This is a genomic window from Telluria sp. LT1R51-2 (genome assembly GCF_059685775.1).
Genome location: NZ_JCASIM010000002.1, coordinates 741,107 through 798,777 on the forward strand (window position 1 = coordinate 741,107; position 57,671 = coordinate 798,777).

The 57,671-nt window shown below is 64.9% G+C and carries 50 protein-coding genes and 1 tRNA gene (2 of these 51 running past the window's edge); 23 read left to right on the forward strand and 28 right to left on the reverse strand.

What is annotated here, in order from left to right:
• On the forward strand, positions 1-195 hold the 3' portion of the coding sequence (rsmI, locus tag AC56LH_RS21525) for a 16S rRNA (cytidine(1402)-2'-O)-methyltransferase (RefSeq protein ID WP_499649526.1). 711 nt of this gene lie to the left of the window's left edge; only the last 195 of its 906 coding nucleotides appear in the window; its start codon lies off the left edge, out of view; the stop codon is at positions 193-195.
• A gap of 58 nt (positions 196-253) precedes the next feature.
• Positions 254-330 (forward strand) — tRNA-Pro (locus AC56LH_RS21530).
• A gap of 96 nt (positions 331-426) precedes the next feature.
• Here the strand turns inward: AC56LH_RS21530 and AC56LH_RS21535 are convergent.
• The 14 genes from AC56LH_RS21535 to AC56LH_RS21600 all read right to left on the reverse strand — a co-directional run bounded on the left by AC56LH_RS21535 (position 427) and on the right by AC56LH_RS21600 (position 15,187).
• A complete protein-coding gene (locus AC56LH_RS21535; protein WP_499649528.1) occupies positions 427-1,338 on the reverse strand; it encodes a hydroxymethylglutaryl-CoA lyase in 912 nt (303 codons plus the stop codon).
• A gap of 3 nt (positions 1,339-1,341) precedes the next feature.
• Entirely contained in the window at positions 1,342-2,271 is a 930-nt protein-coding gene (locus tag AC56LH_RS21540) for a 2-hydroxyacid dehydrogenase (RefSeq protein ID WP_499649530.1), read from the reverse strand.
• 41 nt (positions 2,272-2,312) lie between these two features.
• Positions 2,313-4,319, reverse strand: coding sequence for an acetyl/propionyl/methylcrotonyl-CoA carboxylase subunit alpha (locus AC56LH_RS21545; protein WP_499649532.1), 2,007 nt, complete (start codon positions 4,317-4,319; stop codon positions 2,313-2,315).
• A 112-nt stretch (positions 4,320-4,431) separates the two neighbouring features.
• On the reverse strand, positions 4,432-5,457 hold the full coding sequence (gene bioB, locus AC56LH_RS21550; RefSeq protein WP_258837398.1) for a biotin synthase BioB: 1,026 nt from the start codon (positions 5,455-5,457) through the stop codon (positions 4,432-4,434).
• Positions 5,458-5,483: 26 nt separating this feature from the next.
• Complete coding sequence (bioD, locus tag AC56LH_RS21555; RefSeq protein WP_499649534.1) at positions 5,484-6,311, reverse strand: dethiobiotin synthase; 828 nt, start codon at positions 6,309-6,311, stop codon at positions 5,484-5,486.
• On the reverse strand, positions 6,308-7,495 hold the full coding sequence (bioF, locus tag AC56LH_RS21560; protein ID WP_499649536.1) for an 8-amino-7-oxononanoate synthase: 1,188 nt from the start codon (positions 7,493-7,495) through the stop codon (positions 6,308-6,310). The genes bioD and bioF overlap by 4 nt, the downstream gene beginning before the upstream one ends.
• 4 nt (positions 7,496-7,499) lie before the next feature.
• On the reverse strand, positions 7,500-8,843 hold the full coding sequence (gene bioA / locus AC56LH_RS21565; protein ID WP_499649538.1) for an adenosylmethionine--8-amino-7-oxononanoate transaminase: 1,344 nt from the start codon (positions 8,841-8,843) through the stop codon (positions 7,500-7,502).
• Positions 8,844-8,858: 15 nt separating this feature from the next.
• On the reverse strand, positions 8,859-9,644 hold the full coding sequence (locus AC56LH_RS21570) for an enoyl-CoA hydratase/isomerase family protein (RefSeq protein ID WP_499649540.1): 786 nt from the start codon (positions 9,642-9,644) through the stop codon (positions 8,859-8,861).
• Between the two features lie 10 nt (positions 9,645-9,654).
• A complete protein-coding gene (locus tag AC56LH_RS21575; RefSeq protein WP_499649542.1) occupies positions 9,655-11,262 on the reverse strand; it encodes a carboxyl transferase domain-containing protein in 1,608 nt (535 codons plus the stop codon).
• Between the two features lie 45 nt (positions 11,263-11,307).
• On the reverse strand, positions 11,308-11,766 hold the full coding sequence (locus AC56LH_RS21580) for a YchJ family protein (RefSeq protein ID WP_499649544.1): 459 nt from the start codon (positions 11,764-11,766) through the stop codon (positions 11,308-11,310).
• 73 nt (positions 11,767-11,839) lie between these two features.
• The gene (locus tag AC56LH_RS21585) at positions 11,840-12,163 is read right to left on the reverse strand and encodes a type II toxin-antitoxin system RelE/ParE family toxin (RefSeq protein WP_499649546.1); all 324 of its coding nucleotides are present in this window, start codon (positions 12,161-12,163) and stop codon (positions 11,840-11,842) included.
• Positions 12,164-12,169: 6 nt separating this feature from the next.
• The gene (locus tag AC56LH_RS21590) at positions 12,170-12,442 is read right to left on the reverse strand and encodes a type II toxin-antitoxin system Phd/YefM family antitoxin (RefSeq protein ID WP_183555028.1); all 273 of its coding nucleotides are present in this window, start codon (positions 12,440-12,442) and stop codon (positions 12,170-12,172) included.
• A 65-nt stretch (positions 12,443-12,507) separates the two neighbouring features.
• Complete coding sequence (locus AC56LH_RS21595; RefSeq protein ID WP_499649548.1) at positions 12,508-13,743, reverse strand: D-amino acid dehydrogenase; 1,236 nt, start codon at positions 13,741-13,743, stop codon at positions 12,508-12,510.
• Between the two features lie 115 nt (positions 13,744-13,858).
• Positions 13,859-15,187 carry a serine hydrolase domain-containing protein gene (locus AC56LH_RS21600; protein ID WP_499649550.1) on the reverse strand — a complete coding sequence of 443 codons (1,329 nt, stop codon included), beginning with the start codon at positions 15,185-15,187 and terminating at the stop codon, positions 13,859-13,861.
• 158 nt (positions 15,188-15,345) lie between these two features.
• Here AC56LH_RS21600 and AC56LH_RS21605 point away from each other — a divergent pair, with 158 nt between their 5' ends.
• From AC56LH_RS21605 to AC56LH_RS21640, 8 genes are all read left to right on the forward strand, one after another.
• Positions 15,346-16,086, forward strand: coding sequence for a GntR family transcriptional regulator (locus AC56LH_RS21605; RefSeq protein WP_499649551.1), 741 nt, complete (start codon positions 15,346-15,348; stop codon positions 16,084-16,086).
• Between the two features lie 82 nt (positions 16,087-16,168).
• Complete coding sequence (murQ, locus tag AC56LH_RS21610) at positions 16,169-17,068, forward strand: N-acetylmuramic acid 6-phosphate etherase (RefSeq protein WP_499649819.1); 900 nt, start codon at positions 16,169-16,171, stop codon at positions 17,066-17,068.
• Positions 17,069-17,116: 48 nt separating this feature from the next.
• Positions 17,117-18,382, forward strand: coding sequence for an AmpG family muropeptide MFS transporter (locus AC56LH_RS21615; RefSeq protein ID WP_499649553.1), 1,266 nt, complete (start codon positions 17,117-17,119; stop codon positions 18,380-18,382).
• A gap of 90 nt (positions 18,383-18,472) precedes the next feature.
• Entirely contained in the window at positions 18,473-20,062 is a 1,590-nt protein-coding gene (locus tag AC56LH_RS21620) for a glycoside hydrolase family 10-like protein (protein ID WP_499649555.1), read from the forward strand.
• Between the two features lie 36 nt (positions 20,063-20,098).
• Positions 20,099-21,067, forward strand: a complete 969-nt coding sequence (locus AC56LH_RS21625) for an N-acetylglucosamine kinase (RefSeq protein WP_499649557.1) — start codon at positions 20,099-20,101, stop codon at positions 21,065-21,067.
• Positions 21,064-22,050, forward strand: a complete 987-nt coding sequence (locus tag AC56LH_RS21630; protein ID WP_499649559.1) for an N-acetylmuramoyl-L-alanine amidase — start codon at positions 21,064-21,066, stop codon at positions 22,048-22,050. The genes AC56LH_RS21625 and AC56LH_RS21630 overlap by 4 nt, the downstream gene beginning before the upstream one ends.
• Positions 22,051-22,073: 23 nt before the next feature.
• On the forward strand, positions 22,074-22,973 hold the full coding sequence (locus AC56LH_RS21635; protein WP_183555042.1) for a LysR family transcriptional regulator: 900 nt from the start codon (positions 22,074-22,076) through the stop codon (positions 22,971-22,973).
• A gap of 14 nt (positions 22,974-22,987) precedes the next feature.
• Positions 22,988-23,599, forward strand: coding sequence for a M15 family metallopeptidase (locus tag AC56LH_RS21640; protein WP_499649561.1), 612 nt, complete (start codon positions 22,988-22,990; stop codon positions 23,597-23,599).
• A gap of 3 nt (positions 23,600-23,602) precedes the next feature.
• On the opposite strand, the gene AC56LH_RS21645 is transcribed toward AC56LH_RS21640, so the two are convergent.
• From AC56LH_RS21645 to AC56LH_RS21655, 3 genes are all read right to left on the reverse strand, one after another.
• Positions 23,603-24,742 (reverse strand): GGDEF domain-containing protein, encoded by a 1,140-nt coding sequence (locus AC56LH_RS21645; RefSeq protein WP_499649563.1) that lies wholly within the window; start codon positions 24,740-24,742, stop codon positions 23,603-23,605.
• Positions 24,743-24,978: 236 nt separating this feature from the next.
• Positions 24,979-26,454 carry a D-alanyl-D-alanine carboxypeptidase/D-alanyl-D-alanine endopeptidase gene (gene dacB / locus AC56LH_RS21650; RefSeq protein WP_499649565.1) on the reverse strand — a complete coding sequence of 492 codons (1,476 nt, stop codon included), beginning with the start codon at positions 26,452-26,454 and terminating at the stop codon, positions 24,979-24,981.
• 10 nt (positions 26,455-26,464) lie between these two features.
• Complete coding sequence (locus tag AC56LH_RS21655; RefSeq protein WP_258836846.1) at positions 26,465-27,703, reverse strand: nucleoside recognition domain-containing protein; 1,239 nt, start codon at positions 27,701-27,703, stop codon at positions 26,465-26,467.
• A 215-nt stretch (positions 27,704-27,918) separates the two neighbouring features.
• Between AC56LH_RS21655 and AC56LH_RS21660 the strand changes: the two genes are divergently transcribed.
• From AC56LH_RS21660 to AC56LH_RS21670, 3 genes are all read left to right on the forward strand, one after another.
• Complete coding sequence (locus AC56LH_RS21660; RefSeq protein WP_499649567.1) at positions 27,919-29,697, forward strand: ABC transporter substrate-binding protein; 1,779 nt, start codon at positions 27,919-27,921, stop codon at positions 29,695-29,697.
• A gap of 212 nt (positions 29,698-29,909) precedes the next feature.
• Complete coding sequence (locus AC56LH_RS21665) at positions 29,910-32,765, forward strand: TonB-dependent receptor domain-containing protein (RefSeq protein ID WP_499649569.1); 2,856 nt, start codon at positions 29,910-29,912, stop codon at positions 32,763-32,765.
• Positions 32,766-32,957: 192 nt separating this feature from the next.
• On the forward strand, positions 32,958-34,007 hold the full coding sequence (locus AC56LH_RS21670; protein WP_499649570.1) for a S66 peptidase family protein: 1,050 nt from the start codon (positions 32,958-32,960) through the stop codon (positions 34,005-34,007).
• A gap of 5 nt (positions 34,008-34,012) precedes the next feature.
• Here the strand turns inward: AC56LH_RS21670 and AC56LH_RS21675 are convergent, their stop codons facing one another.
• The 6 genes from AC56LH_RS21675 to AC56LH_RS21700 form a co-directional block, all read right to left on the reverse strand.
• Positions 34,013-34,561, reverse strand: coding sequence for a GNAT family N-acetyltransferase (locus AC56LH_RS21675; RefSeq protein ID WP_499649572.1), 549 nt, complete (start codon positions 34,559-34,561; stop codon positions 34,013-34,015).
• Entirely contained in the window at positions 34,558-35,685 is a 1,128-nt protein-coding gene (locus tag AC56LH_RS21680; RefSeq protein WP_499649574.1) for an acyl-CoA dehydrogenase family protein, read from the reverse strand. Before AC56LH_RS21680 ends, AC56LH_RS21675 begins: the two co-directional genes overlap by 4 nt.
• A gap of 19 nt (positions 35,686-35,704) precedes the next feature.
• The gene (locus tag AC56LH_RS21685) at positions 35,705-36,373 is read right to left on the reverse strand and encodes an SDR family oxidoreductase (RefSeq protein WP_499649576.1); all 669 of its coding nucleotides are present in this window, start codon (positions 36,371-36,373) and stop codon (positions 35,705-35,707) included.
• A gap of 85 nt (positions 36,374-36,458) precedes the next feature.
• Entirely contained in the window at positions 36,459-37,658 is a 1,200-nt protein-coding gene (locus AC56LH_RS21690) for an acetyl-CoA C-acyltransferase (RefSeq protein ID WP_499649578.1), read from the reverse strand.
• Between the two features lie 26 nt (positions 37,659-37,684).
• Positions 37,685-38,869, reverse strand: a complete 1,185-nt coding sequence (locus AC56LH_RS21695) for an isovaleryl-CoA dehydrogenase (protein ID WP_499456039.1) — start codon at positions 38,867-38,869, stop codon at positions 37,685-37,687.
• 138 nt (positions 38,870-39,007) lie between these two features.
• A complete protein-coding gene (locus AC56LH_RS21700; protein WP_499649580.1) occupies positions 39,008-39,430 on the reverse strand; it encodes a MerR family transcriptional regulator in 423 nt (140 codons plus the stop codon).
• Positions 39,431-39,563: 133 nt separating this feature from the next.
• Between AC56LH_RS21700 and AC56LH_RS21705 the strand changes: the two genes are divergently transcribed.
• The 3 genes from AC56LH_RS21705 (at position 39,564) to AC56LH_RS21715 (ending at position 41,616) form a co-directional block, all read left to right on the forward strand.
• Positions 39,564-40,628: an MBL fold metallo-hydrolase gene (locus AC56LH_RS21705; RefSeq protein ID WP_499649582.1), complete on the forward strand. Its 1,065-nt coding sequence runs from the start codon at positions 39,564-39,566 to the stop codon at positions 40,626-40,628.
• 261 nt (positions 40,629-40,889) lie between these two features.
• The gene (locus tag AC56LH_RS21710) at positions 40,890-41,303 is read left to right on the forward strand and encodes a hypothetical protein (RefSeq protein WP_499649584.1); all 414 of its coding nucleotides are present in this window, start codon (positions 40,890-40,892) and stop codon (positions 41,301-41,303) included.
• Positions 41,304-41,442: 139 nt separating this feature from the next.
• A complete protein-coding gene (locus AC56LH_RS21715; RefSeq protein ID WP_367610019.1) occupies positions 41,443-41,616 on the forward strand; it encodes a hypothetical protein in 174 nt (57 codons plus the stop codon).
• A gap of 33 nt (positions 41,617-41,649) precedes the next feature.
• Here the strand turns inward: AC56LH_RS21715 and AC56LH_RS21720 are convergent, their stop codons facing one another.
• A complete protein-coding gene (locus AC56LH_RS21720; protein WP_499649586.1) occupies positions 41,650-42,252 on the reverse strand; it encodes a UbiX family flavin prenyltransferase in 603 nt (200 codons plus the stop codon).
• Positions 42,253-42,256: 4 nt separating this feature from the next.
• Positions 42,257-42,571 (reverse strand): Grx4 family monothiol glutaredoxin, encoded by a 315-nt coding sequence (gene grxD / locus AC56LH_RS21725; RefSeq protein ID WP_183555074.1) that lies wholly within the window; start codon positions 42,569-42,571, stop codon positions 42,257-42,259.
• Between the two features lie 32 nt (positions 42,572-42,603).
• Here grxD and AC56LH_RS21730 point away from each other — a divergent pair, with 32 nt between their 5' ends.
• Positions 42,604-43,002, forward strand: a complete 399-nt coding sequence (locus tag AC56LH_RS21730; protein WP_332531259.1) for a hypothetical protein — start codon at positions 42,604-42,606, stop codon at positions 43,000-43,002.
• A gap of 105 nt (positions 43,003-43,107) precedes the next feature.
• Positions 43,108-43,392: a hypothetical protein gene (locus tag AC56LH_RS21735; RefSeq protein ID WP_499649588.1), complete on the forward strand. Its 285-nt coding sequence runs from the start codon at positions 43,108-43,110 to the stop codon at positions 43,390-43,392.
• Between the two features lie 10 nt (positions 43,393-43,402).
• Here AC56LH_RS21735 and AC56LH_RS21740 read toward each other — a convergent pair whose 3' ends face one another.
• Together AC56LH_RS21740 and AC56LH_RS21745 are read right to left on the reverse strand one after the other, a co-directional pair.
• Positions 43,403-43,741 (reverse strand): GNAT family N-acetyltransferase, encoded by a 339-nt coding sequence (locus tag AC56LH_RS21740; protein WP_499649589.1) that lies wholly within the window; start codon positions 43,739-43,741, stop codon positions 43,403-43,405.
• Between the two features lie 10 nt (positions 43,742-43,751).
• Positions 43,752-46,103 (reverse strand): Tex family protein, encoded by a 2,352-nt coding sequence (locus tag AC56LH_RS21745; protein WP_499649591.1) that lies wholly within the window; start codon positions 46,101-46,103, stop codon positions 43,752-43,754.
• A gap of 234 nt (positions 46,104-46,337) precedes the next feature.
• Here AC56LH_RS21745 and AC56LH_RS21750 point away from each other — a divergent pair, with 234 nt between their 5' ends.
• Positions 46,338-49,451: a DEAD/DEAH box helicase gene (locus AC56LH_RS21750; RefSeq protein WP_499649593.1), complete on the forward strand. Its 3,114-nt coding sequence runs from the start codon at positions 46,338-46,340 to the stop codon at positions 49,449-49,451.
• Positions 49,452-49,547: 96 nt separating this feature from the next.
• Here the strand turns inward: AC56LH_RS21750 and AC56LH_RS21755 are convergent, their stop codons facing one another.
• On the reverse strand, positions 49,548-49,796 hold the full coding sequence (locus tag AC56LH_RS21755) for a DUF3297 family protein (protein WP_499570941.1): 249 nt from the start codon (positions 49,794-49,796) through the stop codon (positions 49,548-49,550).
• Positions 49,797-50,004: 208 nt separating this feature from the next.
• Here AC56LH_RS21755 and AC56LH_RS21760 point away from each other — a divergent pair, with 208 nt between their 5' ends.
• From AC56LH_RS21760 to AC56LH_RS21775, 4 genes are all read left to right on the forward strand, one after another.
• Positions 50,005-51,102 carry a sensor histidine kinase gene (locus tag AC56LH_RS21760; protein WP_499649595.1) on the forward strand — a complete coding sequence of 366 codons (1,098 nt, stop codon included), beginning with the start codon at positions 50,005-50,007 and terminating at the stop codon, positions 51,100-51,102.
• Between the two features lie 123 nt (positions 51,103-51,225).
• The gene (locus AC56LH_RS21765) at positions 51,226-51,906 is read left to right on the forward strand and encodes a response regulator transcription factor (protein WP_183555085.1); all 681 of its coding nucleotides are present in this window, start codon (positions 51,226-51,228) and stop codon (positions 51,904-51,906) included.
• A 276-nt stretch (positions 51,907-52,182) separates the two neighbouring features.
• Positions 52,183-52,893 (forward strand): transposase, encoded by a 711-nt coding sequence (locus tag AC56LH_RS21770; RefSeq protein ID WP_499649597.1) that lies wholly within the window; start codon positions 52,183-52,185, stop codon positions 52,891-52,893.
• Between the two features lie 252 nt (positions 52,894-53,145).
• Positions 53,146-57,671, forward strand: partial view of a glutamate synthase-related protein gene (locus AC56LH_RS21775; RefSeq protein ID WP_499649598.1) — the 5' portion only. The gene runs 190 nt beyond the window's last position; only the first 4,526 of its 4,716 coding nucleotides appear in the window; its start codon is at positions 53,146-53,148; its stop codon lies off the right edge, out of view.

The following is a 57,671-nucleotide window of genomic DNA, read 5'->3' on the forward strand; positions in this document are numbered from 1 at the left end:
GAGAAGGGCGAATTCGTCGTGCTGGTCGAGGGCGCAGTGGAAGCGAGCGACGCTGAAGACATCGAGGCCGAGCGCGTGCTGCAGATCCTGCTGACCGAATGCAGCGTGAAGCAGGCGGCCAATCTGGCGGCGCAGATCACGGGGCGCAAGAAGAATGCCTTGTATGAGCGGGCGCTGCAGATCCGAGGTGAGTGAGGATTTTGACGCGAAATCCTTGACCAAGTGACGGCAAGCCGGTATTATCTTGCTTCTTCGGAGTGTAGCGCAGCCCGGTAGCGCACCTGGTTTGGGACCAGGGGGTCCAAGGTTCGAATCCTTGTACTCCGACCAGCATTAAGAGAAAAGCCGACAACGCGAGTTGTCGGCTTTTTTCGTTGTGCGGCCGGTTTCCTTGAAACAGCCCCCGGCACACCGGGGGCCTGCAGGTCAACCGGCCCGTTTGGCCGCCAGCGCATTGCCGGCGCGGCTGATGCTCTTGCGGCCCAGCTGTGCTGATATAAACAGGCCGGCATCGACCACCTGATCGAGATCCACGCCCGTCTCGATGCCCAACCCCTGCATCAGGTACAGCACGTCTTCGGTCGCGACATTGCCGGTTGCGCCCTTGGCATACGGGCAGCCGCCCAGACCCGCCACCGATGAGTGGAAAATCGCCACGCCCACTTCCAGCGCCGCATAGATATTCGCCAGCGCCTGGCCATAGGTGTCGTGGAAGTGGCCGGCCAGCTGGCCCATCGGGAATGCCTGCGCTGCGCGCAGCATCACGGCCTGCGTCTGGCGCGCGGTCGCCACGCCGATCGTGTCGGCGATATCGATCTCGTCACAGCCCAGGTCACGCATGCGCGCCACGACGTCGCCCACGGCATCGAGCGACACGGCGCCCTGGTACGGGCAGCCGAACGCCGTGCTGATCGAGCCGCGCAGGCGCAGGCCGTGTTCCCTGGCAGCGCGCGCGACCGGCTCGAAGCGCGCGATTGACTCGGCAATCGAGCAGTTGATGTTCTTTTGCGAAAAGGCCTCGGACGCTGCGCCGAACACCACGACCTCGTCGGCCTTGCCGGCCAGTGCGGCCTCGAAGCCCTGCATGTTCGGCACCAGCGCCGAATAGATCGTGCCGGGCCGGCGCTCGATGCGCGCCAGCACCTCGGCGGAGGTTGCCATCTGCGGCACCCACTTGGGCGAGACGAACGCTGCCGCTTCGACATTGACAAAACCGGCGCGCGCCAGGCGCTCGACCAGTTCGATTTTTACGTCAGCGCCGAGCGCTTCTTTTTCGTTCTGCAGGCCGTCGCGGGGGCCGACTTCGACGATCTTGACCTTCGTTGGCAGGGGCATCATTTCTTAATATCCACGTTGGCGGTCGACGAGGTCGTCGACCGGTTGGCCGCGTTCGAGAGCGTCGATCTTGGCGACGATCTGGCGCACGGCGTCCTGGCGCATGGTGAGCGCCGAAATATGCGGGGTGAGGGCGATGCGCGGCTCGTTCCAGAACGGGTGCTGGGCCGGCAGCGGCTCGTGGCGGAACACGTCGAGCGTGGCGCCGGCAATGTGCCCGGAGCGGATCAGCGTCATCAGATCGGGTTCGGCCAGGATCGCGCCGCGCGAGACGTTGATCAGGTACGCGCCGGGCGCCAGCTTGCCCAGGTTGTGGCGGTCGAGCAGGTTGGTGGTCTCTGGCGTCAGCGGCAGCAGGCACACCAGCACGCGCGTGCCGTGCAAGAAGTCGCCGAATTGCGCCATGCCGGCATAGGTTGGCACGCCCGGGATGTCTTTCGGGCTGCGGCTCCAGCCGCGCACGGGAAAGCCGAAATGGCGCATCGCCTCGACCACCGGCATGCCCAGCCGGCCCAGGCCCATGACGCCGATTGTGAACGATTCTTTCGGATGCTGCGGCAGCGGATTCCAGGCGCCGTGCCTGGCCTGCTGTTCATATTCGTCGAAGCGGCGAAAGTACCGCAGCACTGCATGCGCCACATACTCGGCCATCTGCACGCCCATGCCGGCGTCGCCCAGGCGCACCAGCGGCACATCGGGCAAGGCGTCGCCAAACTTGAGCAGTGCGTCGACGCCGGCGCCCATCAGGAAGATCGCCTTGACGCTCCCCAGCTGGGCCAGCAGGGCGGGGGCCGGGTTCCACAGCACGGCGTAATCGCAGTGCGCCAGTTGCTCGCCTTCTTTCCAGATGACGGTCTGGGCGCCTGGCAGCACGCTGGCAAACGCGTGTTCCCAAGGCTCGCTGACGCCATCGCCCCGGTACAGGACAATCCGCATGTCTCCCCCTCATCGTGTAGGGTGGTTTTTATGGGTGTTGCTTACGCCGCCTTGAAGGCCAGCAGCGGCGCGCCGTCGGCAACCTGGTCGCCGACCTCGTACAGCACGTCCTCGACCACGCCGTCGCCCGGCGCGGCAATCGTGTGCTCCATCTTCATCGCTTCCATGATGACGAGCGGTTCGCCCTTCACCACGGTGGCGCCGGCCTGGACGAGCACCGCGACCACCTTGCCCGGCATCGGCGCCGTCAGGCGGCCGCCGAGCGTTTCGACTTCGCCGGCGTGGGCCATCGGATCATTGTACGTCAGCGTGAAATGCTGACCGCCGGTAAATACGTGGAACACATCGCCGTCGCGGCGCACGACGCCCTGAACGGCCGTCTCGCCAAGGCGCAGCGCCAGGTCGTCGCCGGCGTGACCGACGCGTTCCACGCGCTGCGCCTGGCCATCCAGGTCGATCTCGAGCCCGTCGCGGCGGTAGGTCAGGCCGACGCGGTAGGCGCCGAATTCGTCGGACCACGACAGCACGCGGCGGTAGTCGCCGTTCATGCGCCAGCCGCTGGCCTGGCTCCATGGATCGGCGTCGTTGGCCGCGTTAGCAGCGTTCTCGCGCAGCGCGAACACGGCCAGCGCGAGTGCGCCCAGCGGCGCCGGCGCGGCAGGCGGGAACAGCGTCGCGCCATGGCGCTCGATCAGGCCCGTGTCCAGGTCGGCCGTGGCAAACGCCTCGCCCTCGACCAGGCGTTTCAGGAACGCGATATTGGTGGCCAGCCCGACGATGCGGAACTCGCTCAGCGCCTGCGACATGCGCGCCAGCGCCTGGGTGCGGTCCGCGCCCCAGACGATCAGCTTGGCGATCATCGGATCGTAGAACGGCGAAATCGCATCGCCTTCGCGCACGCCGGAATCGACACGCACGGCGGCCGGATTGGCACCGTCGCTGCCCAGTTCGAACGCGACCGCACGCGGCACGTCCATATGGCGCAAGGTGCCGATCGACGGCAGGAAACCCTTCTCGGGATTTTCGGCGTACACGCGCGCTTCGATCGCGTGGCCGTGGATGCCCAGTTCATGCTGCTGTTTCGGCAGCGCTTCGCCAAAGGCGACCCGCAACTGCCATTCCACCAGGTCGGTCCCGGTGATCATTTCGGTCACCGGATGCTCGACCTGCAGGCGCGTGTTCATCTCCATGAAGTAGAACGAGCCGTCCTGGTTGGCGATGAATTCGACGGTGCCGGCGCCGACATAGCCGACGGCGCGCGCGGCGTTCACGGCCGCTTCGCCCATCGCGGCGCGGCGCTCCGGCGGCATGCCGGGGGCGGGCGCTTCTTCCAGCACCTTCTGGTGCCGGCGCTGCACCGAGCAATCGCGCTCGTGCAGGTAGACGCAGTTGCCCAGGCTGTCGGCAAACACCTGGATCTCGATGTGGCGCGGGCGGATCAGGTATTTTTCGACCAGCACCTTGTCGTCGCCGAAGCTGGAAATCGCTTCGCGCTTGCACGAGGCCAGCGCGCCTTCGAAGTCTTCGGAACGCTCGACCACGCGCATGCCCTTGCCGCCGCCGCCGGCGCTGGCCTTGAGCAGCACCGGGTAGCCGATGCGGTCGGCCTGTTCGCGCAGGAACGCGGGATCCTGCTCGTCGCCGTGGTAGCCCGGCACCAGCGGCACGTTGGCGCTTTCCATCAGCTGCTTGGCGGCGGACTTCGAACCCATCGCGCGCATCGACGATGCAGGCGGGCCCACGAACACCAGGCCCGCGGCCTGCACCGCATCGGCAAACTCCGCGTTTTCGGACAGGAAGCCGTAGCCGGGGTGGATTGCCTGTGCGCCGGTGGCCTTGGCGACTTCGATGATTTTCTGGCCGCGCAGATAACTGTCGCGGGCAGCGGCGGAGCCGATCAGGATGGCCTCATCGCAGACCGCGACGTGCTTGGCGCCGGCGTCGGCCTCGGAATACACGGCGACGGTGCGAATACCCATGCGGCGCGCGGTGGCGGCCACACGGCAGGCGATCTCGCCACGATTGGCGATGAGGAGTTTGGTGAACATGCGCGTTATCTTTCGCTTATGGTTGTTCGGGTGATGCTTGCGCGGCCGTGTCTCCCCGGCCGCGCGGGTCATGCGCTTAATACTGCGCTTGCTACTGCGCTGGGTACGATGCTTAGCAGCCGCAGGCTTCCTTCGGCGCCGAGTCCAGCGTCGCCGCGCGGGTCTTCAGGCCAAGCTTTTCCAGCAGCACGCGGTCATCGTCGGCCTCGGGATTTTCGGTGGTCAGCAGCTTGTCGCCGTAGAAGATCGAGTTGGCGCCGGCCATGAAGCACATCGCCTGCACCGCTTCGCCCATTTCACGGCGGCCCGCCGACAGACGCACGCGCGCTTGCGGCATCGTGATGCGCGCGACCGCAATGGTGCGCACGAATTCGATCGGGTCGAGCTTGTCCATGCCGTGCAGCGGCGTGCCCGCCACCTGCACCAGGTGGTTGACCGGCACCGATTCGGGATACGGGTTCAGGTTCGCCAGTTGCGCGATCAGGCCGGCGCGCTGCTCACGCGTCTCGCCCATGCCGACGATGCCGCCGCAGCAGACCTTCAGGCCCGCTTCGCGCACGCGGCCCAGTGTGTCCAGGCGGTCCTGGTATTCGCGGGTCGAAATGACGTTGTTGTAGAAGTCTGGCGCGGTGTCGATATTGTGGTTGTAGTAGTCCAGGCCAGCGCGCTTGAGCTGTTCGGCCTGGCCGGCTTCGAGCATGCCCAGCGTGGCGCAGGTTTCCATGCCCAGCGCCTTGACTTCACGCACCATCGTCTCGACCTTGTCCATGTCGCGCTCTTTCGGGCTGCGCCATGCCGCGCCCATGCAGAAGCGCGTGGCGCCGCTGGCCTTGGCCGCGCGCGCCGCGTCGAGCACCGTGTCGATGTCGAGCAGCTTCTTGGCTTCCACGCCCGTGTCGTAGCGCGCCGCCTGCGGGCAGTAGCCGCAGTCTTCTTCGCAGCCACCGGTCTTGATCGACAGCAGGGTCGCCAGCTCGACGTCGCCATCCGGGAAGTTCAGGCGGTGCGCGGTCGACGCGCGGTGCATCAGTTCGGTGAACGGCAGGTCGAACAGCGCGAGCACGTCGGCCAGCGGCCAGGTTGCATTCTCGGGCGGCTTGATGGCTGCCGTTGGGCGGTGCAGGGCGACAGTGTTCATATTGGTCATTTCGGTTCCTTCAAAAACTAGACCCGCGTGGACGGCCAGCCTGGCAGTCCGGCGAGGTCGATAAATTCGGCTGCCGCAGCAGCCGTCGGTTCGTTCAGGCGCGGCACGCGGCCCAGCAGCGGCGCCGGGATACGCTGGGTCAGCGCCTCGATGTTCTCTTGCGCAAAGCGCATGTCCGTGTCGACCGTGTTGGCGACCCAGCCGGCCAGCACCAGGCCGCGCGCCACGATCGCTTCGACGGTCAGCAGCGCATGGCTGATGCAGCCCAGGCGCACGCCGACGACGAGGATCACGGGCAGGTTCAGTTGTGCGGCCAGGTCGGCGCTGTCGAAGTCGTCGTTGAAGGGCACGCGAAAGCCCCCCACGCCTTCGACCACGACCGCGTCGGACGCGGCCTGGACCTCGGCAAAGGCGGCCAGGATCGGCACCAGCTCGATCGTTACGCCCTCGAGTGCGGCGGCGATGTGCGGTGCGGCCGGTTCGCGCAGCAGGTAGGGCGTGGTCAGCGATGCCGGCAGGTGCACGTTGCCGGCGGCGATCAGCTGGTCGGCGTCCTCGTTGTGCAGCGCGCCGTCGCGCAGTTCGGCACCGGCTGCAACCGGCTTCATGCCACAGGCGCGCTGGCCCGTGGCCACGAGCTTGTGCAGGATGGCGGCCGAGATCAGCGTCTTGCCGATCTCGGTATCGGTGCCGGTGACAAAGCAGGCAAAGCGCATTGGCAAATCGTCGGCGCGCAGTTCGAGTTCAGGTTCTAACACCGGCTCGTCGAGCTCGGTGAGGTCGACCTCGGGGTCCAGTACGGGTTGCACGATGACCGGTGCATCGGTTTCATTCAGATTGTTCATGGTGCGGCCTTTTCCAGTTCGTTGAGCGCCTGCGCCAGCCGCGCCACGTCATCCGTGGCATGGGCGGCGGACAAGGTCACGCGCAGGCGCGCGGTGCCGGGCGCCACGGTCGGCGGGCGGATCGCCGGCACCCACAAGCCCTGCGCATGCAGGCGGCTGGCGGCGTACAGCGCAGCGTCGTTGCTGCCGATGATGACGGGCTGGATCGGGGTGGTTGACGCTGCCAGTTCCCAGCGTTCCAGGCGCAGCGCACCGCGCAGCTGCTCGACCAGTCGTGCCAGGTGCGCACGCCGTTCGGCGCCCTCGTCACCGCCCATGATAGCAAGGCTGGCGAGCAAGGCGTGTGCAAGCGCCGGCGGGCAGGCCGTCGTGTAGATATACGGACGGGCGCGCTGGATGAGCAATTCGATCACGCTGGCGTGCGCGGCCACGAACGCGCCGCCGACACCGGCGGCCTTGCCCAGCGTGCCCATGTAAATCAGATTTCTTGAGCGCAGGCCGAAGTGTTCCAGTGCGCCGCGCCCGTTCTGGCCCAGCACGCCGAAGCCGTGGGCATCGTCAACCACCAGCCACGCGCGGTGGCGCTCGCATGCGGCCAGCAGCGCCGGCAGCGGCGCCAGGTCGCCATCCATGCTGAACACGCTGTCGGTGACGACGATCTTGGTGCTGGCGCTGCTGGCGGCCAACAGTCGTGTCAGCGCCTCGACGTCGCCATGCGGGTAGACCGTGACGCCCGCTTTCGCGAGCCGGGCGCCGTCGATCAGCGACGCGTGGTTCAGCGCCTCGGAAAAGATCATCGCATCGGCATCCAGACCCAGGGCGCTCAGGATCGCCAGGTTGGCCATGTAGCCGGTGCATAGCGTCAGCGCGCGCGCCTGCTCGAGGTGCGGCGCCATCCACTCGGCCAAACGCTCCTCAAGAAGATGGTGTGCGCGGCTGTGGCCCGACACCAGGTGCGAGGCGCCGCTGCCAGCGCCGTACAGCTGCGCGCCTTCGCGCAGTGCCTCGATGACTTGCGGGTGCGCGGCCAGGCCCAGGTAATCGTTGCTGCAAAAGGCCAGCAGGTCACGGCCGTCGACAAGCTGGCGCGGCGCGCAGGCGCCATCGGTGATGCGGCGGCGGCGCGTGAGGCTGCGCGCGGCCAGCGTGTCCAGCTGGCGGTCGATGGTGGCGATGAGATCCATCACATCACCCCGCGATGACCGATTCGAACGTCTTGATCGTGCGCGCGGCCAGGCCCGCGACTTCTTCTTCGTCCAGCACGTACGGCGGCATCAGGTACACGGTGCGGCCGATGGGGCGCAGCAGCAGTTCGTTCTCGGCCGCCGTCGAAAAGAAGCGGCGTGCAAAGGTCGAGGCAAGATCGGTATCCGGTTCGATGGCGTCGAACGCGAAGATCATGCCGCGCTGGCGGAAGTGGCGCGTGCGCGGATGGTCGGCCAGTGGCGCCAGCGCCACCGTCATCCTGGTGGCCAGCTCGCGGTTGCGGTTCAACACATCGTCTTCTTCGAAGATGTCGAGCGTGGCCAGCGCCGCGCGGCAGGCCAGCGGATTGCCGGTGTACGAATGCGAGTGCAGAAAGCCGCGCGTGATGTCGGTGCTGTAGAAGGCCTGGTAGATGTCGTCGCGCGTGAGCACGAGCGAGAGCGGCAGGTAGCCGCCGCTGATGCCTTTCGACAGGCACAGGAAGTCCGGCCAGATGCCGGCCTGCTCGCAGGCGAAGAAGGTGCCGGTGCGCCCGCACCCGACCGCGATCTCGTCGGCGATCAGGTGCACGCGGTGCTGGTCGCACAGGTCGCGTAAGAGCTTCAGGTACAGCGGGTCGTACATCGCCATGCCGGTGGCGCACTGCACCAGCGGCTCGACGATGATGGCGGCGATCTTGTCAGCGCGTTCTTCGAACAGGGCCTTGACTTCAAGGATCGCGCGCCGCGCGACGTCCTGCGCCGTCTCGCCTTCGAAGGCGTTGCGGGCATCGGGCGCGCTCACCACGTGCGATGCGCGCAGCAGCGGGCCGTAGGCATCCTTGAACAGCGGCACGTCGGTGACCGATAGCGCGCCGATCGTCTCGCCGTGGTAGCTGCCCTGCAGGCAGACGAATTCCTGTTTGGACGACTGGTCCGCATTGCGCCACGCGTGAAAGCTCATCTTCATCGCGATTTCCACGGCCGATGCGCCGTCGGAGGCGAACGTGGCGTGGCCCAGCGCGTGGCCGGTGAGCGCCGTCAGGCGTTCGGCCAGCTCGACGACGGGCGCGTGCGTGAAGCCGGCCAGCATCGCGTGTTCGAGCTTGTCCAGCTGGTCCTTCAGCGCGGCATTGATGCGCGGGTTCGCGTGGCCGAACAGGTTGACCCACCACGAGCTGATGCCGTCCAGGTAACGCTTGCCGTCATAGTCGTACAGCCACGGCCCCTTGCCATGGCTGACCGCGATCAGCGGCACCTCTTCGTGATGCTGCATCTGGGTGCAGGGATGCCAGACGCTGCGCAGGCTGCGCGCGATCCAGTCGGAGGAGGTGGTTTGCTGCTTCACGATAAAGTTCCAATACTAGTTAATCCATGTCGGCTTGCGCTTTTCAAGGAACGAGGCCACGCCTTCGCGGCCTTCGTTCGATGCACGGATCGCGGCGATGCGGCCAGCTGTGTCAAGCAGCAGCGCGTCGTCGACCGGCTGGCCGACGATCTCGCGCACCAGCGTCTTGGCCTGCCGGACGGCGTGCGGGCTGTTGTTCACCAGCGCCTTGACGATCCCGGCGACAGTGGCGTCGAGCGCTTCCGGCGCCACGACCGCGTGCGCGACACCGATGCGCTGCGCCTCGGCCGCATCGAACCGTTCGGCCGTCAAGAAGTAGCGGCGCGCCGCCTGTTCGCCCATCGCCTTGATCACGTAAGGCGAGATGGTAGCCGGAATCAGCCCGAGCTTCACTTCGGACAGGCAAAAACCGGCTGTGTCGCTCGCCACGACGATGTCGCAGGCGGCCACCAGGCCCATGCCGCCGGCGTAGCAATCGCCCTGCACGCGCGCGACCACCGGCTTGGGACACAGGTAGATCGTGCGCAGCATCACGGCCAGGCGCATGGCGTCGGCATGGTTCTCGTCATGCGAGTAGCCGGCCATCTTCTTCATCCAGTTCAGGTCCGCGCCGGCGCAGAACGACGGGCCGTTGGCGGCCAGCACGATCGCGCGCACGGCGTCGTTGCGGCCGAGTTCACCGAACACGCGCACCAGTTCGGCAATCGCCTCTTCGTTGAACGCATTGCGCAGGTCGGGGCGGTTCAGCGTGACGGTGGCGACCTTGTCGGCGACGGTCACAAGCAGGGTGTCATAAGTCATCGTCATCCCCTTACATGCGGAACACGCCGAACGTCGTGTCGCCGATCGGCTGGTTCATGGCGGCGGACAAGCCCAGGCCCAGCACCGTGCGGGTGTCGGCCGGGTCGATCACGCCATCGTCCCACAGGCGCGCCGACGCGTAATACGGGTGGCCCTGGTGCTCGTACTGGTCGCGGATCGGCTGCTTGAACGCGGCTTCTTCTTCCGGCGACCACTGGCCGCCGCGGCCTTCGATGCCGTCGCGCTTGACGGTGGCCAGCACCGACGCAGCCTGGTCGCCGCCCATCACCGAGATGCGCGCATTGGGCCACATCCACAGGAAGCGCGGCGAGAACGCGCGGCCGCACATGCCGTAGTTGCCGGCGCCGAACGAGCCGCCGATGATGACGGTGAACTTCGGCACGGCAGCGGTGGCCACGGCCGTGACCATCTTGGCGCCGTTGCGCGCGATGCCTTCGTTTTCGTATTTGCGTCCGACCATGAAGCCGGTGATGTTCTGCAAAAAGACGAGCGGAATCTTGCGCTGGCAGCACAGCTCGATGAAGTGCGCGCCCTTCAATGCCGACTCGGAAAACAGGATGCCGTTGTTGGCGATGATGCCGACCTTCATGCCGTGGATATGGGCGAAGCCGCACACCAGCGTCGTGCCATAGCGCGCCTTGAATTCGTCGAGCACGCTGCCGTCGACCACGCGCGCGATCACTTCGCGCACGTCGAACGGTTTGCGCGTATCGACCGGGATGACGCCGTACAGTTCGGACGCCGGATAGTGCGGCTCGACGCTTGCGCGCCGTTCACCCTGCTGCGGCTTGACGCGGTTCAGGTTCGACACGATCGTGCGCGCCAGCGACAGCGCATGCGGATCGTTCTGCGCCAGGTGGTCGGCCACGCCCGACAGGCGCGTGTGCACGTCGCCGCCGCCCAGGTCTTCGGCGCTGACGACTTCACCGGTCGCCGCTTTCACCAGCGGCGGGCCGCCCAGGAAAATCGTGCCCTGGTCCTTGACGATGATCGACTCGTCGCTCATCGCGGGCACGTAGGCGCCGCCGGCGGTGCACGAGCCCATCACCACGGCGATCTGCGGCACACCCTTGGCCGACAGGTTCGCCTGGTTGTAGAAGATGCGGCCGAAGTGGTCGCGGTCGGGGAACACGTCGTCCTGGTTTGGCAGGTTGGCGCCGCCCGAGTCGACCAGATAGATGCAGGGCAGGTTGTTCTGCTCGGCGATCTCCTGCGCGCGCAGGTGCTTCTTGACCGTCATCGGGTAATAGGTGCCGCCCTTGACGGTGGCGTCGTTGCAGACGATCACGCATTCGTGGCCGCTTACCCTGCCGATGCCGGTGATGATGCCGGCGCTGGGCGCGGCGCCGTCATACATCTCGTAGGCGGCCAGTTGCGAGAATTCGAGGAAGGGCGTACCCGGATCGAGCAGGTGTTCGACACGCTCGCGCGGCAGCAGCTTGCCGCGCGCGAGGTGACGTGCACTGGCTTCGGCGCCGCCGCCCTGCGCCAGTTGCGCCACGCGCGCGCGCAAGTCGTCCACCACGGCCTGCATGGCGGTGGCATTGGCCTTGAAATCCTCGCTGCGCGGGTTCAGTTTGCTTTCGATCTGGGGCATGTGCCGTCCTCTGGTCTGTCGCCGCCTTGCGTGCGTGGCAGCGCTTTACTGCTTGTCGGGGAAACTGCCGTCCAGGTAAAACCAGCGTGGCGCGCCATCGGGGCCGGCTTCGCGCACGAAGCGGCTGCGCTCGTGGAGACGGTGCGCGCGCCCGCCCACCTTGAAGCGGGCGACGAATTCGACGTGGTCTTCGTCGCGCGGGTGGTCCTGGTCGCCTGGAACGTCCGGCAATTCTGCTTTACGTTGACGTAAACGTAAAGCAGTTTTTATCTCCAGGCCAAGCCAGCGGACGGGCTCGTTGTCGACGATCGGTTCCTGCGGTCGGGTACTCGGGTGCCAGGTGGCGCGCAGGTAGGCCTCGTCGGCCAGCGTGAAGGCGGTATAGCGCGAGCGCATCAGCTGTTCGGCCGTGGGCGGCAGGGCCGCGCCGGCCAGGAACGGGCCGCAGCAGCTGTCGAACGAGGGGCCGCCGCAGGGGCAGGGGGAGGTGGGGCGGGGAGGCATGGCGGCAATTATCCGCGATTTCACCAACGATGGTCAGATGGGTACTTCGCGAAGGCCTCGCGAGACCAGCCGGCTAACTCGACAGGATTCGTCGACGTAACAGTGCTGCCAGATCGCGGCTCGTATGGCAAACGATGTAAATATAAAAGCATTCACGATCGCCATGCTCAACAATGATGCGGTGCTGACCGGCCAGAAGCTGACGGTACCGGGGGAGGTTGAGCTCTTCCAGCTCGCCTACGAGCGTCCCTTTATTGGGCCATTGCATCAGGGATGCCACTTCATCGCGGATTTGCTGCGTCACCTTTCTGGCGTAGTCCGGTGATTCGGACTGCTTCAGGTATTGGCGGATCGTGAGCAGGTCGTCCTGGGCAGATTCGGTCCAGATGATCTTCATGATCTGTCAGGGCGCGTTGTCTTGTGCATCCAGCTGCGCAAAAAAATCATCATGACCGGTGACCTTGCCGTCTTCAATTTGCTTCCTGCCATGGGCAAGCAGCCGTAGCATCGTCAATTGATCCTGCGTCTTCTGATAGCTCACCGGATCCTGGACGATTGCCTGCACCCGGCCATTGACAGTAATGGCCACGGGATCATGGGTTTCCTGAACCAACTTGACCACATCGCTGGTATTCGTTTTCAAATAACTGATGGGTTGGATATTGGAAAAGTTCATGGTGCCTCCGCTGGTCGATCGCCGATCATAGTACCACAGGTCTAAATTGCGTACTAAATATAGTACTAAGCGCACAGTGTCAAACCATCAAGCGCAAACGGCGGCGCCTTTCCCTGCACCAGATCGGCCAGCACGGCCGCGCTGCCGCAGGCAAACGTGAAGCCCAGCGGCCCGTGCCCGACGTTGAGCCACAGATTGTCGTAGCGCGTGGCGCCGATGATCGGCGCGCTGCCCGGCGTGGCCGGCCGCAATCCGGCCCACGCCGACACCTGTGAATAATCCGCCGCACGCGGCATCGTCTCGCGCACCAGGCGCGTCAGGCCCGCGACGCGTTTGGCGTCGAGCGAGACATCTTCGCCCACCATGTCGACCATCGCCGCCACCCGTAAGCGGTCGCCGATGCGCGCATACAGCACCTTGCGCTCGAAGTCGGTCACGCTGATCTCGGGCGCGATGTCGTCCTGGCGGATCGGCGCGCTCAGGCTGTAGCCCTTGAGCGGGTACAGCGGCAGGTAGATGCCGACCGTGTCGGCCAGCGTGCGGCTCTGGATGCCGGCGGCCAGCACATACGCATCGGCCGTGACCAGGCCACCGACGGTGTCGATGCCGGTGATGCGGCCCCGCTCTGCACGCAGCCCCAGCGCGGTGCTGTTGACGACCCCGCGAAAGCGAGGATGCTCGCCCAGCCGTTCGGCCAGCGCCACGCAGAAGGCGTGGCAGTCGGCCACCGCTTCGCCCGGATTGTAGATGCCGCCGGCCAGCAGGTGCTGGGCTGCGGCCAGCGCAGGTTCGTGCGCCGTGCATTCTTCGGGCGACCAGATCTGGCCCGCGCCCGGTTTGGATGCGGCGACATCGAACGCGGCGCGCGTGCGAAACACCACCAGCTTGCCGGCATCGCGCCAGCCAAAACGCTCTGGCGGCACGACCAGCGAGAGCGAGGCCATCGCCCGGCGCGATAGCTCGCCCAGCTCGAGCAGCTTGGCCGTGGTGCGGCGGTTGACGTCGGCGCGGCAGTGGGCCAGGAAGCTGGCCAGCCAGCGGTACTGGCGCAGGTCGGCCTCGGGTCTGAAGCGCAACGGGCCGTCGGCCTGGAACAGCCATTTGAAGGCCTTGAGCGGGATGCCGGCGTCGGCCAGCGGCGCCACGTACCGGTAGCTGAGCTGCCCGCCATTGCCGTAGCTGGCGCCGCTGCCCACGTCCGGCGCGCGCTCGAGCAGTGTGACCTCGTGGCCCGCCTCGAGCAGCCACCAGGCGGAGGCCAGGCCGACGACGCCGCCGCCGATGACGATTATGTGCTGCATGCCGGACTCTTTTTTTCGGGTGGGGACAGGGAGCTTAGGGGCAGCACGCACGCACTGCCAATGAATCTAGCGCGCGCGCTCATAACCGGGATATATGTACGCGCCCGCATGCCGGTCAATCGGCCAGGCCGAGGATCGCGCGGCGGTGCAAGGCCGCCACGATGCGCTCTTCATAACGCGCCAATGCCGTCTCGCGGCCCGGCGTGGCGGCCGGATCGGTTCCCGTGCCGCCGGCCAGCACGATCACGCCATGGCCCCGTGCGCGGTCCATCGCGAACACGGAGCGCAGCCCGTAGGCATCGCCCAGGTGGCCCACGGCATCGAAGCCCGGCGCCAGGCGCAGGCCGGGGCGGTCCGGATAGTGCGCGTTGCCGAATCCGCGCGGACTGAGGATGCTGCCCAGCGGATTGCCATTGCCGCCCACACCGTCGTACGACCAGTGGCGCGTGAACATGCGCTCGAGCGTCGCGCCCTGCAGCAGGCGCGCGCCGCCATGCACGCCGCCGGCCATCAGCATGCGCATGATGACGCCCAGGTCGCGCGCGGCGATGCGCAAGCCGCCGGTCGGGCTGAACGGCGTCGCATTGGTGCCCGGGACGTAGCCATCCAGGCCAGGGGGCGGCGCCGGTGGCCGCGCGCCGACATCGTCGACCTGCGCGATCCACGGGCCGTTCGGGGCCCAGACCTCGCTGTCGACGGCGCGCTTGCGGTAGATGGTCGCGATCTGGTCCTGCGCCGCCTTCGGCAATCCGGCCGGGTTGTAGCCGGCCTGCAGCCCGAGCGGCTGCAGCACCAGGCGCGTCATCAGCAGGTCGAACCGTTCGCCTGTGACGCGCTCCATGATCGTGCCGATGATGCCGAACCCCAGGTTGCAGTAGGTGTAGTAGGCGCCCGGTCCGGCCAGGCTTGACCACATCGGCTGCGCAGCCGGCGTGACGACGGCCTTCAGCGCCGTCGTCGCCGGCCAGAAGTAGCCGGCGTCGTCGCGCAGGGATGACGTGTGCACGAGCAGGTTGCGCAGCGTGATCGCCTGGGTCGGGAAATGGGGATTGCGCAGCGTGAAGCCGAGGTAGCCGGAGACGTCGGCGTCCAGGTCGACGCGGCCGGCTTCCAGCAGCCGCATCAGCCCGAGCGTGGTGACGAGTTTCGAGATCGAGGCGATCCGGTACAGCGTCGCCGGCGTGGCCGGGCGGTCGGGGAACAGGCCGTTGCCGATCGTGCGGCGCCCGAACGCGCCTTCGTACACCGGCTGCCCGGCGCGCAGCGCCAGCACCGACAGGCTCGCCAGCGGGCAGGCCGGATCGTCGGCGATGGCCGCCAGTTCGGCGTCGAGCTGGCGCTGCAGGGTATCGCCCGCGCCACCGCCTGTTGGCATCGCTGCAAATAATGGTCCCATCGTCCCCAGCATGGCCATGCCGAGCAGGGTGCGCCTGCCGTGATTCATGTTCGTCCCTTGGCGTTGCGTGATTGTGACTATCGGTCCAGCATACGGACTGCGCGAAACCCTTGACCAATGAATACCCGTGCGCAGGGCATAACCGTTTTGCATTGGTCGCAAGTGGTATGCTTCCATGGTATGCCAGACCCCTTCGCCACGACGCCATGAACAGCCCCAGCCCCGGATTCCAGGTCGACCACGACGACAATTCGCCGCTCTACAAGCAGCTTGCGCGCAAGCTGGCGCAGGACGTGCGCGATGGCCGTTACCAGGCCGATCAGGCGCTGCCGTCCGAGCGCATGCTGTCCGAGCAGCTCGACGTCTCGCGCGTCACGGCGCGCAAGGCGATCGACCAGCTGGTCGACCAGGGCCTGGTGGTGCGCCGGCGCGGTTCGGGCAACTACATCGCGCCGCGCATCGAGCAGCCGCTGTCAACGCTGTCGAGCTTTTCCGAGCAACTGCAGCAGCGTGGCTATACCCCGCGCTCGCAATGGCTGCGGCGCGACACGATGCTGGCCGACGCCGACGAGCAGCTCTCGCTCGGCCTGTCGCCCGGCGCGCGCATCGCGCGTCTGGAGCGGCTGCGCTTTGCCGACGACATCGTCATGGCCTATGAAGTGAGTGTGATCCCGGCCGCCGTGCTGCCGCACCCCGAACTGGTGGCCGCGTCGCTGTATGCGCACCTGTCCAAATCGGGCCACCTGCCGGTGCGCGCGCTGCAGCACATCCGCGCGATGAACGCCGACCTGGAGCTGGCCACGCGCCTTGAGGTGCCGGAAGGCCGCGCGGTGCTGTTCATCACCCGCGTGGGGTATCTCGAATCGGGCCAGCCGGTCGAACTGACGCATTCCTACTGCCGCAGCGACCATTACGATTTCGTGGCCGAGCTGCGCCGGCAGGCCTGAATGCATAACCTGGCGGCATGACGGCGCCCGATCCTTTCATGGAAGCGCTTGTCAAAGTGGTATTACACTGGTTTTAACCAAACTGTGCAGGTGCGAGACAGCGATGCTCAATACCGAAACCCCTTCCCTGGCGCACACCGCGCTCGACCAGTACCCGACGACGGAACTGGTCAATGCCCTCGTTGATGACCAGTTCCATGCGGTGGACGCCGTACGCCGCGCCGGGTCGCGCATCGCCGCCGCCGTGGCGGCCGCAGTGCCGCGCATGGCAGCGGGCGGGCGCCTGGTGTATGTCGGCGCCGGCACCTCGGGCCGCCTCGGTGTGCTCGACAGCGTCGAGCTGTACCCGACCTTTTCCTGGCCTGCCGAACGCGCGGTGGCGCTGCTGGCCGGTGGCCACGGCGCGATGTTCGCTGCGGTCGAAGGCGCCGAGGACGATCTGGCGCAGGGCGCGGCAGATATCCAGGATGTGAACGTGGGCCCGAACGACGTCGTACTGGCGCTGGCGGCGTCGGGCGCCACGCCGTACGTGCTCGGCGCGCTTCAAGCCGCGCGCGCTGCCGGTGCACTGACGGTCGGCTTTGCCAACAACCCGGATGCGCCGGTGGCCACCCAGGCCGAGATCGGCATCACGCTCGACACGGGTGCTGAAGTCATTTCAGGCAGCACCCGCCTGAAAGCGGGCACCTCGCAAAAGATCGCGCTGAACACCTTTTCCAGCGCCCTGATGGTGCGTTTGAACAAGGTTTACGGCAACCTGATGGTAGACTTGAAGGCCACCAATGCCAAACTGGTACGACGTGCGATCCGCCTGACGAGCTTTGCCACCGGCGCCGACGAGGCTGCCGCGCAGGCTGTGCTGGAACAATGCGGCTTCCACGTCAAGACCGCGATCGTGGCCTTGTCCAAACAAACCAGTGTCGAGCAGGCGCAAGCGCTGCTGGAAGCGGCGCACGGCAGCGTGCGCCAGGCGCTCGCGTAAGCACGCGCCTTTTCAGCAGCACCGGCCTGCACGGCGCGCGAAAGAGTCATGCAAAAACCGCAAGCGAACAGCCCGTGGCTGTGGGTGCCGTCCCTGTATTTTGCCCAGGCGATTCCGTACGTTGTCGTGATGAGCCTGTCGGTCATCATGTACAAGGACATGGGCATTTCGAACTCCGATATCGCCTTCTATACGAGCCTGCTGTACCTGCCGTGGGTGATCAAGCCTCTGTGGTCACCGATCGTCGACATGTTCGGCACCAAGCGCCGCTGGACCGTGCTGCTGCAACTGGCCGTCGGCGCCTCGCTCATTGCAGTGGGCACCGTGCTGCACCTGCCCACCTTCTTCGTTGTCAGCCTGGCCGTCCTGTGGATCATGGCGTTCAGCTCGGCCACCCACGACATCTCGGCGGACGGCTTCTACATGCTGGGCCTGCGCCAGAAGCAGCAGGCGGCGTTCGTCGGCGTGCGCAGCACCTTTTATCGCCTGGCCACGCTGTTTGGCCAAGGTCCGCTCGTGGTGCTGGCCGGCTACCTGGCCGTGAGCCTGGGCGACGTGCGCCAGGCCTGGTCGATCGTGTTCTACGTGCTGGCCGGCCTGTTCTTCGCCGCCTTCGCGTGGCACCAGTGGGCGCTGCCCGTGCCGGATGATGACCACGCCGTCCCCAAGAGCGACAATCCGCTGCGCGACTTCATCGGCACCTTCGTCGCCTTTTTCAAGAAGCGCGATATCTGGATGATCGTCGCGTTCATCCTCACGTTCCGCCTCGGTGAAGCGCAGCTGCTCAAACTCGTCGCGCCATTTTTGAAAGACCCCATCAGCGCCGGTGGCCTGGGTTTGACCACCGCCGAATACGGCATCGCCTATGGCACGGTCGGCATCATCGCCCTGACGCTGGGCGGCCTGGCCGGCGGCTGGCTGATTTCGCGCGTGGGCCTCAAGCGCTGCCTGTGGGTCATGGTGTTCGCAATCCACTTGCCCGACGTGGTGTTCGTCTACCTGTCGCAAACCCAGCCGACCGATCTGATGATCGTCTCCGCGTTCCTCGCGCTCGAGCAGTTCGGCTACGGTTTCGGCTTTACTGCGATGATGATGTACATGATCATGGTGGCCGACGGCCCGAACAAGACCGCGCATTACGCGATCTGCACCGGCCTGATGGCGCTCGGCATGATGGTGCCCGGCATGTGGAGCGGCGACCTGCAGGAATACCTCGGCTACCAGCACTTCTTCATCTGGACCTGTCTTGCGACCATTCCCGCCTTCATCGTGGCGGCGCTCGTTAAAATCGATCCGGAATTCGGAAAAAAATAAGCGGACGGCTGACGCCCGCGCTGCCGCGCCCGACGTGGCGCCGGCGCGGATCGTCAACCTCCGGTACAGCAACATCAAGGAGTTCTTTTTTTGCTTCCCAACCTGAACAAACGCACTTTCACGCTCGGCATGGCCAGCGCCGTCGCCCTGGGCCTGGCGGCCTGCGGCACCAAGCCCACCAAACCGGGCGCCACAACTTTCATCGGTGGTAATGAGCCACCGGCGGCGCCGCGCGAGTTTCGCGCCGCCTGGGTGTCCACCGTCGCCAATATCGACTGGCCCAGCCGACCGAATCTGAGCGCTGCCAAGCAGCAGCAGGAAGTGCTCGCCATCCTCGACCGCGCCAAGGCCATGAACCTGAACGCGATCGTGCTGCAGGTGCGCCCGGCCGCCGACACCATCTATCCGTCCAGCCTCGAACCCTGGACCGAATACCTGAGCGGCATCCAGGGCAAGGCGCCGCAGCCGTTCTACGATCCCCTCGCGTACTGGATCACCGAGGCGCATGCGCGCGGCATCGAGCTGCACGCCTGGTTCAATCCCTACCGCGCGCGGATGGACGCCTCGCGCGGCCAGTCGGCGCCGAACCACATCACCAACACCAACCCGGCAATCGTCAAACGCTACGGCAAATTCATGTGGATGGACCCGGGCGAGCCGGCCGCCGTCAAGCAGACGCTCGACGTGATCCTCGACGTCGTGCGCCGCTACGACATCGACGGCGTGCACATCGACGATTACTTTTATCCGTACCCGATCGACGCCGCGCCGCAGGTGGCCGGCAACGCCGCGGCCCTGGACGGGCGCAGCGGCACGCGCGAACTGGACTTCCCGGACGATCCGGCCTGGCACCGCTACCTGGCCGGCGGCGGCCAGCTCGATCGTGCCAACTGGCGCCGCGACAACGTCAACCGCCTGATCGAAGCGATGTACAAGGGGATCCACGCCGAAAAGAGCTGGGTGCGCTTCGGTATCAGCCCGTTCGGCCTGGGCCGCCCGGACCGCCGCCCGCCCGGCATCAACGGTTTTTCGCAGTACGACAAGCTGTACGCCGACGCCGAGCTGTGGCTCGAGAAAGGCTGGGTCGATTACTTCGTGCCGCAGCTGTACTGGCCGATCAAGCCGCCGGGCCAGGCCTACGATGTGCTGCTCGATTACTGGATCAGGCAAAATCCGCAGCGCCGCCACATCTGGCCGGGCCTGTTCACCAGCCGCATCGGCGCGGCGACCAAGGGCTACGAGCCGCAGGAGGTGCTGGCCCAGGTCGACGTGACCCGTACCCGGCCGCTGGCCACGGGCCACGTCCACTTCAGCATGGTCGCCCTGATGCAGAACCGCAAAGGCATCGCCGACCAGCTGCGCACGACCCGCTACGCCGGGCAGGCGCTGGTACCGGCCACGACGTGGCTGGGCAATGAGCGGCCAGGTACGCCGCTGGTGGGGGCCTCGCGCCGCGCGCGCTCGGTCGACCTGACGCTCAAGGCGGGCAAGGCCAATGCGCTGTACGCGGTCTGGTCGCGCCATGGCGGCCAATGGCGTTTCGCCGTGGTCCCGGCCGTGCGCGTGGCCTGGTCGGTGCCGGATGACGCGACGCTGGGCGCGGCCGAAATCGTGGTGGTCAGCGCAGTCGACCGCTTGGGCAACGAGGGCGCACGGGTGCGCGTATGGGGCAAAGCGTAATGCAGGTAGCATCGGGTTTTATGGGCGGATTTTGATATGCCATCTGATCGGGACAACGTGAGCGGGTTTGGCCTGGGGATCGACGCCGGCGGCACCGAGACGCGCTGGGCGCTGGCGGCTCCCGGCGGCGCCATCCTGGCCGACGGCGTGGTGGCGGGCCTGTCGGCGCTGCAGATGGCCACGTCCGACGGGCGCGCAGCGGTGCGCGCGAGCCTCGAAGAACTGGCGGCGGCAGTGCTTGCGCATGCCAGTCCGCTGCGTATCCAGGCTGGCCTGACGGGGTTTGGCGGCGACGACGAACTGCTGCAATCGTGGCTGGCCCAGTTGCTGGGCGTCGCGCCCAGCGCCGTCACGCTGTCCAACGATATCGAACTGGCGTATCGCGCCAATTTCGCGCCCGGCGCCGGCTACCTCGTGTACGCGGGCACCGGCTCGATCGGCGCCTTCATCGACGCCGACCACGTGTTCCACCGCGCGGGCGGGCGCGGCGTGCTGCTCGACGATGGCGGCGGGGGCTTCTGGATCGCGCGCGAAGCACTGCGCCACATCTGGCGCAACGAAGATGAGCAGCCCGGCTGCTGGCGCGATTCGCCGCTGGCGCAGGCCGTGTTCGAACACATCGGCGGCGCTGACTGGAATGTGTCGCGCCAGTTCATCTATCAGGGCGAGCGCGGCGCGATCGGCAAGCTGGCGCTGGCCGTTGCCGCCAGCGCACAGCGCGATCCTGCCGCCGCCACGATCCTGAGCGAAGCCGGCCTGGAACTGGCGCGCCTGGCGCTGGCGCTCACGCGCCGTTTCGGCCCGCGCCCGGTGGTGCTGGCCGGCCGCGCGAGCGAACTGCACCCCCTCATCATCGAGACCATGCGCGCCGCGCTGCCGGCCGGGCTGGAGCTCACGCAGACCGGCCTGCGCGCCCACCACGGCGCCGCGCGGCTGGCATTGCAACCGGCCGCCACGCCGCCCGCGCGCGCAACCCACAAGAACATCAACGAGGAATCCCCATGAAATCGATCTTTGCCGCTCTCGCCCTGGCCGTACTGGCGGGTTGTACCACCACCGCCCCGACCACGCCGAAGTACGACACCACCTACGATGCGGTGGGCCAGTCGAGCCGCGCGCGCTTTCTGGTGCTGCACTACACGGTGGCCAACACGCCCGCCTCGATCAAGATCCTGACGCAGCAGCAGGTCAGCTCGCACTACCTGCTGACCGACGAAGCGCAGCCGAAGATCTACCGCCTGGTCGACGAGAACCGCGCTGCCTGGCACGCGGGCAATTCGAGCTGGAAGAACTTCACGCAACTGAACAACAGCTCGATCGGCATCGAGATCGTCAACGCCGGCTGGAAGGACACGCCGCAGGGCCGCGTCTACGCGCCGTTCCCGCAGGCGCAGATGGATGCGCTGCTGCCGCTGATCAAAGACATCGTGGCGCGCCACGGCATCGCGCCCGAGAACGTGCTCGGTCACAGCGATATCGCGCCGCTTCGCAAACAGGATCCGGGGCCGCAGTTCCCGTGGCAGCGCCTGGCGCAGGAAGGCCTGGTGCTGTGGCCGGATGCGAACCGTGTCGCCGCCGTGCGTCCGGCCTTCGACGCCCTGCTGCCGGACGTCGCCTGGTTCCAGCGCAAGCTGGCCACGCACGGCTTCGGCCTGGTGCAGAGCGGCATGTACGATGAAGCGACCCGCACCACGCTGGCGGCGTTCCAGATGAAGTACCGCCCGCGCGATATTTCGGGCGTTGCCGATGCCGAGACAGCGGCGCTGCTCGAAGTGCTGACCACGCCGGCGAACACGCCACCGCCGGTGGTGCCGGCAGCCCTGGCGCCCGTGGCGCCGGCCGCGATGCCGATGCCAGTACCAGCGCCAGCGCCGATGCCAATGTCTGCGCCGACGCCGACCCTGCCCGAACCGACACCGGTGCTGCCAGTCGAACCGACGCCGGAAACCACCCCGGCCCCGGCCGCGCCGGTCATCACCACGCCATGATGGCCGTGATTGGGGGATAAGCGATGCGTCTGCGCCATATCGAAGTATTCCACGCCATCATGCAGGTCGGCACCATCAGCGGCGCCGCCCAGGTGCTGCATATCTCGCAGCCGGCCGTGACCAAGGTGCTGCAGCACGCCGAGCTGCAACTGGGCATGCCGCTGTTCGAGCGCGTGCGCGGCAAGCTGTATCCCAAGCCGGAAGCGCACCGCCTGTTCATCGAAACGGAAAAGCTCCACCGCGATCTGCAGGGCATCCGCCGCCTGGCCGCGAGCCTGAAGGGGCGCGCGGTGGAAACCGTGCGCCTGGTGTCCACGCCGACCATTGCCGTGAGCGTGCTGCCGGCCGGGATGACCGCCTGGCGCCGCGCCTTCCCCGAAACGCGCTGCGAGCTGGCCACGCACCACACGAGCGAAATCGTCAATGCACTGCGCCTGGGCGAAGCCGATGTGGGCCTGTCGCTGCAGGACCCGCGCCACCCCGGCATCGTGGCCGAGCCGATCGCGCATGGCCTGTTGACGGTGATGGCGCCGCGCGGCACCTGGAGCGACGCCGAATGCCGTACGCCGATTGCAGCCGACGGTTTGACGGGTGAACTGATCGGCATGGCCGATCGCGATCCGCTGGGCGAGATGGTGATGGCGGCCTGCGAAGCGCAGGGCGTGCAACCGGTGTTTCGCACCGTGGTGCAAACGTACCAGATCGCGCGCTCGCTGGTCGAAGCCGGCGCCGGCACCGCCGTGGTCGATCCGTTCACGGCCGCATCGGCCGCGGCGAACCAGGTGCAGTGCCGCCAGTGGTCGCCGTCGATTCCGGTCCACCTGTACCTGCTTACAGCCAGCCACGCGCCGCTGTCGCACGGCGCGCGCGAGCTGGCCAACTGCATCGGCGCGACCGCGCGCGCCTGTCTCGAACCCGCCTAGGATTTTTCAGCACCATGCACGCGTTCATCGCCAGCGAAGACATTGCCGCCAGCCTGGCATTCCGGCACCTGGATTCCATCGCCGGCATCCGGGTCGACCTGCGCTACGCCACCGCCAACAACTTCGTCGGGCGCGATCTGTATTCGCCGTTCGATTGCGCCTGGCTGCATGTGCAGGCAGCCGCAGCGCTCGAGCGCGTGGTGGCGTGGCTGGCGGCGCGCCGGCCCGACCTGACGGTGCTGGTGCTCGATGCATTGCGGCCGCAGCGCGTCCAGCAGCAATTGTGGGATGCGCTCGAGGGCACCGATCTGCGCCTGTACCTGGCCGATCCGGCGCGCGGCTCGATCCACTCGTACGGCATGGCGCTGGACCTGACGCTGGTCGACGCGGCCGGCCATGAGCTGGACATGGGCACCGGTTTCGACGACATGACGGAATTGTCGCATCCGGCGCTGGAAGAAGGATTTGTGCTGGCTGGACGCCTCACAGAAGCGCAGGTGGCCAACCGGCGCCTGCTGCGCGAGGCGATGCTGGCGGCGGGCTTTTTGGCCATCAAAACCGAATGGTGGCACTTCGATTGCGGCGACCGCGATCTGGTGCGGCGCACCTTTCAGCGCGTGCTGTAGCCGTCAGTTCATCGCGATCGTTTCAACCCGGTTGCGGCCATTGTGCTTGGCGGCGTACAGCAGCTTGTCGGCGGTCAGGATCAGGTCGGGCAACGTGATGTGGCCGTCGTCGCGGGCAAAATCAAACGTGGCCAGGCCGAAGCTGGCGCTGGTCTGCAACCCTGGACCATCGGCATCCGGCGCGACCCGGTGGGCCGCAAACGCCGCGCGCAGGTCCTCGGCCAGCCTCGCCCCTTGCGCCAGGTCGGTGCCGGGCAAGACCAGCAAAAATTCTTCGCCGCCGTAGCGCACCACGGCATCGACGCCGTCGCGCACCATCCCGTGCAGCAGGCTGGCAAAGGTGCGGATCACGGCATCGCCCTCGTGGTGGCCGAAGGTGTCATTGATGCGCTTGAAGTGATCGATGTCGCACAGGATGACCGACACCGGGTGCTGGTGATGGCGCGCGCTTTGCAGCTCATGCTCCAGCAGATGATCGTGCAGGTAGTGGCGGTTGTAGCAGCAGGTGAGCTGGTCGCGCTGGGCCAGCTGCTTGAGTGTCATCTGCAGCCGGAACTGTTCGCGCGCCACCCAGTTGTAGCGGCGCGCCGCCAGGATGCCGAATGTGTTGATCAGCACCAGCAGCATGCCCATCGTGACCAGGTCGGACACGGGCCGTGGCGGCAGCACGAACGCGACCAGCGCCACAAACACCAGCGAGGCGCCGGTGCCAAGGGCGGTCGAATACACCAGGCGGTTCGGGATATACAGGTAGATCACCACCAGCATGATCAGCATCGACATCGCATGCCAGTGCACCTCGTGCGGCCGCGCCAGCGCCACCACCATGAAGCAGCACAGTGCGATGCCTTCGGACAGCGATGCCGCTAGCCGCATGGCCCGGATCGACATCGGACGGCGGTAAGCCAGCCACGCGCAGGTGCCCGCGATGGCCGCGACCAGCAGGCGCGCCGGCAGCGTGTCGCGCACGGCCGCATCCAGGCCCAGCACAGCGATATCCGTCACAAAAAACGACAGGAAGAACGCGACGCAGAACAGCAGCGTGAAGCCGAGCATGGCGCGTGTGCGCTCGATCTGATTGGAAAGGAACGCAGTTTCGCTGGCGCTGCGCGCGAATTCGCCGGTCAGGTAATGGATGTGCATGCGATGAACAGTGCGGCAGGTGACAATGCCTGCGACACACGATCCAGCATGCGGTGATGGTCGGACAGGACGGGATGATCCGGCATCGGCGCCGGCCGGACCGATCACCGGTAGCAGTGTCGGACGAGTGACTATTGTGGCAAGGTTTTCTTACTCGAAACTAACAAAATGTATCAGTTCATTAATTATTTTGTTAGTTTTGCAAGATAACCCGGTTCAATCCCGTGACAATTTGCTTAACGTTGCATTGCAGCTGCCTGCGTCGTACCCGAGCGGGCCACCCAGTCGACCAGCACATCGAGCACCGCGCGGCCGCGCCCGTCGCCAGCCCGTTCGCTGTTGACCATCGCCACCACCACGCACAGATTGCCGTTCGCATCCGGCACGTAGCCGGCCACTGCCGTAACGTTGCGCAGCGTGCCGGTTTTCAGGCGCGCGCGCCCGGCGGCCGGCGTGCCGGCCAGGCGCCGGCGCATGGTGCCATCGACCGCGCCGATCGGCAGGCTGGCCTGGAATTCGGGCGCCCATGGACTCTTCAAGCCCGCCTGCAGCAGGCTGCCCATCTGCTGCGCGCTGATGCGCTCGATGCGCGACAGGCCCGAGCCATTGTCGATCACGAACCCGGTGTCGTCGATGCGCTGCGCGCGCAGCCAGTCGCGCACCGCGGCATCGGCGCGCGCGAAGGTGGTGACCTCGCCAGACGGCAGCGCCAGGCTGCCGTCGACGGGATCGCCCTGCAGGCTGCCCAGGCTCAGAAACAGCAGGCGCGCCAGCGTGTTGTCGGACGTCTTGTTGATGTCGCGGACCAGTTCGGGCAAGGCGCGTGCGGCGTGCGCAGCCAGCACGCGTGCGTCAAGCGGCGTGGCGCCGGTGATCGTGCGGCCACTGAGCGTGCCGCCCAGATCGGTCCAGGCGCGGCGCACGAAGCGGCCGACGTAATCGTCGCGGTCGAGCACATTGATGCTGTAGCTGCGGTTGCAGTTCTTCGGGAAGGTGCCGCGCAAGACCAACTCGATGCGGCCATCGGGCGCGCGGCGCGTCTCGGGCAGCTGCCAGCCGTCTTCCCACTTCGCGCAATCGCGCTCGACCAGCGTCATCGCCGACGTGACCGACACGCGTTCGAGTTCCGGGTACATGCGCAGTTGCAGCGTCGATCCGGTCGCGCGCATGTCCAGCTGCAGCATGTTCTTGTTGAGGAGGAGGGCGTCGGGAATCACGTTGTAATACGCGTCGGGCGACTCGTCGAACGGCGGCAGGCCGACGTCCGGCCGGGCCGGCTGGAACAGGCTGCGATCGAGCACCAGGTCGCCCTCGATGCGCTCGATGCCCTGATAGCGCAGCGCGCGCAGCATGGCCTCGAGATGCTCACCGTCCAGGTCGGCGTCGGCGCCGCCCTTGACGTACAGGCTGCCGCGCAGCACACCGTCTTTCACATCCCCGGTCGTGCGCAGCTCGGTGCGGCCGCGGAACGTGGGGCCAAGGCGTTCGAGGCCGATCAGCGTCGTCACCAGCTTGATCGTCGACGCCGGCTGCATCGGCAGCGCCGCCTGGTGCGACAGCACGGCGGCGTCGCCGCGCAGCACGAGCAGGCCTACCTCGCTTGCTGCGATGCCGCTTTGCTGCATCAGCTGCGCCACCGGCGCCGGTAGCTGGGCCTGGGCGAGCGACGTGGCGCACAGCAGCGACAGGACGAGGGTGGCGCGTTTGAACATGCGTGAATCCTTAACCGAAGAAGAGATAGGCCACGAAGATCGCGGCGATGATGCCGACCAGGTCGGCCAGCAGGCCATAGCTGACCGCGTAACGCGTCTTGCGGATGCCGACCGAGCCGAAATACAGCGCGATGATGTAGAACGTGGTGTCCGATGCGCCCTGCATGATGCTGGCCAGGCGGCCGACGAACGAGTCCACGCCATAGGTCTTGATCGCATCGATCATCATGGCGCGCGCGCCGCTGCCCGAGAGCGACTTCATGAGCGCGGTCGGCAGCGCGCCGACGAAATCGGTCTGCAGGCCCAGCGCAGAAAAGACCCAGGCAAAGCCGCTCGTGACCATGCCGAGGATGCCCGAGTTGCGCACCACGCTGATCGCCACGATCATCCCGACCAGATAGGGGATGATCTTGATCGACGTTTCGACGCCGCCCTTGGCGCCTTCGATGAAGGCCTCGAACACATTGACCTTCTTGAGCAGCGCCCCGGTCATGAACGCGGCGATGACGCCAAACAGCACCAGGTTGGCGGCGACCGACGACACCAGCTGGATCTGCGTCTTGTCGAGGAAGTAGGTGAAGGAGAGGACCATCGACGCAATCAGCGCTGCAGTGCCGCCGATCCAGGCGAAGATCACCGGATCGAACAGGTTGATGCGCTGGCGCAGGCCGACCATGATGATGCTGAAGATGGTGGCGGTGTAGGTCGCGATCAGCGTCGGGATGAAGATGTCGGCCGGGTTGGCCGCGCCCAGCACCGCGCGCTGGGCCATCACGGCCAGCGGGATGATCGTCAGGCCCGAGGTCTGGATTACCAAAAACATCAGCTGCGCATCGGTGGCTTCGTCCTTGTTCGGATTGAGCGACTGCAGGCTTTCCATGGCCTTCAGGCCAAACGGCGTGGCCGCGTTATCGAGGCCCAGCATATTGGCCGAGAAGTTCATCACCATGTGGCCGTTGGCCGGGTGGTTGCGCGGCACGCCGGGGAAGATGCGCGAAAAGAACGGGCCGATCACGCGCGCGAACAGGTTGATGGCGCCGGCCTTTTCGCCGACATTCATGATCCCGAGCCAGAACGTCATGACGCCAGCCAGCGGCAAGGCGATGTCCATCACGGCCATCTTGGCCGAGTCGAAGGTGCCGTCGATGATACGCTTGAAGATTTCGGTGTCGCCAAGGAAGAGCCACTGCGCCATTGCTGCGAGGAAGCCGACGAGGAAGAAGCCTGTCCAGATGTAATTGAGTGCCATCGATAACCAGTAAATGCTGAGGGGTGCTGATCGGTGCTGATCGAAGCGTTGCCGCCGGGTTCGGACGATTGTGCAGCGCCCAGGGGCCAAGGGCAAGCTGCGTGGATGAAAGAATGCAGCCGCGCCATGCGCAAAAGTTATGAGCGTTGCTTGCCAGGGCGCAGCGCGCCTATGATACGGCACGCCCGATGGGACGCTCCAAAGGATCTGCCGTCATGAAATTTCGCTCCGCCGCTGCCGCGCTGTTGTCGCTGTCATTGTTTTTGCCATGCCCGGCCGTCCAGGCACAAGACAAGGTCCTGCACATGTTCCTCTCCACCAGCGAGACGGGACTCGACCCGGCCGTGGCGTCCGACAACGCCACGCTGTCGCTGCTGGAAAACCTGTTCGATCCGCTGCTGCGCTACGACTACCTGGCGCGTCCGGCCACGCTGCGCCCCAACACGGCCACCGCCATGCCAACCGTCAGCAGCGACGGGCTGACGTATACCTTCCGCATCCGCCCCGGCATCCATTTCACGCCCGATCCTGCGTTCAAGGGCCGCAAGCGCGAAGTCACGGCCGCCGACTATGTCTACAGCCTCAAGCGTTTATATGATCCGGCACTCAAGTCGCCCTGGGCGTATATGTTCGAAGGCAAGATCGCTGGCGACGCCGCGCTGCGCGCGCGCTTCGGCCCGGACGTGCCGGTGGCCGGCCTGCAGGCGCCGGACCGCTACACGCTGCGCATCCAGCTGACTGCGCCCGACAACAATTTCCTGTTTTATCTGGCGACGGCGGCCAGCAGCGTGGTGGCGCGCGAAGTCATCGAAGCCTATCCGGGCCAGGCGGGCAATCACCCGATCGGCACCGGGCCGTTCATGCTGGGGGAGTGGAAACGCAGCGATCGGATCGTGCTGCTGGCCAATCCGGACTCCACCGCCGTGTTCGCAGCCACGCCGGGCGACGACCCGGAGGACCGGGCGATTGCCGCCGCACTGAATGGCAAGCGCCTGCCGCGCGTGGACCGGGTCGAGGTGCGCATCGCCGAAGAATTCCAGGGCCGCATGCTGGGCTTTCTGAATGCCGACTACGATTACCTGGAGCAGATCCCCGAATCGATGACCGAGATGGTCGTGCACGACGGCGCCCTGAAACCCGACCTGGCCGCGCGCGGGATCGTGCTGTCGCGTTTTCCGGTGCTACAGACCTACTATATGTGGATGAACATGACCGACCCGGTCGTGGGCGGCTACAGCCAGGACCGCATTGCACTGCGGCGTGCGATCTCGATGGCGTACAACAGCGCCGAAGACATTGCGCTACTGAAGAAAGGGTTTGCGATCAAGGCCGAGTCGCCGCTGCCGCCGAATGTGCGCGGCTACGATCCGCGCTACCGCAGTCCGGTGCCGTACGACCCGGCGCTGGCCAATGCCTTGCTCGACCGGCATGGCTACAACGGGCGCGACCCGGACGGTTTTCGGCGCGCGCCCGATGGCAAGCCGCTGACCTTGACGATGCACAGCGAAGCGACCGTGGGCGGGCGCCTGCGCGACGAACTCTGGCGAAAATGCCTGAATGCCATCGGTGTGCGTGTCGTGTTCAAGTCCGACAAGAAAACCGAGATCATCAAGGCCTCGCGCCTCGGAACGGTGCAAATGTTCGAGAGTAACTGGATCGCCGATTTCCCCGATGGCGACAACTTTTATCAGCTGTTGTATGGACCCAATGCAGGGCGGGCCAACTACGCGCGCTTCAACCTGCCTCAATACAATATGCGCTATGAAAAAGCACGCTTGCTGCAGGATGGTGCAGAGCGAAACAGACTGTATTTCGAGATGAACCAGCTGCTCCATGCGTACAACCCGTGGGTACCGTTGACCCATGTTTTATCGGGTGATTTACGGCATCCGTGGTTGAAAAACTACAAACGTCATCCCGTCGAATTCACGAACTGGCGCTACCTCGATATCGATGTTGCGCAAAGGGCACGCTTGGTCAGGGGCAAGCGATAGATTCCGTTAGTTTTCCCGCAAGAAAATATTCCCGCTGGTTATACTCCCCTCCGGATAATTCATTGGCTTGTCACAAAATTGTGAGCGTACTCTGAATTGAAAACATAACGTAATGCCAAGAATTAATTTGGCATGCGACACGCAGGTCGGCGCAGTGCAGTCCAATACAGTGCGCCGGCCGAAGACCGCCCCGGAACGCAAGGAGAAACATCGTGAAATTGAAGAAACTGGCCCAGCTGATTGCCTTGATGGGAGCGGTCGCCCCCGCTGCAATGCCGCTCGTGGCGCAAGCGCAAACCGACACGTCGATGCAGCGGGTGGAAATCACCGGCTCGAGCATCAAGCGTATCGCCAAGGAGGGCGCGCTGCCGGTTGAAATCATTTCGCGCAAACAGATCGAAGACCAGGGCATCGTGACGGCCGAGCAACTCATCGCTACGCTGAACATCAATGGCAATGGCTCGGACAATCTGGCCTCGAACGCTGACGTCACGTCGGGCGCCCAGCGCGGCAACAACGGCGCGTCGAGCGCCAACCTGCGCGGCCAGGGTTCCGATTCGACGCTGGTGCTGCTCAACGGCCGGCGCGTCGCGACGCACGGCATGAAGGGCTCGGCGGTCGACCTGAATTCCATCCCTATGGCGGCGGTCGAGCGCGTCGAAGTGCTCAAGGATGGCGCGTCGGCCGTATACGGCACCGACGCCATCGGCGGCGTGATCAACTTTATCCTGCGCAAGAACTACAAGGGCCTGGAAGCACAGGCCTTCACCGACGTGGCCGAGGCGAGTGGCGGCGAAATCGGCCGCGCCAGCCTCACTGGCGGCTGGGGCGACCTCGATACGCAGGGCTGGAACGTGCTGGCGACCCTGTCGCACAGCGAAAACAAGGCGCTGCGCGGCAACCAGCGTGATTTCGTCAACACCTTCCAGCCGAACCGCGGTGTGTCGGTCGATACGCGCGGTACGCCGAGCGGCAATATCTTCGCCACGACGCTGGCGCCAACGCTGCTCTCGCGCACCGGCACCGGCCCGACCCTGCCGGGCAGCAGCGTCGCCTACAACGGCATCAGCCTGCTCGACCTGCCGGGCGGCGCCGGGTGCGACAGCGTCGACGGCATGGGCGCGTACGACGAAAAGCTGTGGGACACGCCGGGCGCCGCCTATGGCTGCGCCTGGGATACGGGCCGCGCCGCCGTGCTGCAGCAGCCGGTCAAGAACACCAATGCGCTGGGCCGCGCCACCTTCCGCATCGGTGAGCATGAGCTGTTTGCCGAAGGTGTCGCCTCGCGCGTCGAAGTCTCCAAGCGCTTCTCGCCGAACCAGATTTCGCCATCGGCGTCGACCTTCGGTCCGAGCTCGTTCTACCCGAGCACGGGCGCGGCTTACAACGACGTCTACAACGCACTGGTCAAGACCTTCCCGGGGATCTCGGCCAACTACGGCTTGCCGATTGCGTACCGCTGGCGCTGCATGGAGTGCGGCAACCGCGAGATCACCACCGAGACCAAGGCCAGCCGCGTGCTGGTGGGCGCCGATGGGCCACTGACCCTGTTCGGCAACCGCTACGATTATCGCGTCGGCCTGTCGCGCGCCTACAGCGAATCCGAATCGCTGCTGGGCACCGGCTACAACTACACGGTGGCGCTGCGCGATGTGCTCGGCTCGGGCATCGTCAACCCGTTCCTGCTGCCGGGCCAGACCCAGAGCCAGGCCGCGATCGATGCGATTCGCGCCACCTCGGCTGCCGGTGTCGTCATGTACGGCGGTAAAACGACGCTGACCCAGTTCGACGCCGCGCTGTCGGGCGAGATCTTCAAGCTGCCGGCCGGCGCCGTGATGATGGCGCTCGGTACCGACCTGCGCCGCGAAGAATACAAGTTCAATGGCGACCTGCGCGCCGTCAGTGCGCGTCCGGCGATCCTGAATGCGCCGTTCGATGACGTCAACGCGTTGCCGAAGGTGAGCCGCGACATCAAGGCCGTGTATGCCGAGATGCTGGTGCCGGTCACGCAGGCGCTGGAGCTGACCTTCGCCATCCGTCGCGACGATTACACGGGCTTTGGCGCGACGACCAATCCGAAGGTCTCGTTCCGCTACCAGCCGATCCCGCAACTGATGTTCCGCGGTTCGTACAACGAGGGCTTCCGCGCGCCGTCGTTCAATCAGCTGTTCAACGGCGTAACCGAGAGCCAGTATGTCGGCAAGGACCTGGCCGATCCGGCCACGTGCCCGAGCGGCCGTGTCGACACCGCAGTCGCCGGTTGCCAGGCCGTCAATCCGGTCGTTCTCACCGGCGGCAAGAACACGCTGGGTCCGGAAACGGCCAAGCAGGCCAGCCTGGGCGTCGTGTTCGAGCCGGCCGGCGGCTTCTCGGCCAATGCCGACCTGTGGGAAATCCGCAAGGAAAACACGATCGACTCGTTCAACGCGGTGACGATGGTCGCGAACTACAACCTGTTTCAGGACCAGTTCATTCGCGACCAAGCCGGCAACCTGGCATTCATTGACCAGCGCTGGCTCAACGCCGGCGAGCGCATCACGCGCGGCCTCGAAGTCGGCGCCCGCATGACCGGCAAGTTCAGCACCGGTTCGATCTGGGGCATCGGCATCGACGGTTCGCGCCTGCTCGAGAAGAAGTCGCGCGCCACGAAGAACGCCGAATTCGGCGAGAGCGAAATCGGCCGCTTCCTGTACACCGGCGACCTGGGCCTGAAGTGGAAGCACAGCGCGTACGTGACCTACAAGTACGGCAACTGGAGCGGCATGCTGCAGAATATCTTCCGCTCCGGGTACACCGACCAGGTGCTGCCGGGCGTGGCCAGCGGCCGCATCAAGCCGTCCGAGTACAACAGCAAGGTGGACGACTACTCGATCTTCCACCTGACCGCAAACTACACGGGCTTCAAGAACCTGACGCTCACCGCCGGCATCAAGAACATCCTGGACGAAGACCCACCGTTCGCGATCACCTACGACAGCAACACGGGCGCCGGCAGCAGCTGGGAGCCGCGTGTAGCCGACCCACGCGGCCGTTCGTTCACGATGATGGCCACCTACAAGTTCTTCTGACCAAAAAGCGGGGGTCAGGTCTGACATTCGGACACGAGCTCGACAATCGAGTAGTCGGCACTGGCTGGAGCCGGGCCAAGCTAATACTGTGCAAGACACCATTGGAAGTGGCTAAGGCTGAGGTCGTGTCTGAATGTCAGACCTGACCCCAGCTGTGCCCGGGCCTTTTTCATTCAGGATTGCCTACCGCGCATGAAGATCAACCGCCGCAGTTTTGGCGCCATCGCCGCTGCCATGTCCACTATCGCGTCCGGCGCTGCCGCTGCGCGCGTGCCTTCGCGTCCCATGCACAAGCTGATCAAACCTCCACGCCTGCGCCAGGGCGACGTCGTCGGCCTGATTGCGCCGGGCGGCTACACCAACGATGCCGCCATCGAGAAAGCCGTGCGCAATATCGAGGCGCTGGGTTTCAAAGTCAAACCCGGCGCCTATCTGCGCGAGGTGTTCGGCAACTATGCAGGATCGAGCCAGCAGCGCCTGGCCGACCTGCATGCGATGTTCGCCGATCCCGAGGTCAAGGCAATCTGGCCGATTCGCGGTGGCTCGGGCTGCATCTCGCTGCTCTCGGGCCTGGATGTCGCGCTGATCCGCCGTAATCCGAAAGTGCTGATCGGGTATTCCGATATCACGGCGCTGCACCTGGCGATCCTTAAACAGACGGGCCTCGTGACGTTCCATGGGCCGGTGGCTTCATCGACGCTGACCGACTATGCGACGCAGCACATGATGGCGGTGCTGACCGAACCGCAGGCGCGCTACACGATTCCGATGTCGCTTGAAAACGCCGAACGCGCCGCGCAGGAGCCGCACTTCGGCATCCATACCTTCACGCATGGCGTGGCCACGGGCCCGCTCATGGGCGGCAACCTGTCGATGGTCGCGGCGCTGGCCGGCACGCCGTATGCGGCCGATATCAAGAACAGCATCCTGTTCCTGGAAGACGTCAACGAAGCGCCGTACCGGATCGACCGCTGGATGACGCAGCTCGACCTGGCCGGAGGCTTTGCCAATGCGGCGGCGCTGGTGGTGGGGATTTGCCAGAACTGCGGGCCGGAACACGAGGAGGTGTCACTGACGCTCGAGCGCACGCTGGCATTGCACCTGCATCCGCTGGTGATTCCGGCAGTGAGCGGCTATTCGATCGGGCATATCCGCAACCAGTTCACGCTGCCCATGGGTGTGCGCGCAACGCTCGACACACATGCGCAGACGATCACGCTGCTCGAAGCGGCAGTGTCGTAGGGCGGTCAGCGAAGACGCCGGCTCATCGTCACCGAGCCGTGCGACTCGCCATCGATCCGGTACAGGTCATGCACCTCGCCGGTGACGACGAACCCGGCGCGCTCGTACAGCCGGCGCGCTGCCAGATTGCCCGACAGGACATCCAGGTCGACCCATTCGAGTGGCGGCGTGACACTGGCCCACGCCAGCGCGTGCTCGACCAGCTGGCGGCCCAGTCCTGCACCGCGGTGATCGCGGTGCACGCCCATGCCCAGCAGCGCGCGGTGTGCGGCGGCGACTTCGGGCCGCGCGCGCAGGTCGATGTGGCCGGCGATCTCGCCCCGGCCGTCGAGCGCGAGCCACATGCGGCGCCAGCGCGGCTGGCCGAACGGCACGGTAAAACTGGCGGCGAACGACGCCGCCTTGTCGGGTGGCAGGCGCGACTGCCCGCGCGAGATGGGCTGGAACAACGGCACGGCGCCGCGGCCGTTTTCCTGCAGCTGGTCGTCCAGGTACATGAACAGCTGCGGCAGCTGTTCGGGCACCAACGCCTGCAGGGTCAACGGCCCGTTCACAATGCGCGGGCGATCAGGATCTTCTGGATGTCGCTGGTGCCTTCGTAGATCTGGCACACGCGCACATCGCGGTAGATGCGTTCGACGGGGAAGTCAGCCACGTAGCCGTAGCCGCCGAACACCTGCATCGCATCGGACACCACGCGCTCGGCCATTTCGGACGCGAACAGCTTGGCCATTGCGGCCTCCTTCAGGCAGGGCAGGCCGGCATCCTTCATCGACGCCGCATGCAGGATCAGCTGGCGCGCGGCCTCGATCTTCATCGCCATCTCGGCCAGGCGGAACTGCACCGCCTGGTGCTCGAAGATCGCCTTGCCGAAGCTCTCGCGGTCCTTCGCATACGCCAGCGCGGCCTCGTAGGCGGCGCGCGCCATGCCGACCGCCTGCGACGCGATGCCTATACGGCCACCCTCCAGGCCCGACAGCGCGATCTTGTAGCCCATGCCTTCGTCGCCGATGAGGTTCTCCAGCGGAATGCGGCAATTGTCGAACACGATCTGCGCCGTGTCCGACGAGTGCTGGCCCATCTTGTGTTCGACGCCGGCCACGATGTAGCCAGGCGTGTTGGTCGGCACCCAGAAGGCGCTGATACCCTTCTTGCCGGCCGCCTTGTCGGTGACGGCCATGACGATCGCCACGTCGCCGTACTTGCCGCTGGTGATGAACTGCTTGGTGCCGTTGATGACGTAATGCCCGCCATCGCGCACGGCGGTCGTGCGCAGCGCGGCAGCGTCGCTGCCGGTGTGCGGCTCGGTCAGCGCGAATGCGCCCAGCAGCTCGCCCTGCGCCAGGGGCCGCAGCCACTGCTGCTTCTGCGCTTCGCTCGCATACATCATCGCGATGCTGCATACGGGGCAGTTGTTGACCGAGATGATGGTCGAGACGCCGCCATCACCGGCCGCGATTTCTTCGAGTACCAGCGCGAGCGCCACATAATCCAGGCCGGCGCCGCCATACTGCTCCGGCACCGCCACGCCAAAGGCGCCCAGCGCCGCCAGTTCCTGCAATTCTTCGCGGGGGAAGTGGTGCTCACGGTCCCAGCGTGCAGCGTTGGGGGCCAGACGCTCCTGGGCAAAGCTGCGCAGGGCGTCGCGGATCATCTGGTGTTCGTCGGACAGGATCATGGGGTCTCGCTATTGTGTGTTACCAGGCGATCGGCTCGCCGTCGTGGTTCAGGAAACTGCCGTTGGCGCCCGCGTCCACCCTGGCCAGCGTGGCACGCAGATCGCGCACGCTATCGTGCACGGTGAGCGCTGCGCCACTGCCGCCCATGTCGGTCTGGACCCAGCCCGGATGGAAGGCTATGCAGGTCACGCCTTGCGCGCCATAGGTGACCGAGGCGTCCTTGAGCACTGAATTCAGTGCGGCCTTGCTGGCGCGGTACAACGTGCCGTCGGTGCCCGAGCGCTCGCCGATGGAGCCCATGCGCGACGACAGCACTGCCAGCTTGCCTTTTGAGTCGGCCAGCAACGGCGCAACCACCGGAATCAGGCGCATCGCCGAGAGCACATTGGTGTGCATGACGGTGTCGAATTCGGGGCCGGTCGGAAAGCTCCCCTGACTCGGGCCATACACGCCGGCGACCAGCCAGGCGCTGTCGATCTTTTCGTCGTCCAGGCGCCAGGCCAGCGCGGCGATCGATGCGGCATCGAGCACGTCGAGCTGGTGCGCTTCGGCGCCCAGCGCGACGAGGCCATCGCAGTCTTCCTGCTTGCGTGCGGTGGCAATGACGCGCCAGCCATCCTGGCGATATTGGGTGGCCATTTCATGGCCAATGCCGCGCGAGGCGCCGACGATCAAAACGGTGGGCATGCGGTGCTCCTTGTGAAGGGTTGGTAGAACAAGACCTTCAATAGTCGCATGCTTTGTTCATCGTTGCAGCGCATCGCGGGCGGGCTTACACCAGCTCGATCGCCATCGCCGTGGCCTCGCCGCCGCCGATGCACAACGCCGCCACACCGCGCTTGCCGCCGGTGCGCTTGAGCGCGCCGAGCAGCGTGACGACGATGCGCGCACCGGACGCGCCGATCGGGTGGCCCAGCGCGCAGGCGCCGCCGTGCACATTGACCTTCTCGTGCGGGATGGCCAGGTCGCGCATCGCCGCCATCGGCACGGCGGCAAACGCTTCGTTGATTTCGTACAGGTCGACGTCGCCCGCCGTCCAGCCGGTTTTCTTGAACAGCTTCTGCATCGCGCCGATCGGGGCGGTGGTAAACAGGTTCGGTTCCTGCGCATGCGTGGCGTGACCGAGCACGCGCGCGATCGGCGTCAGGCCCAGTTCTTTGGCGGTTGACTCACGCATCATCACGAGGGCAGCGGCGCCGTCGTTGATCGACGACGACGACGCAGCGGTGACGGTGCCATCCTTCTTGAACGCGGGTTTGAGTGACGGGATCTTGTCGATCTTGGCCTTGAGCGGGCCTTCGTCCTTGTCGATGACGGTCTCGCCGGCGCGGCTGGTGACGGTGACGGGCGCGATTTCCCAGTCGAAGCCGCCGTCCGTGCTGGCAGCCTGCGCGCGCTTGACCGAGGCAATCGCAAAGTTGTCCTGCTCTTCGCGCGTGAAGCCGTAGCTGGCCACGCACTCTTCGGCGAAGGTGCCCATCGAGCGGCCTTCGCCCGTTTTTTCGTTGCGCGAGTAGGCGTCTTCGAGGCCGTCGAGCATCATGTGGTCGAACATCGGCGCGTGGCCGATGCGGTAGCCGCCGCGTGCCTTGGGAATCAGGTACGGCGCGCCGGTCATCGATTCCATGCCGCCGGCAACCACGACATCGGCGCTGCCGGCCACCAGCTGGTCGTGCGCGAAGATGGCGGCCTGCATCGCCGAGCCGCACATCTTGGAGAGCGTCACGGCGCCGGTGGACATCGGCAGGCCGGCCTTGAGCAGCGCCTGGCGCGCCGGGGCCTGGCCCTGGCCCGCCATCAGGCAGTTGCCGAAGTAGACGTGTTCGACGGCGGCAGGATCGACGCCGGCGCGCTGCACGGCGGCCTGGATCGCGACCGCGCCCAGGTCACTGGCGGTCTTGCTGGAAAAATCGCCCTGAAAGGCGCCCATCGGGGTGCGCGCGGCGCCGACGATAACGACTGGATCGTTCATGGTGTGGGTCTCCGGATCTGAAGGAATTACATGGTCTCGCCGAACAGCTCGCGGCCGATCAGCATGCGGCGGATCTCGCTGGTGCCGGCGCCGATTTCGTACAGCTTGGCGTCGCGCCACAGGCGGCCGACCGGGTATTCGTTGATGTAGCCGTTGCCGCCCAGCGTCTGGATCGCTTCGCCGGCCATCCACGTGGCTTTTTCGGCGCTGTACAGGATGGCGCCGGCGGCGTCCTTGCGCAGGGCGCGGATCTGCTCCGGGCCGTTAGCGCGGTCGCAGGCCTGGCCGACTGCATATACATAGGCGCGACACGCCATCATGGTCGAGTACATGTCGGCGATCTTGCCCTGCATGAGCTGGAATTCGCCAATGGCCTGGCCGAATTGCTTGCGATCGTGAATGTACGGCACCACGACGTCCATGCAGGCCGACATGATGCCCAGCGGGCCGCCCGACAGCACGGTGCGCTCGAAGTCCAGGCCCGACATCAGGACATTGACGCCCTTGCCAACGCCGCCCAGCACGTTCTCGACGGGTACCTCGCAATCCTGGAACACCAGTTCGCCCGTGTGCGAACCGCGCATGCCCAGTTTGTCGAGCTTTTGCGCGATCGAGAAGCCTTTGAACCCTTTTTCGATCAGGAAGGCGGTCATGCCGCGCGCGCCTGCCTCGGGGTCGGTCTTGGCGTAGACGACCAGCGTGTCGGCGTCGGGGCCGTTGGTGATCCACATTTTGGTGCCATTGAGCACGTAGCGGTCGCCCTTGAGCTCGGCGCGCAGGCGCATGCTGACCACGTCCGAGCCGGCGTTCGGTTCCGACATGGCCAGCGCGCCGATGTGCTCGCCCGAGATCAGCTTGGGCAGGTAGCGCTGCTTCTGCGCTTCGGTGCCGTTGCGCTTGATCTGGTTCACGCACAGGTTCGAGTGGGCGCCGTAGGACAGGCCGACCGATGCCGAGGCGCGCGAGATTTCTTCCATCGCCACGATGTGGGCCAGGTAGCCCATGTTCGCGCCGCCGTATTCCTCGCTCACCGTGATGCCCAGCAGGCCGAGTTCGCCCATCTTCTTCCACAAGTCCATCGGGAACTGGTCGCTGCGGTCGATCTCGGCCGCGCGCGGCGCAATTTCGCTGGCGGCAAATTGCTGGACGGCTTCGCGCAGCGCGGCGATGTCGTCGCCATGGTCAAAAGTCAGGCCTGGAAGGTGCAGCATGTCGTCCTCGCGGTGAACAGTGGTGAATTGAGAAGGGGTGCGCGACAATCATACTCGCGTGTTACGTTAACGTAAACGTCAAACAGCAGGCAAAAAAAGGGCGCGGACAAGTTGTCAGCACCCGTTTCGCGTGCAGACTCAGGCGGCGTTACGACTTGCGTCCGCGTCGCTGTCGCCGTGATTGCCGCTCAGCAGGCGGCGGCATTCGTCTTCGTGGGCGACGATTTCTTCCAGCGCCATCTCGATATCGGCGCGTTGCTGTTCGAGCGTCACGCGCTGCTGGCCCAGCACGGCGAGGAAGCGGTCGATCTGCGCCTGCGTGTCTTTTGGCGACTCGTACATGTCGACGATGCTCTTGATCTCGGACAGCGTCAAACCCAGGCGCTTGCCGCGCAGGGTCAGCTTCAGGCGGGTCCGGTCGCGTGGCGTGTACACGCGGTTGCGGCCGCCCACGCCTTCGCGTTTTGGACTGAGCAGGCCCTGGTCTTCATAGAAACGGATGGCCCGTGCAGTGATATCGAATTCGCGCGCCAGTTCGGCGATGGTGTAGGTAGTCGGCATGGGGTTCTGTAGCATTTGGGAAACAACCAAAAATCGCGTAAAATCGAAACAAGCAGTAACTTCCGTTTACGTAAATTGTCGTTGCGTCGTATTGTAGCGCGCCCGCTGTTCCGCCAGAAAAGGAAAGATTTGCATGAATGCGCTTGAATCCCAACTGTCGTATGCGTTCGGCGAGACGATCCCGGTACCCGGCGAGGCGCTCCAGATCGTTCCGGGTCTGCGCTGGGCGCGCATGCCGCTGCCATTCGCACTGGACCACGTCAATCTGTGGCTGCTGCAAGACAATGTCGAGCAGGATGGCGCAATGCGCACCGGCTGGAGCCTGATCGACACCGGCGCCGGCACCGACGCCACCCGCGCCGCCTGGGAACAGCTGCTGGCCGACGGGCTGGACGGACAAGCGCTGGTACGCCTCATTGCCACCCACTGCCACCCCGATCACGTCGGACTTGCTGGCTGGCTGTGTGAGCGCTTTGGCGCGCCGTTCTGGACCACAACCGGTGAATTCGGTTTCATGCGCATGATGGCCGCCGCATTGCCGGGCGTCGACGGCCCGTCGGCCATCCCGCATTTCGAGCGCCACGGCTTGCGCGACGCCGCGATGCTGGACCAGATGGGCAGTCGCCGCAACTACTATCCGTCGCTGGTGCCGACCGTGCCGCTGGCCTATACGCGACTGCAGGATGATCAAAATGTCACAATTGGGGGGCAATTGTGGCGCGTGATCACCGGGTTTGGCCATTCGCCGGAACACGCCTCGCTGTACTGCGCGAAGTTGAACATCCTGGTGTCCGGCGACATGGTATTACCACGTATCTCGACGAACGTTTCGGTGTTCGCCGTGGAGCCCGATGGCAACCCGCTGCAACTGTATCTGGACTCGCTCGGCAAGTTTGCCGACCTGCCCGAGGATGTATTGGTGCTGCCATCCCACGGCAAGCCGTTTCGCGGGCTACACACGCGCATCCGGCAATTGCGCGAGCACCATGTAGAGCGGCTGGCCGAGGTGATTGCAGCCTGCGCGGTGCCGCACTCGGCGGCCGATATCGTGCCCATCATGTTCCGGCGCCCGCTCGATGCACATCAGCTCAGCTTCGCCCTTGGTGAAGCGCTCGCCCACTTGCACAAGCTTTGGTATGACGGTCGACTGACCAGGGTCGCAGGCGCCGACGGGGTGTTACTTTTCACGCAAATCTAACACCTGATATGTCACCATCGGATACATATTGAACAGCACATGCATTCCATTGGACTGTTCTAAGTAATGGTACGTAGTTGTTTCATTTCAGTTAATTGGATTTTCGATACCAACCGTTCTTGTAAGAATTGCTGTTGGGAATTCGACGAATCGCGTGTAAAACTATTAAAAAACCACATCTTTGTTACTTTTTAGTTGTATAGTCTACAGATGAGGTTTCTCGTCTGAAAAACCGTCCTCTGTCTAACAACAAGTATCACAATGAATTCAACAAACGAACGGGAGAGCTTCAGCGAACGCCTCCAGCATGCCCTGAAGAACGCTCACTACTCCCCGGACAGCCCTACGCGTCTGGCGCGAGAATTCAATATCCGCTTTGAAGGTCGTCCGATCACGGTCCACGCGGCCCGCAAGTGGCTGGTCGGCGAAGCGATTCCAACCCAGGAAAAACTGCGCATGATCGCCCAATGGCTGGGCGTGCCGGCCGACTGGCTGCGTTTCGGCGGCGCCGAGCAGGCTGCCGGCGACGCCGGTGCCGCTGGCGCACGCTTCGAATCGGCCGACGTCAAGCTGATCGCCGACCTGCAGCGCCTCGATGAACATCACCGCCAGCTGGCGCGCGAGTTCATTCGCATGCTGGTGCGTGTGAATCATGCGAAGCCGGACGCGAAGTAAACAGCCATCGCAGTAGCGTTATTGCCGGTTTGCACTTTTGTCATGCAGAACAGTACAAAAAGGCTGGTCTGGTCCATAATCTGATCAGGTGGTAGCGGTTTCCGCCACCGTTTCAGGTTCACCCAGGAGCAGCTGACGCATGCGAAACAACTACGCCAATACCGCCCAGCTCAAGGATTTGATGACGGTGCCGCCGATGACGGCAGCGCGTCATGCTGAACTGATGCGAGAACGCAACGCCCGGCGGCGAATGCTCGAAGAAGCGCGTGACTTGAAAAAGTCCGAAGACTACCGTTACGACGACAAACGCTGATGCAACCCATGCCGGCGCAAGCCGGCATGTCGGTTACTCCGGCCTGTCGTTCTGTTCACCCTTCATGCCGCCCCAGCGCGCGGCCTGGTCATTTTCGATCCCCAGCAAGTCCATGACACGGTCTACCGTGTGCTCGACCATGTCTGCGATCGTCGCAGGCCGGTGATAAAAGCTGGGTAATGGCGGGAAGACGATGCCGCCCATTTCGGTCACCGACGTCATATTGCGCAAGTGGGCCAGGTTGAACGGGGTTTCGCGCACCATCAGCACCAGGCGCCGGCGTTCCTTGAGGATCACGTCGGCAGCGCGCGTGACGAGGTTGTCCGAGAAACCGTGGGCCACGGCGGCCAGTGTCTTCATCGAACAGGGTGCGACGACCATGCCATCGACCTGGTACGACCCGCTGGCAATGGACGCGCCGATATCGCGGTTGCGGTGCACGACGTGGGCCAGCGCTTCGACGTCCCGGCGCTGCAGGCCCAATTCCTGGTGCAGGGTCAGCGTGGCGGCGTCGGAAATGATCAGGTGGCTTTCGATACCTGGCGTTGCGTGCAGCCGCTTGAGCAGCTGCACGCCATAGGTTGCGCCGGTCGCGCCGGTGAGGGCGACGACAATACGGCGCGGACGATCAGCCATGCAATCAGCCGTTTTTCAGCAGGGTCTGCAGTTCGCCCGATTCGTACATCTCGTTCATGATGTCGGTGCCACCGATGAACTCGCCGTTCACATACAGCTGCGGCACGGTCGGCCAGTTCGAGTAGTCCTTGATACCCTGACGCACTTCAGCGTCGTCCAGCACGTTCACGGTAGCGACGTTGTCGACGCCGCACGCTTTCAGCAGCTGGATGGCACGGCCGGAAAAGCCGCACTGTGGGAACTGGGCAGTGCCTTTCATGAACAGCACGACCGGGGTCGAGGTCACGGTGTCTTTGATCCAGGTTTGAACGTCGCTCATTTGATGTGTGCCTTTTGGAGAGGAATGGGTTGATGGCGCCATTCTATAAGAATTCGACGTGGACGGCATCGGTGACCATTACGGCGCTGCGGTATCATGCCCGGTTCAAGATGACGGGAAACACGATGAAGAACACGTTCGCTACCTTGCCCATCGCGGCCCTGTGGGTTTTTGCCGCGCTGCTGGGTTTGCCCGCACTGTATGACGGCGCCAATGCCTTGAGAAGCGGCCGCGCGGTCGACGTCTTCGTCCAGATCGGCCCGTTGATGATGGCGCTGTTTCTGGCCTGGTGCGCGCTGCAGCGGCGCGCCGGCCGGCTGGCGCTGTTGACCTCGCCGCGCGTCACGCTGATCGGCTTCATCTGCTTTGGCGCCTTCGCCGGGTGCTTCCTGATCAAGCTCGTGCTGCGCAACACGACCCTGTTCGCCTGAGCATCTGGCGCGCCCCGTCAATGCCTGCGTCAATGCATGCGTCAGTGCCGGCGCCCGGCATTGCGGTATGATCGCGCCGTTTGTCACCATCCACCGGAGCACCCGATGCAGCAACCCCGCCGCCGCGTACCATCGCCGAACGCGAACCTCGTGATCGCCGCCCTGCTGGGCATTCCTGGCATCCTCAATATCTACACCGGGTTCACGCGTCCGAGCCCGGGCGACATCCTGTCGGGGATCGCCGCGCTGATCTACGCACTGCTGCTGGTGCGCGACGCGCTGCACATCAAGAAGACGGGCGCACCGGCGATCCCGCAGCACAAGATGCTGCTGATCGGCTTTGGCTGTCTGGGCGTGTACCTGATCGGCATCCTGATCAAGCACAGCTGAAGCAATGGCGTCAGGACAGGCGCCGGCCGAGACAAACCGATGCCGCGCGGCCGACATACCGGCCGTACGGCGCCGCCAGCACGTGCGCGCCGGCGCCGCTGCCGGGCCGCGCATACATCCGCTTGAGTTCCCCGATATCGCCCGCGAGCGCGCGCATGGCGCCGCAACCGACTGCGCTGCCTTGTGCGTCGTAGGCCAGCACGAAGCAGGCGCCTGCGCCCCGACAATCCTGCGGATCGAACGAGGCCGCGCCGCTTTCGCCGGTGATTGCCGCCAGCGCCGCATCGAGTTCTGCTACAACACGCCGCGCGTCGGCGTGATCCGGATCGACGTGGACGACGCGCAGCATTGGCCGCTGGTTATTTGCGCAGCTTGGCAAACGCATCGGCCATCGCGCCGCCGGCCGGCGCTGCCGTGCGTTCCTGGCGCTGGTGCTGCTGCACGCGCTTGGCGTCGTTGCGGTCGGGGCGCTGCGCAGGCTGCGCGCCCGGTTGCGGCGCGCTGTCCGTCAGGCGCATCGTCAGCGCGATGCGCTTGCGCTTCGGGTCCACTTCCAGCACCTTGACTTTGACCACCTGGCCGGCCTTGACGACCGTGTGCGGGTCCTTCACGAACGTGTTCGACAGCGCCGAGATGTGCACCAGGCCATCCTGATGCACGCCGATGTCAACGAACGCGCCAAACGCGGCGACGTTGGTGACCACGCCTTCCAGGATCATGTCGGGGCGCAGGTCCGAGATCTGCTCCACGCCATCCTTGAAGGTGGCCGTGGTGAACTCGGGCCGTGGATCGCGGCCCGGTTTTTCCAGCTCTTTCAGGATATCGGTGATGGTCGGCACGCCGAACTTGTCGTCTGCGTACCTGGCCGGGTTCAGGCTTTTAATGAGTGCGCCGTCGCCGATCACGGCCTTCATGTCGCGCTTGACGTCGAGCAGGATTTTTTCGACGAGCGGGTAGGATTCCGGGTGCACGGCCGATGCATCCAGCGGGTTGGCGCTGTTCATCACGCGCAAAAAGCCCGCTGCCTGCTCGAAAGTTTTCTCGCCCAGGCGCGGCACTTTTTTCAGCGCCGCGCGCGAGGCGAATGCACCATGCGTGTCGCGATACGCGACGATGCCCTGCGCCACCGTGGACGACAGGCCGGACACGCGCGCCAGCAGCGGTGCCGATGCGGTGTTCACGTCCACGCCGACGGCATTCACGCAATCCTCGACCACGGCGTCGAGCGAGCGCGCCAGCTGGCTTTGCGAGACGTCGTGCTGGTACTGGCCCACGCCGATCGACTTTGGATCGATCTTGACCAGTTCGGCCAGCGGGTCTTGCAGGCGGCGCGCAATCGAGACGGCGCCGCGCAGCGACACATCCATGTCGGGCAATTCGCGCGAGGCGAATTCGGACGCCGAATAGACCGATGCGCCGGCTTCCGAGACGACGATTTTTGTGAGCTTCAGGTCGGGCTGCTGCTTGATCAGATCCTGCGCCAGCTTGTCGGTTTCGCGTGAGCCGGTGCCGTTGCCGATCGAGACCAGCGACACATTGTGTTTCGCAGCCAGCAGGCCAAGCGTATGCAGCGCGCCGTCCCAGTCATTGCGCGGCTGGTGCGGATAGACCGTGGCGGTATCGACCACCTTGCCGGTGGCGTCGACCACCGCGACCTTCACGCCGGTGCGCAGGCCAGGGTCCAGGCCCATCGTCGCGCGCGGGCCGGCCGGTGCGGCCAGCAGCAGGGCCTTGAGGTTGCGCGCGAAGACGCCGATCGCATCGAGTTCGGCCTTGTCGCGCAGCGCGCCCATCAACTCGGTATCCAGGTGCATGAAGCTTTTCACGCGCCAGGTCCAGCGCGCCGTATCGAGCAGCCATTTGTCGGCCGGACGACCCTGTGCCTTGATGCCAAAGCGCGCCGCGATGCGGCCTTCGCACGGATTGAGCGGTGCATCCCACTTCGGTTTTTCGGGTTCGGAATCCAGGCGCAGCGCCACGTCCAGCATGCCTTCGCGGCGACCGCGGAGCAGCGCCAGCGCGCGGTGCGACGGCACCGCGGCCAGTGGCTCGCTGTAGTCGAAATAGTCGGCGAATTTTTCGCCCTCGTCCTGTTTGCCGGCGACGACCTTCGATTCGACGACGCCGTGTTCCTGCACGTACTCGCGCAGCGTCTGCAGCAGCGCAGCGTCTTCGGCAAAGCGCTCCATCAGGATCTGGCGCGCGCCATCGAGCGCCGCTTTGGTATCAAGCACGCCGGGGTTGGCGCCGCCGTCAGCGTTGGTGAACGCCTCGCGCAGATAGCCTTTCGCGATGGCCTCGGGATCCTGCTGCGGGTCGGCCAGCAGGGTCTCTGCCAGCGGCGCCAGGCCTGCCTCGATCGCGATCTGGGCCTTCGTGCGGCGCTTCTGCTTGTACGGCAGGTAGAGGTCTTCGAGACGCGTTTTATCTTCGGCCAATGCGATCGACTCCAGCAGCGCGGGCGTCATCTTGTTCTGCTCCGTGATCGACGCGATGATCGACGCGCGCCGGTCTTCCAGCTCGCGCAGATAGCGCAGGCGTTCTTCGAGAAGGCGCAGCTGGATGTCATCCAGGCCGCCGGTGGCTTCCTTGCGGTAGCGCGCGATGAACGGCACGGTGGCGCCTTCGTCGAGCAGGGCGATGGCGGCGGCCACCTGGGCTGGCCTGGCGGCGAGTTCTTTGGCGAGGCGTTGTTCAATGGAGGGCAGCATAGGCAGTGGCAAAGCGGGGATCGTGGACCAAGCGGCCAATGATACGCAAACAACGCCGATACGCCAGTCTTGACAGCGCCACACGAACATGAGAGAACAGTCGGTTGGCAGATGACACACACGTTGCGTGCGTGCACCATTTGTCCGCAAGGTGCGATTACGAACAAATCGGAAGTGTTCGTATGCGAGATAATAGTCGTTATTGCCGTTTTTAATACCCTGCCACGAGACCCAATGACAACAGTCGATTATCTTCGCGAGAAAGCCAGCGACGCACCCACAGCCCGCACGCCTGCACGCTCTCCGGCCTTGCCGGCGCCGGTCGTGAGCTGGCTGCAGCGGGTCGAAGCAGCGGCGCATCCGCAGCCGAAGCTGACCGACGAAGTGGTCGACCCGAAGGCCGCGCAGTACAAGTTCGTCTACGTGATGGCGCCCACCAGCGGCGGACGCCATGTGGCGCTGTGCCTGTGCAAGGCGCGCCTGCGGCCCAACGGCGACGTGGCCGCGGCCAGTCCTGTGAGCGAAGTCTTTTCGTTGTTGTCGGCGCCGCCCGCGTATCTCGAAGGCGACGATATCGACCTGGTGCGTTTTTTCATCGCGATGCGCAGCGGGTCGGCGCAAGGCACCAGCGCCACCGAACCGAAAGGCAAGGTCGGCGCGATCCTGCTGCAGATGCTGCTCGAACAGGGCAAGCTGCTGTGGGCGAATTCGTGGGCCGACATGGCAGGTGGCCTGGTCTACCCGCTGCAGTGCGGCCCGACCCGCCTGGCCAGCCTGGCCTGGCGCGACGAAGGCCGCGTCGCAAAACTCGGCTGGTCGGTCGAACCCGTTGGCGGCGCGGCCGCGCACAGCGCCGCCGACCAGATCGACTACATGCTGCCGACCGATCCGCCGTGGTACATCGACAATCTGTCGTGCGGGCCGCTCGAGCTCAATCGCGGCGGCATCGACATCTCGCTGGCCGAACTGCAGGCGCTCGTGGCGCAGGCGCCCACGCTCACCGGCACCGATAAAAAACGCGTCTCGCAACTGCTGCTCGCGCACGGCCTGCAGCAATTGATGCCGCTGCCGCAGCCGCTCACGCAGCGTCTGCGCAATGATGTCAAACCAATACCGCACCTGCTGCTCGATGCGGTGCAGCTGGCCGACGGCAGCGCCGCGCGCTGGCAGGACTTCGCCGTGCTGGCGTTTGATTACGACGGCCAGCGCGTCTCGTTCGACCCGTCGCAGCGCGTCGTGCGCCAGGTGGGCGACCTCACCGAAATCATCGAGCGCGATCCCAAGCTCGAAAGCGATGCGCTCGACAAATTGGGCGAGATCGGTTTCCGCAAGCCGGCCACGGCGCCGCTGAACGTGATGGCCGGCGCACTGCAGCTCGAGAGCCAGGCGCACTGGCTGCGCTTTGCCGAGCAGTCGGTCGACGCGCTGTCCGACGCCGGCTGGCACCTGCAAAAATCGCCCAAGTACCGCTACGACGTGGTGCCGGTCGAAGACTGGTACGCCGACATCGACGAACCGGCGGAAGCAGGCAATGCCTGGTTCGAGCTGGAGCTGGGCATCGTGGTGGCCAAGAAGCGCGTGCCGCTGCTGCCGGTGCTGGTGCAGCTGATCCGTAGCGCGCCGCTCGAATTCGATCCGAGCGTGCTGGCCGCCCATGGCGAGTCCGACCAGATGCTGGCCGTGCTGCCCGATGGCGAGCGCGTGGCGCTGCCATGGAGCCGCCTCAAACCCATCCTGGCCACGCTGGGCGAGCTGTATTTCAATGACAAGATCAAGGCGCGCCTGCGCCTGTCGACGCTCGATGCAGCGCGGCTCGAAGAACTGGCGCGCGGCGTCGAGCTGCAATGGACGGGCGGCGAGCGCCTGCGCGAGACCGGCCGCAAACTGAGCCAGTTCGGCGCCGTGAAAAAAGTCGAGGCCCCGGCCGGCCTGCAGGCCACCTTGCGCGACTACCAGCTCGATGGCCTGGCGTGGATGCAGTTCCTGCGCGAGTATGACCTGGGCGGCATCCTGGCCGACGATATGGGCCTGGGCAAGACGGTGCAGACGCTGGCGCACATCCTGGTCGAAAAAGAAGCGGGCCGCTTGACCAGTCCCGCGCTGGTGATTGCGCCAACGAGCCTGATGGCCAACTGGTTCGATGAAGCCGCGCGCTTTGCCCCGAGCCTGAAAGTGCTGCTGTTGCAGGGCAAGGAGCGCATGGAGTCGTTCGACCAGATCGACGGCGCCGACATCGTGCTGACCACCTACGCGCTGCTGCCGCGCGACGAAGAAGAACTGCGCAAGCACCACTATCACCTGGTGATCCTGGACGAATCGCACTACATCAAGAACACCCGTTCCAAGGCAGCGCAGACGGCCGGCTCGCTCGATGCCAGCCACCGCCTGTGCCTGTCCGGTACGCCGCTCGAGAATCACCTGGGCGAGCTGTGGTCGCAGTTCCACTTCCTGATCCCGGGGTTGCTGGGCGACGAAAAGACGTTCAACACCCAGTTCCGTCATCCGATCGAGCGCCAGGACGATCCGGTGCGTCGCACGCTTTTGAATCGCCGCATCCGGCCGTTCCTGCTGCGCCGCACGAAGGACAATGTGGCCAAAGAGCTGCCGCAAAAGACCGAGATGGTGCGCCGCATCGAGCTCTCCGGCCCGCAGCGCGACCTGTACGAAACGGTGCGCCTGGCGATGGACAAGAAGGTGCGCGACGAGATCGACCGCAAGGGCGTGGCACGCAGCCAGATCGTGATCCTCGAGGCGCTGCTCAAGCTGCGCCAGGTGTGCTGCGATCCGCGCCTGGTCAAGTCGATGCCGTCCAAGAAGAACACGGCGGCGGTGTCGGCCAAACTGACCGACCTGATGCAGATGGTCGAAGACTTGCTGGGCGAAGGCCGCAAGATCCTCGTGTTCTCGCAGTTCACCAGCATGCTGGCGCTGATCGAAGAAGAACTCGCGCTGCGCAAGATCCCGTATGCGCTGCTCACCGGCGAGACGCGCGACCGCTCGGCGCAGGTGGCCGCATTCCAGCAGGGTGCGGTGCCGATCTTCCTGATCAGCCTGAAAGCGGGCGGCGTGGGATTGAACCTGACGGCGGCCGACACCGTGATCCACTACGACCCGTGGTGGAATCCGGCGGCCGAGAATCAGGCGACCGACCGCGCCTGGCGCATCGGGCAGGACAAGCCGGTGTTTGTCTACAAGCTGATTGCCAAGGGCACGCTGGAAGAAAAGATCCAGCTGCTGCAGCAGAAGAAGTCGGAGCTGGCGCACTCGATCCTGTCCGAAGGCGAGTCGCAGAAGATGGCGTTGACGCAGGAAGACCTGCAGGCGATCTTTGCGCCGCTGGCGGAGTAACCGGTTGGGGGTCAGTCAGCGCAGCGCAAGCTGGTGCTGGTATAGATAAAGAAATGGCGGGCTCGCGAGCCCGCCATTGTTGTATCGACCGAAGGATTACGCGTAATACGCTTCGACTGTGCCTTTCAGCTTGATCAGCATCGGGCGGCCCTTGCGGTCGAGGGTCTTGCCGGCGGCGACCTTGATCCAGCCTTCGCTGATGCAATACTCTTCGACGTCGGTACGGTCCTTGTCGTTGAAGCGGATGCCGACGTCGTGCTGGAAGACATCACGGTTGTGGAATGGGCTGCTCGGATCGATCGAGAGCCGGTCTGGGAGTGGGGGGCGGGTAGCGGTATCGTTCATGGTAGTGAAATTATCGCCCAAACCCTGCCCATGTGGCGCATTTGTTTCGTCTACATCTGGCATGCCGGCCAGGATGCGTGCTCTGCCCGCGTTCGCTGGTAACATCATTTTTGTCTTCTTGCGAGCAATGTGTCACAAAAATGTGACGGTAGAGATATACTAGCTGGTCAATATCTTGCTTGTAACTGTTGGTGAAGAAAGAGCCCGAATGAAGTCCAGTCCGATTGCCGCTACCGTGCCTGCCATCCCGGCTCCCGATAACAAGGATGAGATGCTCACAGCCCGGCAACTGCGCACGATTGCCGAACTGGGCGATGATGTGGCGTTTGCCATCACGCTGCCCGCGGGGAACGTGCGCTATCTGAGTCCGGCATTTGCTGCGCTCAGCGGCTACGACGTCGCGACGCTGCAGTGCGCGCTCGACGGCGACAGCGCCTCGCCGCTGGCATCGCTGGCAGCGTGGTTGCGCACGACGGCAGCTGGCACCCCGGGGGTACGCAACCGGCGTGAATTCGATCTGTTCGACGCCGAGCGCCGCCCGCTGGCGCTGGAAGCGCTGGCCATCGTGCCAGCGGACGACGCCTCGACGCTGGTTGGCCTGTTGCGCGACCTGTCGGTCCGGCGCGGCCATGACAGCGAACACAAACGGTTCGCCAGCATGCTCAATCACGAATTCCGTACGCCGCTGGCGACGATCGATGGCGCGATCCAGCGGCTGGAAGCCACGTCCACCCATGCCGAGGAATCGGTGCGCGCCCGCTATCGCAAGATCGGCGCCGCAGTCGACCGCCTGATCGGGATGCTCGACGAATACCTGTCGCCGGACCGCATGGCCACGCTCGGACGCACCCGCCAGCCCAACACGATCACGGTCGGTGAACTGGTCGAAACGGGCGCTGCCCAGATCCGCGCTGCCGGGCGCGAGGCTGTGTTGCAACTCGATGATGTCGCGTCGATCCTGCGCGGCGAACCGGAAGGCCTGCGGCTGGCGTTGAAGGTCATGATCGACAATGCGCTGGCGTTTTCGCCGCCTGCCACCGACATCACGGTGCGCGCGCGGCGCAGCGGTGGCGGCGTCGAGATCGCCGTGCTCGATGGCGGCGCAGGGGTGCCGCCGGACGATGCGTCGCGCGTCTTCGACAAGGGCTATCGCGGCCGTAACGCCGCCGGCCTGCCGGGCAGTGGCCTGGGGCTGTACATGGCGCGCTCGATCATCGAAGTCCACGGGGGTGTACTGAGCCTGGCGCCAGGACAGGAGGGCGCCGGCGCCGAGTTCCGGCTCTGGATGCCGGCGCTGGTCTTATAGAGGATATAGAGGAATAACTCCTTGCTTCGGGTAGCCTCAGCAGTGATAATCGGGACCGCGCTTCCGCGTGGATAACGCTACCATCGGTATCAATGACGGACAGGTGACTAATATGGCAAAGGCATGACGCAGATACTGATAGTTGAAGACAATGGCGAATACGCCGACGACATGGCCGAGTTCCTGAAGGAGCTGGACCACGACGTCACGATCGCCAGGACCGCCAGTGAAATGTGGGCGGCGCTGACGCGCACGCCGGCTGCGGTCGTGGTGCTCGACCTCGGGTTGCCAGATGAAGATGGCTTCAATGTCATCCCGCGCATGCGCCAGCTGTACCCGGAAATCGGGCTGCTGGTACTCACGGGCCGGGTGGCGTTCGACCACCGCATCCTGGGCCTGCGCCTGGGCGCCGACCATTATCTGACCAAACCGATCAAGTTCCCGGAACTGGCCGCCCACATCGAAGCACTGGACCGCCGGGTGCGTCCGCAGGACCCGGCGCCGGCACCAAGCAAGTGGATGCTGCGCGTGAGCGCACGTCAGCTCGAGCTGATGGGCAAGGTGGTCGACCTGACCGAAAAGGAATGCAACTTCCTGCACCTGTTGACGATCAACACGCGCCCGGTGCCGCGCCACGTCATCGTGGCCGGCATGGGTGGCGACGATCCCGACGCCAGCCGCCGCGTCGACATGCTGGTCTACCGCCTGCGCAAGAAGGCCCGCTCCGGCCTCGGACAGGACCTCCCCCTGCGCAGCGCCTACGGCGAAGGCTACAGCCTCTCCGCCGGCTTCACGCTCTCCTGACCCGTCTCAACCCTCTCCCAATGAGGGTCAGAGTCGAATTATTGGCCAATTTCCACTCAGACAATTAGGGTCAGAGTCGAATTATTGGCCAATTTTCTTTGGGAAATTGGCTAGGTTAAACAATTCGAGCTGAAAAGTCGGGCGATAAATTGCGTCTGGGCTCAATCTCAAATAATTGGGGACAGAGTCGGCAGGATTTCGCGACCTCTTGCGTTTAATTAGGGACAGAGTCATTTTCCATTGTAGAATTCGGCTTCCTCACGCACATCCGACGCCATGGCACGCCAACCTCGACTCATCGTTCCCGAGCAACCGCATCACGTGATCCAGCGCGGCAATAACCGCCAGATCATTTATCGGGAAGAGGCGGATTACCAGCGATTTCTGGTCTGGCTCAAGGAAGGCGCGCGCTTTTACGACGTGGCAATCCATGCCTATGTCCTGATGCCGAACCATGTCCACTTGCTGGCAACACCAAGCGATGCCACGGGCCTGGCGCTGATGATGCAGAAGGTTGGCCGGCTCTATGTTCCATGGTTTAACCACAAGTACGAGCGCAGCGGTGGCTTGTTCGAAGGCCGTTTCCGCACCTCGCTGATCGACTCGGACCGGTATTTCATGACGTGCAGCCGCTACATCGAGCTCAATCCCGTGCGTGCGCAGTTGTCGGCAGGCCCGGCTGAGTATCCGTGGTCGAGCTATGCCCACCACGCCGGCGCGCGTCTGGATACGCTCGTCAGCGACCACAGCCTGTTCTGGGCCTTGGGCAACACGCCATTCCAGCGCGAGGCGGCGTATATCGACATGGTGCAGCAAGGTTTGTCATCCGAGGAGGTGGATTTCATCACGAGCTCGATCCTGCGAAACAAGCCACTGGGGTCGGACTCGTTCAAGAGCCAGCTGGAGCAAAAAACACAACGTCAGATCTTGCCCGCCAAACGTGGCCGGCCATTTAATCCGCCCCTTCCACCGCTCGCCCAAGCTTAAAAAAAGAGCAATTCCCGACACCACGGCACGGTTATTCGTGCCGTTTTTTATTGGCTAAATGGTTTACGAATCAATGGCTTAGCAGCTAATGATGAGCACGCCGACAAGCCATAACGACTCTGTCCCCAATTATCGCCTTTCTCAAAAAGTTGTCAAACAATTCGACTCTGACCCTAATTATTGAGGTTGACGGGGGATTTTGCATTGCACTATTCTCGGCATTCGATCCCGTAAAGATGTGGAGAATGTCGCATGATTGCCCAAGGTTTGTATGATCCCGCCAATGAACACGATGCTTGCGGTGTTGGCTTCATCGCCCATATCAAGGGCAACAAGAGTCATTCGATTGTTGAACAAGGTCTGTTGATCCTGAAGAACCTCGACCACCGGGGCGCTGTCGGCGCCGATGCGCTGATGGGCGACGGGGCGGGGATCCTGATCCAGATTCCGGACCAGTACTACCGCGATGAAATGGCGCGCCAGGGCGTCGAGTTGCCGCCACCAGGCGAGTACGGCGTCGGCATGGTGTTCCTGCCGAAAGAGCATGCGTCGCGCATCGCCTGCGAGCAGGAGATCGAACGCGCCGTGCGCATCGAAGGCCAGGTCGTTCTCGGCTGGCGCAACGTGCCGGTCGATGCGACGATGCCGATGTCGCCGTTCGTGCGCGCCAAGGAGCCGGTGATCCGCCAGATCTTCATCGGCCGCGGCCCGGACATCATGGTCACCGATGCACTCGAGCGTAAGCTCTACGTCATCCGCAAATCGTCCGGCCACGCGATCCAGGCGTTGAAGCTCCTGCACGGCAAGGAGTTCTTCGTGCCGTCGATGTCGGCCCGCACCGTCGTCTACAAGGGTCTGCTGCTGGCCGACCAGGTGGGCGTGTTCTACAAGGATCTGCAGGATCCGCGCTGCATCTCGGCCCTGGCCCTGGTCCACCAGCGCTTCTCGACCAATACCTTTCCCGAGTGGCCGCTGGCCCACCCGTACCGCCTGATCGCCCACAACGGCGAGATCAACACCGTCAAGGGCAACTTCAACTGGACCCGCGCGCGCGAAGGCATTCTCAAGTCGGCCGTGCTGGGCGACGATCTGAACAAGCTGTTCCCGCTGATCTATGAAGGCCAGTCGGATACCGCCTGCTTCGACAACGCGCTCGAACTCCTGATCATGGCCGGCTACCCGATCGCCCAGGCGATGATGATGATGATCCCGGAAGCCTGGGAAAATCACGCGTCGATGGACGACAACCGCCGCGCCTTCTACGAATACCACGCCGCGATGATGGAGCCGTGGGACGGCCCGGCCGCGATGGCCTTCACCGATGGCCGCCACATCGGCGGTACGCTCGACCGCAACGGCCTGCGCCCGGCGCGCTACGTCATCACCGAGGACGACCTGGTCGTCATGGCGTCCGAATCGGGCGTGCTGCCGATTCCCGAATCGCGCATCGTCAAGAAGTGGCGCCTCCAGCCGGGCAAGATGTTCCTGATCGACCTCGAAGCGGGCCGCATCATCGACGACAAAGAGTTGAAAGACACTTACGCCAACGCCAAGCCGTACAAGGCGTGGATCAAGTCGGTGCGCATCAAGCTGAATGAAATCAAGCTGACCGAATCTCAGCTGGCCGCTGGCCGCGCAAAGGATGCGCAGGGCGAGAAGCCGCCGCTCACGCTGCTCGACCGCCAGCAGGCGTTCGGCTACACGCAGGAAGACCTGAAGTTCCTGATGGCGCCGATGGCGGTGCTGGGCGAAGAAGCCACCGGCTCGATGGGCAACGACTCGCCACTGGCCGTCACGTCCAACAAACTCAAGCCGCTGTATAACTACTTCAAGCAGCTGTTCGCGCAAGTGACCAATCCGCCGATCGATCCGATCCGCGAAAGCATGGTCATGTCGCTGGTCTCGTTCATCGGCCCCAAGCCGAACATCCTCGACACCAACAACGTCAACCCGCCGATGCGCCTCGAAGTCGCGCAGCCGATCCTGAACTTCGACGACATGGCGCGCCTGCGCAATATTGGCCAGCACACCGGCGGCAAGTTCAAGGCCTATGAGCTGAACATCTGCTACCCGATCGCCTGGGGCAAGGAGGGCATCGAAGCGTCGCTGGCCTCGCTGTGCGCCGAAGCGGTCGATGCCGTCAAGTCGGGCCACAACATCCTGATCGTGTCGGACCGCCGCATGTCGCCCGACCTGGTCGCGATTCCTGCGCTGCTGGCCACGTCCAGCGTGCACCAGCACCTGGTGGCGCGCGGCCTGCGCGCCTCCGCCGGCCTCGTGATCGAAACCGGCTCGGCGCGCGAGACACACCACTTTGCACTGCTGGCCGGCTACGGCGCCGAAGCCGTACACCCGTACCTGGCCCTCGAAACGCTGGCCGAGCTGGCGCATGGCCTGCCGCAAGAGCTGTCGGCCGAGACGGTCAGCTACAACTACATCAAGGCGGTCGGCAAAGGCCTGATGAAGGTGATGTCCAAAATGGGCATTTCCACCTACATGTCGTATTGCGGCGCGCAGATCTTCGAGGCCGTGGGCCTGAACAAATCGCTGGTCGACAAGTACTTCAAGGGCACCTCGTCGAACATCGAAGGCATTGGCCTGTTCGAAGTGGCCGAAGAAGCGCTGCGCCTGCATGCGCTGGCCTTCGGCGCCGATCCGGTGCTGGCCAATGCGCTGGACGTCGGCGGTGAGTACGCCTTCCGCGTGCGCGGCGAAGACCACCTGTGGACGCCCGACACGATCGCCAAGCTGCAGCACGCAACACGTGCCAACAACTTCTCGACCTATAAGGAATACGCGCAGCTGATCAACGACCAGACGCGCCGCCACCTGACGCTGCGCGGCCTGTTCGAATTCAAGATCGACCGCGACAAGGCGATCCCGATCGAAGAAGTCGAATCGGCCAAGGACATCGTCAAGCGCTTTGCCACCGGCGCCATGTCCCTTGGCTCGATCAGCACCGAAGCCCACGCCACGCTGGCCATCGCGATGAACCGCATCGGCGGCAAGAGCAATACGGGCGAGGGCGGCGAAGATCCGGCGCGCTACATGAACGAATTCAAGGGCATCGCGATCAAGAAGGGCGAGTCGCTGGCCTCGCGCCTGGGCGATGGCCGCGTCGTGGTCGACATCCCGCTCGAAGATGGCGACTCGCTGCGTTCGAAAATCAAGCAGGTGGCGTCGGGCCGCTTTGGCGTCACTGCTGAATACCTGAACTCGGCCGATCAGATCCAGATCAAGATGGCGCAGGGCGCCAAGCCGGGCGAAGGCGGCCAGCTGCCGGGCCATAAGGTGTCCGAGTACATCGCGTCCCTGCGTTTCTCGGTGCCGGGTGTCGGCCTGATTTCGCCGCCGCCGCACCACGACATCTATTCGATCGAAGACCTGGCGCAGCTGATCCACGACCTGAAAAACGTGAACCCGCGCGCCTCGATCTCGGTCAAGCTGGTCTCGGAAGTGGGTATCGGCACGGTCGCTGCCGGCGTCTCGAAAGCCAAGGCGGATCACATCGTCGTCGCCGGCCACGATGGCGGCACGGGCGCATCGCCCCTGTCGTCGGTCAAGCACGCCGGCACGCCGTGGGAACTGGGCCTGGCCGAGACCCAGCAGACGCTGGTGCTCAATGGCCTGCGCAGCCGTATCAGGCTTCAAGCAGACGGCCAGATGCGCACCGGCCGCGACGTCGTCATTGCGGCGATGCTGGGCGCCGATGAAGTGGGCTTTGCCACTGCGCCGCTGGTGGTCGAGGGTTGCATCATGATGCGCAAGTGCCACCTCAATACCTGCCCGGTGGGCGTGGCCACGCAAGACCCGGTGCTGCGCGCGAAATTCCAGGGCAAACCCGAGCACGTGGTGAACTACTTCTTCTTCGTCGCCGAAGAAGCCCGCCAGATCATGGCGCAGCTGGGCATCCGCACCTACGACGAACTGATTGGCCGCGCCGACCTGCTCGACAAATCCAAGGCGATCGGGCACTGGAAGGCGCAGGGCCTGGACTTCTCGAACATCTTCTATCAGCCGAAAGTCGAGAGCCAGCGCGCGCTGTTCCACACCGAAGGCCAGGACCATGGCCTTGATAAAGCGCTCGATCACAAGCTGATCGCGCAAGCCAAGGCGGCCCTTGAAAAGGGCGAGCGCGTCTCGTTCATCTCGCCGGTCAAGAACCTGAACCGCACCGTCGGCGCCATGCTGTCGGGCGAAGTCGCCACGCGCTACGGCCATGCCGGCCTGCCGGACGACACGATCCACATCCAGCTGCAAGGCACGGCGGGCCAGTCCGCTGCTGCCTTCCTGGCCGGCGGCATCACGATGGACCTGGTCGGCGAAGGCAACGACTACGTCGGCAAGGGCCTGTCGGGCGGGCGCATCATCGTGCGGCCGAACACCGAGTTCCGTGGCTGGGCGGTCGACAACATCATCGTCGGTAACACCGTGCTGTATGGCGCGATCTCGGGCGAGGCCTTCTTCAACGGCGTGGCCGGCGAACGCTTCGCGGTGCGCAACTCGGGCGCCACGGCCGTCGTCGAAGGCTGCGGCGACCACGGTTGCGAATACATGACCGGCGGGACCGTCGCGGTGCTGGGCGACACCGGCCGCAACTTCGCCGCCGGCATGTCGGGCGGCGTGGCCTTCGTCTACGACCCGAAGGGCGAATTCGAAGCGCGCTGCAACACGACGATGGTCAACCTGGAGCGGGTGCTGGCGTCGAAAGACCAGACCGACCCGGCAGCCTGGCACAGCCAGTCGCGCACCAGCGAGCGCGAGTCGGACGAAGCGAT

Bases quoted from the DNA above. Each gene is read 5' to 3' on its own strand.
- AC56LH_RS21535 (WP_499649528.1), bottom strand. From the start codon at position 1,338: ATGATGCCCCTGCCAACGAAGGTCAAGATCGTCGAAGTCGGCCCCCGC.
- AC56LH_RS21540 (WP_499649530.1), bottom strand. From the start codon at position 2,271: ATGCGGATTGTCCTGTACCGGGGCGATGGCGTCAGCGAGCCTTGGGAA.
- AC56LH_RS21545 (WP_499649532.1), bottom strand. From the start codon at position 4,319: ATGTTCACCAAACTCCTCATCGCCAATCGTGGCGAGATCGCCTGCCGT.
- bioB (WP_258837398.1), bottom strand. From the start codon at position 5,457: ATGAACACTGTCGCCCTGCACCGCCCAACGGCAGCCATCAAGCCGCCC.
- bioD (WP_499649534.1), bottom strand. From the start codon at position 6,311: ATGAACAATCTGAATGAAACCGATGCACCGGTCATCGTGCAACCCGTA.
- bioF (WP_499649536.1), bottom strand. From the start codon at position 7,495: ATGGATCTCATCGCCACCATCGACCGCCAGCTGGACACGCTGGCCGCG.
- AC56LH_RS21570 (WP_499649540.1), bottom strand. From the start codon at position 9,644: ATGACTTATGACACCCTGCTTGTGACCGTCGCCGACAAGGTCGCCACC.
- AC56LH_RS21575 (WP_499649542.1), bottom strand. From the start codon at position 11,262: ATGCCCCAGATCGAAAGCAAACTGAACCCGCGCAGCGAGGATTTCAAG.
- AC56LH_RS21580 (WP_499649544.1), bottom strand. From the start codon at position 11,766: ATGCCTCCCCGCCCCACCTCCCCCTGCCCCTGCGGCGGCCCCTCGTTC.
- AC56LH_RS21585 (WP_499649546.1), bottom strand. From the start codon at position 12,163: ATGAAGATCATCTGGACCGAATCTGCCCAGGACGACCTGCTCACGATC.
- AC56LH_RS21590 (WP_183555028.1), bottom strand. From the start codon at position 12,442: ATGAACTTTTCCAATATCCAACCCATCAGTTATTTGAAAACGAATACC.
- AC56LH_RS21595 (WP_499649548.1), bottom strand. From the start codon at position 13,743: ATGCAGCACATAATCGTCATCGGCGGCGGCGTCGTCGGCCTGGCCTCC.
- AC56LH_RS21600 (WP_499649550.1), bottom strand. From the start codon at position 15,187: ATGAATCACGGCAGGCGCACCCTGCTCGGCATGGCCATGCTGGGGACG.
- AC56LH_RS21605 (WP_499649551.1), top strand. From the start codon at position 15,346: ATGAACAGCCCCAGCCCCGGATTCCAGGTCGACCACGACGACAATTCG.
- AC56LH_RS21615 (WP_499649553.1), top strand. From the start codon at position 17,117: ATGCAAAAACCGCAAGCGAACAGCCCGTGGCTGTGGGTGCCGTCCCTG.
- AC56LH_RS21625 (WP_499649557.1), top strand. From the start codon at position 20,099: ATGCCATCTGATCGGGACAACGTGAGCGGGTTTGGCCTGGGGATCGAC.
- AC56LH_RS21630 (WP_499649559.1), top strand. From the start codon at position 21,064: ATGAAATCGATCTTTGCCGCTCTCGCCCTGGCCGTACTGGCGGGTTGT.
- AC56LH_RS21635 (WP_183555042.1), top strand. From the start codon at position 22,074: ATGCGTCTGCGCCATATCGAAGTATTCCACGCCATCATGCAGGTCGGC.
- AC56LH_RS21640 (WP_499649561.1), top strand. From the start codon at position 22,988: ATGCACGCGTTCATCGCCAGCGAAGACATTGCCGCCAGCCTGGCATTC.
- AC56LH_RS21645 (WP_499649563.1), bottom strand. From the start codon at position 24,742: ATGCACATCCATTACCTGACCGGCGAATTCGCGCGCAGCGCCAGCGAA.
- dacB (WP_499649565.1), bottom strand. From the start codon at position 26,454: ATGTTCAAACGCGCCACCCTCGTCCTGTCGCTGCTGTGCGCCACGTCG.
- AC56LH_RS21655 (WP_258836846.1), bottom strand. From the start codon at position 27,703: ATGGCACTCAATTACATCTGGACAGGCTTCTTCCTCGTCGGCTTCCTC.
- AC56LH_RS21660 (WP_499649567.1), top strand. From the start codon at position 27,919: ATGAAATTTCGCTCCGCCGCTGCCGCGCTGTTGTCGCTGTCATTGTTT.
- AC56LH_RS21670 (WP_499649570.1), top strand. From the start codon at position 32,958: ATGAAGATCAACCGCCGCAGTTTTGGCGCCATCGCCGCTGCCATGTCC.
- AC56LH_RS21680 (WP_499649574.1), bottom strand. From the start codon at position 35,685: ATGATCCTGTCCGACGAACACCAGATGATCCGCGACGCCCTGCGCAGC.
- AC56LH_RS21685 (WP_499649576.1), bottom strand. From the start codon at position 36,373: ATGCCCACCGTTTTGATCGTCGGCGCCTCGCGCGGCATTGGCCATGAA.
- AC56LH_RS21690 (WP_499649578.1), bottom strand. From the start codon at position 37,658: ATGAACGATCCAGTCGTTATCGTCGGCGCCGCGCGCACCCCGATGGGC.
- AC56LH_RS21695 (WP_499456039.1), bottom strand. From the start codon at position 38,869: ATGCTGCACCTTCCAGGCCTGACTTTTGACCATGGCGACGACATCGCC.
- AC56LH_RS21700 (WP_499649580.1), bottom strand. From the start codon at position 39,430: ATGCCGACTACCTACACCATCGCCGAACTGGCGCGCGAATTCGATATC.
- AC56LH_RS21705 (WP_499649582.1), top strand. From the start codon at position 39,564: ATGAATGCGCTTGAATCCCAACTGTCGTATGCGTTCGGCGAGACGATC.
- AC56LH_RS21710 (WP_499649584.1), top strand. From the start codon at position 40,890: ATGAATTCAACAAACGAACGGGAGAGCTTCAGCGAACGCCTCCAGCAT.
- AC56LH_RS21715 (WP_367610019.1), top strand. From the start codon at position 41,443: ATGCGAAACAACTACGCCAATACCGCCCAGCTCAAGGATTTGATGACG.
- AC56LH_RS21720 (WP_499649586.1), bottom strand. From the start codon at position 42,252: ATGGCTGATCGTCCGCGCCGTATTGTCGTCGCCCTCACCGGCGCGACC.
- grxD (WP_183555074.1), bottom strand. From the start codon at position 42,571: ATGAGCGACGTTCAAACCTGGATCAAAGACACCGTGACCTCGACCCCG.
- AC56LH_RS21730 (WP_332531259.1), top strand. From the start codon at position 42,604: ATGGCGCCATTCTATAAGAATTCGACGTGGACGGCATCGGTGACCATT.
- AC56LH_RS21735 (WP_499649588.1), top strand. From the start codon at position 43,108: ATGCAGCAACCCCGCCGCCGCGTACCATCGCCGAACGCGAACCTCGTG.
- AC56LH_RS21740 (WP_499649589.1), bottom strand. From the start codon at position 43,741: ATGCTGCGCGTCGTCCACGTCGATCCGGATCACGCCGACGCGCGGCGT.
- AC56LH_RS21745 (WP_499649591.1), bottom strand. From the start codon at position 46,103: ATGCTGCCCTCCATTGAACAACGCCTCGCCAAAGAACTCGCCGCCAGG.
- AC56LH_RS21750 (WP_499649593.1), top strand. From the start codon at position 46,338: ATGACAACAGTCGATTATCTTCGCGAGAAAGCCAGCGACGCACCCACA.
- AC56LH_RS21755 (WP_499570941.1), bottom strand. From the start codon at position 49,796: ATGAACGATACCGCTACCCGCCCCCCACTCCCAGACCGGCTCTCGATC.
- AC56LH_RS21760 (WP_499649595.1), top strand. From the start codon at position 50,005: ATGAAGTCCAGTCCGATTGCCGCTACCGTGCCTGCCATCCCGGCTCCC.
- AC56LH_RS21765 (WP_183555085.1), top strand. From the start codon at position 51,226: ATGACGCAGATACTGATAGTTGAAGACAATGGCGAATACGCCGACGAC.
- AC56LH_RS21770 (WP_499649597.1), top strand. From the start codon at position 52,183: ATGGCACGCCAACCTCGACTCATCGTTCCCGAGCAACCGCATCACGTG.